The organism is Streptomyces sp. NPDC002884 (assembly GCF_040295245.1).
Taxonomy (GTDB): domain Bacteria; phylum Actinomycetota; class Actinomycetes; order Streptomycetales; family Streptomycetaceae; genus Streptomyces.
This window is the reverse complement of sequence record NZ_JBEOVB010000008.1, coordinates 169,461-226,202: the sequence shown is the minus strand read 5'-3', so window position 1 is coordinate 226,202 and position 56,742 is coordinate 169,461. Positions and strand designations below refer to the sequence as shown.

Sequence of the window (56,742 nt, the reverse complement as noted above, 5' to 3'; positions counted from 1 at the left end):
CTCCTCGACCGCCTGCACAAGCTGACCCGCTCGGACTGCACGACGCGGAACAAGCGCAGGGCGGCCGCGCTCTCGCGGGCGTACGACGGCCTGGAGGGGCGCATCTCCCAGCTGAAGGAGCGGGAGGAGCTGGACGCGATCCGTCCCGACCTCGACGGCAACCAGATCATGGAGATCCTGGGAGTCGGTCCCGGGCCCGCCATCGGCAAGGCGTACAAGCACCTGCTGGAACTGCGCCTGGAGAACGGGCCGATGGAGTACGACGCGGCGGTGGCTGCGCTCAAGGAGTGGTGGGCCGAGCAGGACTGAGTCCGTGGAACGGGGTCATGTTTCACGTGAAACATGACTCTCGCGACGCGACAGGCGCACATGCGAAGGGGCGGTGTTTCACGTGAAACACCGCCCCTCTCAGCAACTGCCCTACTTCTTGTAGTCCTTCAGGCAGAGCAGGAAGTTACTGCCGTCACCGCTCTCGGTGTACGAGTACTGGAAGTCCTTGGCCTTCTCTTCGCACTTGCTGTCGGCCGTGAGCGCGGTGTACGTGCCCTCGACCTTCGCCAGCACGATGTACTGCGCCTGCGAGGAGTCGCACTTGACGACCTCGAGGTCGGGGTTGTCGTCGCTGCTGTTACCCCGGTGCATGCAGTCGCCGACCGCCGCCGTGTTGGCGTCGTCCTGGCTGGATATGTAGGCGGTGATACCCACGCCGATGACAGCGAGAACGATGACGATGTTCTTGATCAGCTTGAAGCTGACCTTGCGGCGGGGCTGCTCCGGCGGGACCGCGCCGTAGGGAGCGGCGCCCGGCTGCGGGTAGCCGGGCTGCGGCGGGTACGGCGCCTGGCCCTGCGGCTGGCCGTAGGGCTGCTGGCCCTGCTGCGCGAACGGGTTCTGGCCCTGAGGAGGCGGAGTCGACACTTGGAGGTCCCCCTAGAAAACTTTAGACGTGTGGCGCGAAATCACTCGCGAAGTAAGACTCACGTAAGTTACCGGCCCCCACTGACAACCCTGTAGCCGGAGCAGGAGTCTGTGTCATTGATGTGACACTTGCCGCCACTCAAAGCGGGCCATAGCGGCAGCAACTGCTCCGTAGATAACGGCAACCGTGACCACCAATGGGGCGGAACGCCCGTCGGGCGGCAGCATCAGGGCGGCGACAGCGGCGGCGCCGACGAAGGCGACGTTGAACAGGACGTCGTAGAGAGAGAAGATCCGGCCGCGGAAGCCGTCCTGCACGGACGACTGGACGATCGTGTCGGTGGCGATCTTCGCGCCCTGGGTGACCAGCCCCAGCACGAAGGCCGCGACGAACGTGGTGACTTGGGTGAACGGCAGCATGAGGGCGAGCACCAGGACCGCCGCGGCCGCGGAGCAGACGACGATCCAGCGGGCGGGGCCCAGCCGTCCCGCTGCCGACGGGGTGACCACCGCGGCGACGAAGAAGCCCACGCCGGAGACTCCTACGGCCAGTCCCAGCAGGGCCAGCCCGTCGTCCGGGTCGGACGACCAGGCGTACCGGCACAGCATCAGCACCATGACGGTCAGGGCGCCGTAGGAGAACCGCATCAGTGAGATCGAGCCGAGTGCCCAGGCGGCCTCCCTGCGCCGGGGCTCGGCCAGGTGACGCAGGCCGGCAGAGAGGCCGCGGGCGGTGCCCCTGAGCGCGCTCGTCAGCCGGGGCTGGACCAGATCACGGTCGGGTCCGAGCAGATCCGCGGCCATGGCCAGGGAGGCGAGTGCGGCGGACAGGTACAGCGCGCACCCCAGCAGCACCACCGCGGCGTCGGAGTCCGCCACCACCAGCCGGACGACGAAGGCGAGACCGCCCCCGGCGACCGCGGCCAGCGTGCCGGCGGTCGGGGAGAGGGAGTTGGCCATCACCAGGCGCTCGCCGTCGACGACGCGTGGCAGAGCCGCGGAAAGGCCGGCGAGGACGAAGCGGTTGACCGCGGTGACGCACAGCGCGGAGACGTAGAAGAGCCAGTCGGGGACATGGCTGATCATCAGGACGGCCGTCACCGACGCCAGCAGGGCGCGCAGCAGATTGCCGTAGAGGAAGACCTGTCGGCGGCGCCAGCGGTCCAGCAGGACACCGGCGAAGGGGCCGACGAGGGAGTACGGCAGCAGCAGGACGGCCATGGCGGAGGCGATCGCGCCGGCCGAGGTCTGTTTCTCCGGGGAGAAGACGACATAGGTGGCGAGCGCGACCTGGTAGACGCCGTCCGCGCACTGGGAGAGCAGCCGCACCGCGAGCAGCCGCCGGAAGTTCCCGAAGCGCAGCAGAACGCGCAGATCACGGACGACGGCCATGGGCACAGCCTCACATACGGGGAGGGTCCCCGGGTCGGTCGACCCGGAGACCCTTCTCAGCCCTGGCAGGAGCGAATTTTCCGTGCGTGCCGAGTTAGCGCTCGACCTCACCGCGGATGAACTTCTCGACGTTCGCGTAGGCCTCGTCGTCGAAGTACTGCACCGGCGGGGACTTCATGAAGTACGAGGACGCCGACAGGATCGGGCCGCCGATGCCGCGGTCCTTGGCGATCTTCGCGGCGCGCAGGGCGTCGATGATGACACCCGCGGAGTTCGGGGAGTCCCAGACCTCGAGCTTGTACTCGAGGTTCAGCGGGACGTCACCGAACGCACGGCCCTCGAGGCGGACGTACGCCCACTTGCGGTCGTCCAGCCAGGCCACGTAGTCCGACGGACCGATGTGGACGTTCTTCTCGCCCAGGTCGCGGTCGGGGATCTGCGAGGTGACGGCCTGCGTCTTCGAGATCTTCTTGGACTCGAGGCGGTCACGCTCCAGCATGTTCTTGAAGTCCATGTTGCCGCCGACGTTGAGCTGCATGGTGCGCTCGAGCCGGACACCACGGTCCTCGAACAGCTTTGCCATCACACGGTGGGTGATGGTGGCGCCGACCTGGGACTTGATGTCGTCGCCGACGATCGGGACGCCCGCCTCGGTGAACTTGTCCGCCCACTCCTTGGTGCCGGCGATGAAGACCGGAAGGGCGTTGACGAACGCGACCTTGGCGTCGATGGCGGCCTGGGCGTAGAACTTCGCCGCGCTCTCGGAGCCGACGGGCAGGTAGCAGATCAGAACGTCGACCTGCCTGTCCTTGAGGATCTGGACGACGTCGACCGGGGCCTCGGTGGACTCCTCGATGGTCTCGCGGTAGTACTTGCCGAGACCGTCCAGGGTGTGGCCGCGCTGGACCGTGACGCCCTTGTTCGGGACGTCGCAGATCTTGATGGTGTTGTTCTCGCTGGCACCGATGGCGTCCGAGAGGTCGAGGCCGACCTTCTTCGCGTCGACGTCGAAGGCGGCGACGAACTCGACGTCACCGACGTGGTAGTCGCCGAACTGCACGTGCATCAGACCCGGGACCTTGGCGGCCGGGTCGGCGTCCTTGTAGTACTCGACGCCCTGCACCAGCGAGGCGGCGCAGTTGCCTACGCCGACGATGGCTACACGAACCGAACCCATTCCGGTTGCTCCCTGTGTGTACGAGTGAGGCCCTGAACGGGCGCTCACGTGGCGGTTTCGTCGGGCAGATCCGTCCCGGGAGTGTCCCCGGGACGGGGCAGGCCGCCCGTCGATCCAGATGTGGTGTTCTGCTGAGCGGATTCCCCGGCGGCGGGACCTGTCAGGTCCCGTCCGGCCCGCTCGCTCTCGATGAGCTCGTTCAGCCAGCGCACTTCGCGCTCCACGGACTCCATTCCGTGGCGCTGGAGCTCAAGCGTGTAGTCGTCGAGGCGCTCTCGGGTGCGCGCCAGGGAGGCGCGCATCTTCTCGAGACGCTCCTCCAGCCGGCTGCGGCGGCCCTCGAGTACGCGCATACGAACGTCGCGCGACGTCTGCCCGAAGAAGGCGAAGCGAGCGGCGAAGTGTTCGTCCTCGTACGCGTCGGGACCCGTCTGGGAGAGCAGTTCCTCGAAGTGTTCCTTACCCTCCGCCGTCAACCGGTAGACGATCTTGGCGCGACGCCCCGCGAGTGGAGCGGCGAGGGCGTCTTCGTGGGTGTTTCCCGGCTCCTCGATCAACCAGCCGTTGGTGACCAGCGTCTTGAGGCAGGGGTAGAGCGTGCCGTAGCTGAACGCACGGAACACGCCCAGTGACGTGTTGAGCCGTTTGCGCAGCTCATAGCCGTGCATCGGGGACTCACGGAGAAGGCCCAGGACGGCGAACTCGAGGATCCCGGCACGCCGGCTCATCGTCGCCTCCTCGGCCTTATGTCGCGCTGATGTATCGACTCGATACATCTAGACGATAGAACGACCTTCCGGATGCGACAAGAGGGAAGAGGGTGAACGGGATCACATCACCGATTCATTGAGGGCAAGTTGCCTGGTTTGGGATGAACTTCGGAGCTAGGCGGGTTTTGGCGGTGCGTAGTCTGTGCGCCATGCACACCACCGGGACCCATGAGACGCCGGGGGGCGTCGAGGTCCTCGGTGCAGTACGGGTGAATGCGCGACCGACCGCATCCGTACTTCGGGGGGACAGGAAACCAGCCGCCCTTTCCAGGCGCGCACGGATGCGCCTGCCCGAGGAGTAATCGTTCGATGAGCGAGCACCGTCGCAAACCGCCGCAGTCGCAGGAAGGCGGACGTGCCGCGGCCCGACGCGGTCAGTCCGGTCCGTCCTCCGGCCGCCGAGCGGCACCGCGAGGCGCCACCGGATCTCCTGCCGACTACGGGTTGGGTCACGGAACCGGAGGCGAGGAGCAGTCGCACGGCAACCGGGCCGACGCCCGGCGCGCGTCCCAGAGAGACTCGGGCGGGCGGCGCAGAGCAGCCGAGCCCACAGCGGGCCGTCGCGGAGCCCCGCCCGGCCCTGGACGGGGCAGAGGTCGACCGGCGCCCGACAGCAAGCGTCTGATCGACTACCCGCGCGCCGGCAAGTACGGCTGGCAGCGCTGGATGCCGTCCTGGAAGCTCGTCGCGGGCCTGTTCGTCGGCTTCATGGGCAGTCTGGTGGCCGTGGCGGGCATCGGATACGCCATGGTGGGCATCCCGGACGTCGCCAAGACGGCCACGGCGCAGAACAACGTCTACTACTGGAAGGACGGCAGCCAGATGGTTGCCACCGGTGGTGAGACGAACCGTCAGAACATCGACCTCTCGCAGATCCCGGAAGAGATGCGCTGGGCGGTGATCTCGCAGGAGAACAAGACCTTCTACGACGACAGCGGCATCGACCCCAAGGGCATCGCCCGTGCCGTGTTCAACATGGCCCGGGGCGGCCAGACGCAGGGTGGATCGACGATCACCCAGCAGTACGTCAAGAACGCCATGCTGAACGACCAGTCGCAGACGATCTCCCGGAAGTTCAAGGAGATCTTCGTGTCCATCAAGGTGGGCGCCGAGGTCGACAAGGACCAGATCATGGCCGGCTACCTGAACTCCGCGTACTACGGGCGCAACGCCTACGGGATCCAGGCCGCCTCCCGCGCCTACTTCAACAAGGACGCGATCAAGCTCAACCCGGGCGAGTGCGCGTTCCTGGCCGCCATGCTGAAGGGCGCCACGTACTACGACCCGGCGGGCACGACCTCGGTCGACCCGGTCGGCGCCACGTCCGCGGCCAACACCAAGCGGGCCACGCTCCAGATGCAGGACACCCTCGACAAGATGGTCGAGTACGGCCACCTGAAGGCCGCGGTGCGGGCCGAGTACACCGCCCTCCCCAAGTGGCAGAACCCTCGCTCGAACACCGACCTCAAGGGCCAGGTCGGCTACCTGGTCGACCTCGCCAACGGTTACCTGGTCACCAACAGCAAGAAGACCGGGATCACCCAGGACCTGCTGCAACAGGGCGGCTACTCGATCTACACGACCTTCGACAAGAACAAGGTCAAGGCGCTCGAAGAATCGGTCGCCAAGGTCCAGAAGGCCAATATCAAGCCCAAGGAACGGCCGGACACGGACACCCACGTCCAGTTCGGCGGAGCGTCCGTGGAACCGGACACCGGTGCCATCCGGGCCATCTACGGTGGTGAGGACGCCACCAAGCACTTCACCGACAACGCCGACCAGACGGGTGCCCAGGTCGGTTCGACGTTCAAGCCGTTCGTGCTGGCGGCGGCGATGACCTGGGGCGTGCGCGACAAGGATCTGGGGTCGTCGCAGGCGCAGGACGAGCGCACCATCGTCTCGCCCGAGAGCCTGTTCAGCGGCAAGAACAAGCTCAAGATCGAGAACTACGACGGTTCGGTCTGGAAGAACGAGAAGGGCGAGGAGTGGCTTCAGACCAATGACGGCAACGTCTCCCTCGGAAGCCCGCCCAACTACAAGATCGACCTCCGGGAGGCCATGCGCGAGTCGGTGAACTCCGCTTTCGTGCAGCTCGGCATGGACGTCGGTCTGGACAAGGTGAAGGACTCCGCCGCCAGCGCGGGCCTGAAGGAGTCCAGCCTGACCAACAGCGGCTTCCCGTCGTTCTCGATCGGCATCTCCGACCCGAGCGCGATCCGGATGGCGGGGGCGTACTCGACCTTCGCCGCCAGCGGCAAGCAGCGTGACCCGTACTCCGTGGAGAAGGTCACGAGCGAGAAGGGCCAGATCTTCACGCACGAGACCGAGACGAAGCAGGCGTTCACCGCGAAGGTCGCCGACAACGTCACGGACGTCCTGAAGACCGTGGTCGAGAAGGGCACCGGTACCAACGCCCAGCTGCCCGGCCGTGAGGTGGCCGGCAAGACCGGTACCACCGACGGCAACAAGTCGGCCTGGTTCGTGGGCTACACCCCGCAGCTGTCGACCGCGGTCAGCATGTTCCGCTACGACGACGACGAGTCGAACAAGAACCGTACGTTCCTGGAGATGTTCGGCACGGGTGGCCAGAAGAAGATCCACGGTGCCTCGTTCCCGGCGCAGATCTGGCACGACTACATGGCCGAGGCGCTGAAGGGCACGAAGTCGAAGGACTTCCCGGAGCCTCAGCCGATCGGCGAGATCGTGAACGCGGAGCCGTCGCCGACTCCCACGCCTTCGGTCACCGAAACCGAAGAGGAGTCGCCGTCCCCGTCCCCGTCTCCGAGCCGGACGCGGGTCGAGCCCTCGCCCTCGGCGACCGAGACCTGCTCCAACTTCTTCGACTGCGAAGACGACACGGGTGGGAACTCCAACGGCAACGGGAACGGTGGATCAGGAGAGACCAGCCCGTCGGCGACCGCCACAGAGACGGAGAGCGACACCAGAGGAAATACCAGCAACGGCTTCTTCGGAGGCCCGGGCGGCTAGTCGCGCATCGCCCGGCTTGGGTGTTTCACGTGAAACATGCGCATGTTTCACGTGAAACGAGGGCCGTCCCACCGACGAGGTGGGGCGGCCCTCGGCGTTTTCCTAGGTCCGTACGGCAGGATGTGGCTCATGCCCAGTGCAGAATCGACGCCGACGCGCGTGCACGAGCCGGATCCCGTGAAGCCGACCAGCGATGACCCGGTGGCCGCGGCCGGCAGTGAGCTGATCGGCGGTCCCCTCGGCCGCCGGGCCCTGCTCGGGACGTCCTGGTGGACTCCCGTGCGTATCGTCGCGCTGGTGGCCATCGGGATGTTCGCCCTAGGGCTGATCCAGAAGGCGCCTTGCTACAACGGCGGCTGGTTCTTCGGCGCCACGACCCAGTACACGCATGCCTGCTACTCGGACATCCCGCACCTCTATCAGGGGCGCGGTTTCGCCGACGGACTCGTGCCGTACTTCGACAAGCTCCCCGGCGACATGGACTACCTCGAGTACCCGGTGCTGACCGGCGTGTTCATGGAGGTGGCCAACTGGCTGACGCCGGGCAGCGGCAGCATCCAGGACCAGGAACAGTGGTACTGGATGGTCAACGCCGGGATGCTGATGGCGTGCGCGGCCGTCATCGCCGTCTGTGTGGCCAGGACGCACGCCCGGCGCCCCTGGGACGGCCTGCTGGTCGCTCTGGCGCCCGCGTTCGCGTTGACCGCGACCATCAACTGGGACCTGCTGGCGGTCGCTCTGACGGCCGCGGCGATGCTCATGTGGTCGCGGAGCCGGCCCCTCGCTTTCGGCGTCCTGCTGGGGCTCGCCACGGCCGCCAAGCTCTATCCCGTCTTCCTCCTCGGCCCCCTGTTCGTGCTCTGCTGGCGTGCGGGGAAGTGGCGGGACTTCGGCAAGGCCGCGGGCGGTGCGGTCGTCGCCTGGCTGGTGGTGAACCTGCCCGTCATGCTCTTCGCCTTCGACGGTTGGTCGAAGTTCTACCGGTTCAGCCAGGAGCGGGGCGTCGACTTCGGCTCCTTCTGGCTGATCATGGCGCAGAACTCCAGCGATCCCCTCACCACCGACAGCGTGAACACCCTCGCCACGCTTCTCGTCGTGCTGTGTGCCGCGGGCATCGCCGTTCTGACGCTCACCGCGCCCCGCCGTCCCCGCTTCGCCCAGCTGGCCTTCCTGATCGTGGCGGCCTTCATCCTCACCAACAAGGTCTACTCGCCGCAGTACGTCCTGTGGTTGGTGCCGCTGGCGGTGCTGGCCCGGCCGAAGTGGCGGGACTTCCTGATCTGGCAGGCGTGCGAGGTCGCCTACTTCCTGGGCATCTGGATGTACCTCGCGTACACGATGAGCGGAGACGCCCACAAGGGCCTGCCGACCGACGGCTACCACTGGGCCATCGGCGTGCACCTGCTGGGAACGCTCTACCTGTGCGGCGTGATCGTGCGCGACATCCTGATGCCGGAGCGGGACGTGGTGCGACAGGCGGGCGACGACGATCCCTCGGGCGGAGTGCTCGACGGGGCGGAGGACGTCTTCGTGCTCGGCGCGGCGGCGCATCCGCCCCGGCATGCATCCCACTTCGACGGTCCGCAGGTGGACTGGGGCAAACAGGACGCCACCGACAGTTCGCTCTGAGCGAACAAGGCTCGGCCCAGAACCTCAGGGCCCGGCAGCAGAACGACGGAAAGGCCGTACACGGAGTCTGCGTGTACGGCCTTTCCCCTTGCTGCGTTTCTTCGGCGCTCGCGCCTCAGCGGTCCACGATCCGGTCGAACTGTGTGGTGGTGTGCCGCAGATGGGCCACGAGTTCGTCGCCGACGTGCGGCTCCGGCGCGTCCGAGGGCACGAACAGGATGGACACCTGCATGTGCGGCGGCTCGGCGAACCAGCGCTGCTTGCCGCCCCAGACGAACGGGGAGAGGTTCCGGTTCACCGTGGCGAGGCCGGCCCGGGCGACGCCCTTGGCGCGCGGCATGACGCCGTGCAGGGCCTTGGGGGCCTCCAGACCCACCCCGTGCGACGTACCGCCCGCCACGACCACCAGGAAGCCGTCGGAGGCCGCCTTCTGCTGCCGGTAGCCGAAGCGGTCGCCCTTGGCGACCCGCGTGACGTCGAGGACGGCACCGCGGTACTCGGTGGCCTCGTGGTCCCCCAGCCACAGCCGTGTGCCGATACGGGCGCGGAAGCGGGTCTGCGGGAACTGCTGCCGCAGCCGGGCGAGTTCGTCGGCCTTGAGGTGGCTGACGAACATTGTGTGCAGCGGCAGGCGGGCCGCGCGCAGCCGGTCCATCCAGCCGATGACCTCCTCGACGGCGTCGGAGCCGTCGGTGCGGTCCAGCGGGAGGTGGATGGCGAAACCCTCGAGCCTGACGTTCTCGATGGCGGCGTGCAGCTGCGGCAGGTCCTGCTCGCTGATGCCGTGCCGCTTCATCGACGACATCACCTCGATGACCACCCGAGCGCCCACGAGGCCGTACACGCCGTCGACCGAAGACACCGAGCGTACGACCCGGTCGGGCAGCGGGACGGGCTCCTCGCCGCGCCGGTAGGGCGTCAGTACCAGCAGGTCACCGCCGAAGAAGTCCTTGATGCGCGCGGCCTCGTACGTCGTGCCGACGGCCAGGACGTCCGAGCCCAACCGGGTGGCCTCCTCGGCCAGCCGGTCGTGTCCGAAGCCGTAGCCGTTGCCCTTGCAGACCGGGACGAGTCCCGGGAACTGCTCCTGCACGTGCTTGTGATGCGCCCGCCAGCGCGCGGTGTCGACGTAGAGGGTGAGCGCCATGGCCGGACCTGGGACCTTTCTCGTGGCTGCGGTGTGGGGAAACGCGTCAGAGGTGTCAGAGGTATCGAATCACTGAACGTGACGTCAGCGGCGCGACATGTAGATGTCGAGAGCCTTGTGGAGCAGCTTGTTCAGCGGGAAGTCCCACTCGCCGAGGTACTCCGCGGCCTGTCCGCCGGTGCCGACCTTGAACTGGATCAGGCCGAAGAGGTGGTCGGTCTCGTCCAGCGAGTCGGAGATGCCCCGCAGGTCGTAGACGGTCGCGCCGAGCGCATAGGCGTCGCGCAGCATCCGCCACTGCATCGCGTTCGAGGGCCGGAACTCACGGCCGATGTTGTCGGACGCGCCGTAGGAGTACCAGACGTGGCCGCCGACGATCAGCATCGTCGCCGCCGAAAGGTTCACGCCGTTGTGGCGGGCGAAGTACAGCCGCATGCGGTTGGGGTCCTCGGTGTTGAGGGCCGACCACATGCGCTGGAAGTACGAGAGCGGGCGCGGCCGGAAGTGGTCCCGCAGAGCCGTGATCTCGTACAGCCGCTGCCACTCCTCGAGGTCGTGGTAACCGCCCTGGACGACCTCGACACCGGCCTTCTCGGCCTTCTTGATGTTGCGGCGCCACAGCTGGTTGAAGTTCTTGTGGACCTCTTCAAGGGAACGGTTCGCCAGCGGCACCTGGTAGACGTAGCGCGGCTGGACGTCGCCGAAGCCGGCGCCGCCGTCCTCGCCCTGCTGCCAGCCCATGCGGCGCAGTTTGTCGGCCACCTCGAAGGCGCGCGGCTCGATGAAGTCGGCCTCGATGTCGCGCAGTCTCTTCACGTCCGGGCTCTGGATGCCGGCCTTGATGGAGACGGCCTCCCAGCGGCGGATGATCACCGGCGGGCCCATCTTCACCGAGAACGCGCCCTGTTGCTTGAGGTGCGCGAGCATCGGTTCCAGCCACTCGGTCAGATTCGGCGCGTACCAGTTGATGACCGGGCCCTCGGGCAGATAGGCCAGGTAGCGCTTGATCTTGGGCAACTGGCGGTAGAGGACGAGACCTGCGCCGACCAGTTCACCGGTCCGCTCGTCGAACCAGCCGAGGCTCTCCGAACGCCACTCGGCCTTCACATCGGCCCAGGCCGGAACCTGCATGTGGCTCGCCGACGGCAGGCTCTGGATGTATGCCAGATGCTGCTCGCGGCTGATCGTCCTCAGGGTCAGGCTCATTCCGGGCGCTCCTCGGGCTGGTGTGTCCCCATGGGTACAGGGGCTCCGGCTCTCGCGCCGAAGCCTACTGCGCCTTGCGAGCGGCCTGACTGGGCGTACGGAACCTGCGCCCCGGCCCGCGCGCGGCCGGGGCGTTCCGTCCGGGTTCGTAGGTGTCCTACGTGTCTTCCGGCGCGGCCGGTGTCCGTGGTGCGGGCACCGGCGCCGGTCGGGTCACCAGACTCCGCCGAAGAGGCCGCCGTGGGCCATCCCGATGAAGAAGCCGAAGGCCGCGGCACCGAGACCCAGGATCAGACCGAAGCGCTCACGGGTGGTCTCGGAGATCCACTGTCCGTACGCGCCGGTCAGGATTCCCACCAGTCCGGCCCAGGAGCTGAGCAGATGGAGGCTGTGGAAGAACGACGTGATGAAGGCCGTCACCCCGAGCACCAGCGTCACTGCCAGCAGGGTGTCCTGGATTGGATGGGCTTTGCCGTCGGTGGCGAAGAGAGATCCGGCGGTATTGGGTCGCAATGCCTGTGCCATGTGGCACCTCCTGCGGAAGGCGGCGCATCGTAGCGCCATACACACCCGACGTGTACAGACTGACGGTCATCCACGCCGGATTTCAACCGGAAGCGTGTGTGCAGGTACTCTGTACCCTCTGCACCGGTGTCTGCCCTGGCATGCCAGGGAGTCCGTCCAGCTGAGAGCGGGGAAGTCGCACGTCGACCCCCATTGTCAGTGGCGGCCGATACCGTTGCGTACGCATCACAACCCTCCTGCCACGGATCGACCGTGGCCGCTGAGTCCAAAGGAGGTGGGTTCCACATGCGTCACTACGAAGTGATGGTCATCCTCGACCCCGATCTCGAGGAGCGCGCTGTCTCCCCGCTGATCGAGAACTTCCTCTCCGTCGTCCGTGAGGGCAACGGAAAGGTGGAGAAGGTCGACACCTGGGGCCGTCGTCGTCTCTCGTACGAGATCAAGAAGAAGCCCGAGGGCATCTACTCGGTCATCGACCTTCAGGCCGAGCCTGCGGTCGTCAAGGAGCTCGACCGCCAGATGAACCTGAACGAGTCGGTCCTCCGGACCAAGGTCCTCCGTCCCGAGACCCACTGAGCTCTCCCGCTCAGCTGATCTCGGGATTCTGAGTAGCAGCACCAGCAGCCAGCAGCAAACCCGCCGAGAGGTTCCCCCATGGCAGGCGAGACCGTCATCACGGTCGTCGGCAATCTTGTCGACGACCCCGAGCTGCGCTTCACCCCCTCCGGTGCGGCGGTCGCGAAGTTCCGTGTCGCGTCCACTCCCCGCACCTTCGACCGCCAGACGAACGAGTGGAAGGACGGCGAGAGCCTGTTCCTGACCTGCTCGGTCTGGCGTCAGGCGGCGGAGAACGTCGCGGAGTCGCTCCAGCGAGGCATGCGCGTCATCGTGCAGGGCCGGCTGAAGCAGCGGTCCTACGAGGACCGTGAGGGCGTCAAGCGCACGGTCTACGAACTGGACGTCGAGGAAGTCGGCGCCAGCCTGCGCAGTGCCACGGCCAAGGTCACCAAGGCCTCCGGCCGCGGTGGCCAGGGCGGCCAGGGTGGTTACGGCGGCGGCGGCGGTGGCGGCCAGCAGGGCGGCGGCTGGGGTGGAAACTCCGGCGGCGCTCAGCAGAGCGGCAGCGCTCCCGCCGAAGACCCCTGGGCCACCGGCACTCCCGCCGGCGGCAACCAGGGCAGCGGCGGCGGTGGCGGCGGCTGGGGTGGAAACTCCGGCGGCAGCAGCGGTTCCGGCGGCGGCTACTCGGACGAACCCCCCTTCTAGGCCGGTCGGGCCCGGGTCTCCGGGCCGACCGAGTCGAGGGTGGGGGTCGTACCCCAACTTCTTGATCACACAGGAGAAACACCATGGCGAAGCCGCCTGTGCGCAAGCCTAAGAAGAAGGTCTGCGCTTTCTGCAAGGACAAGGTCACGTACGTGGACTACAAGGACACGAACATGCTGCGGAAGTTCATTTCCGACCGCGGCAAGATCCGTGCCCGCCGCGTGACCGGCAACTGCACGCAGCACCAGCGTGACGTCGCCACGGCCGTCAAGAACAGCCGTGAGATGGCGCTGCTGCCGTACACCGCCCAGGCGCGATAAGGGAAGGGTGACCGAAAAATGAAGATCATCCTCACCCACGAGGTCTCTGGCCTCGGTGCCGCCGGCGATGTCGTCGACGTCAAGGACGGTTACGCTCGCAACTACCTGATCCCGCGGAATTTCGCTATCCGCTGGACCAAGGGTGGCGAGAAGGACGTCGAGCAGATCCGTCGTGCTCGCAAGATCCACGAGATCCAGACCATCGAGCAGGCCAACTCTGTGAAGGCCCAGCTCGAGGGCGTGAAGGTCCGTCTGGCCGTGCGCTCCGGCGACGCCGGTCGTCTCTTCGGTTCCGTCACCCCGGCCGACATCGCTTCCGCGATCAAGGCTGCCGGTGGCCCCGAGGTCGACAAGCGCCGCATCGAGCTCGGCTCGGCGATCAAGACCCTGGGCGCCCACGAGACGTCCGTGCGTCTGCACCCCGAGGTTGCCGCCAAGGTCAACATCGAGGTCGTCGCGGCCTGATCGCTGCGTTTGGCTCGAAGAGCTGAGAAGGGGCCGCACCCCATGGGGTGCGGCCCCTTCTGCTTGCTTGTTTCACGTGAAACGCCCGTCCTGAACGGCTGGTCGCTTCTGCGGCCGTCTCTCGCGGTCGTCTCACGTGACCGACCGTTTCACGTGAAACCGTCCGGTCAGCGGGTGGCGCCGGTGACGATCCAGCGGCCGGAGCGGGCACGCAGCCAGAGGGTCAGCATTCTGACCGCCATCATCAGCGTCATCGCTCCCCACACCGCGGTCAGGCCACCGCCGAGAACCGGCACCAGCAGGGCCACCGGAGTGAAGACCGCCAGGGTGAGCACCATCGCCCAGGCGAGATAGGGGCCGTCTCCTGCACCCATCAGCACACCGTCGAGTACGAAGACGATGCCGCAGATGGGCTGGGAGAGCGCCACCACCAGAAGAGCGGGCAGCGCGGCCTCCTTCACCGCGGGGTCGCTGGTGAAGAGCGGCAGGAACAGAGGTCGGGCGATCACGACCAGCAGGCCGAGGACGGCACCCACAGCGATGCCCCACTGGACCATGCGGCGGCAGACGTCACGGGCGCCCTGGGCGTCGTCGGCACCGAGATACCGTCCGATGATGGCCTGCCCGGCGATGGCGATGGCGTCGAGGGCGAAGGCCAGCAGGCTCCACAGGCCCAGAGCGATCTGGTGCGCCGCGATGTCGTCGTCCCCGAGACGGGCGGCCACGGCAGTGGCGATCATCAGAATGGTCCGTAGCGAAAGCGTACGGACCAGCAGGGGAACCCCGGCCTGGGCAGAGGCTCTGATGCCGGCGGCGTCCGGCCGCAGAGACGCGCCATGGCGCCGGGCTCCGCGGACCACCACGGCGAGGTAGACCAGGGCCATGCCCCACTGGGCGATCACGGTGCCCCAGGCGGAGCCGGCGATCCCGAGACCCGCGCCGTAGACGAGGCCGACGTTCAGCGCGGCGTTGGCGACGAAGCCGGCGACGGCGACGTAGAGCGGTGTCCTTGTGTCCTGGAGTCCACGCAGGACACCGGTCGCGGCCAGCACGACGAGCATGGCCGGGATCCCGAGTGCCGAGATGCGCAGATAGGTGGTCGCGTAGGGAGCGGCGGTGTCGGAGGCGCCGAAGAGTTCCACGAGTGCCGGCGCGGTGGGGAGGGTGGCCGCGATCACGGCGGCGCCGAGGAGCAGAGCCAGCCAGATGCCGTCCATGCCCTGACGTATGGCAGCCGGCAGGTCGCCGGCGCCCACACGGCGCGCCACGGCGGCGGTGGTGGCGTAGGCGAGGAAGACGAAGACGCTGACTGCTGTCATGAGAAGCGCGGACGCGATGCCGAGTCCGGCCAGTTGGGCGGTGCCCAGATGGCCGACGATCGCGCTGTCGGCCATGACGAAGAGCGGCTCGGCTACGAGCGCGCCGAAGGCCGGGACGGCCAGGGCGACGATCTCTCGATCGTGCTGCCGGCGGACGGCCTCGGGGGGCGCGGGAGCCTGTGTCATGACCACCAATCTAATCGTCCACAGGTAAGAGATCCAGTCGCCATGTGACCCTTACTTCCCCTTGGGCCGCGTATCCTCTCGCGCGTCGTTCGAAGAGATCTTGGTCCGACCGGGCAACTTTTTCTTCTGCACAGCCGGTGGATGGGGAAAGTGCAGGTCAGCGAAGCTTCGCAAGAAAAGTCGAGGGCTTGTTCACAACGCTGTCCACCGGGTCGTGCACAGGTTTTGTGGAGTTCTCCACAGCATCGGGGCCGTCGTCCACATGGCCTGTGGATAACCAGATTGGCTGACGGTGCAGACGGGCCTACCGTGGTCCGGCACCCGCTCCGTCCGTCGGCCGAGGAAACCCTCATAAAACCGACGCGTCACAACCGGAGTTGGCGCTCTCAATTGTCAGTGCCGTGCCGTAGAAAAGAAGGCATGGCGAGGTCCGCTCGGCGGACGGGAGGAGGTTGCTCGGTGAGCATTTCCGAGCCCTTGGACGACCCGTGGGCCGACAGCGGGCCCAGTGATCGTCTGCCTCCTGCCCGGCGGCGCGGCGAGGGAGGGCGCGGTCGTGACGAACAGCACGACCGCGGCCGGGACAGCGGTGAGTGGGAAGGCGGTGGGACCGCCTTCGAGCGGGTACCGCCGCAGGATCTCGACGCCGAGCAGTCCGTCCTCGGCGGCATGCTGCTGTCCAAGGACGCCATCGCCGACGTGGTCGAGGTCCTCAAGGGCCACGACTTCTACAAGCCCGCGCACGAGACCATCTACCAAGCGGTCCTGGACATCTATGCCAAGGGCGAGCCGGCCGACCCCATCACGATCGCCGCCGAGCTCACCAAGCGCGGCGAGATCAACAAGGTCGGGGGCGCGTCCTATCTGCACACCCTCGTCCAGACGGTGCCGACAGCCGCCAACGCCGAGTACTACGCGGAGATCGTCCACGAACGCGCCGTGCTGCGCCGCCTGGTCGAGGCCGGCACCCGCATCACGCAGATGGGATACGCGGGCGACGACGACGTCGACGAGATCGTCAACCGCGCCCAGGCCGAGATCTACGCGGTCACCGAGCAGCGCACCAGCGAGGACTACCTCCCGCTCGGCGACATCATGGAGGGCGCCCTCGACGAGATCGAGGCGATCGGCTCGCGCAGCGGCGAGATGACGGGTGTGCCCACCGGGTTCACGGACCTCGACTCGCTCACCAACGGTCTGCACCCGGGTCAGATGATCGTGATCGCGGCACGTCCCGCCATGGGCAAGTCGACGCTCGCGCTGGACTTCGCGCGCGCGGCGTCGATCAAACACAACCTGCCCAGCGTCATCTTCTCCCTGGAAATGGGGCGCAACGAGATCGCGATGCGTCTGCTGTCCGCCGAAGCCCGCGTCGCCCTGCACCACATGCGTTCCGGCACCATGACGGACGAGGACTGGACCCGCCTGGCGCGCCGGATGCCCGAGGTGTCCTCCGCGCCGCTGTACATCGACGACTCCCCGAACCTGTCGATGATGGAGATCCGGGCCAAGTGCCGCCGGCTGAAGCAGCGCAACGACATCAAGCTCGTGATCATCGACTATCTCCAGCTGATGCAGGCCGGTGGTTCCAAGCGCTCCGAAAGCCGTCAGCAGGAGGTCTCGGACATGTCCCGTAACCTCAAGCTGCTGGCCAAGGAGCTGGAGGTCCCCGTGATCGCGCTCTCGCAGCTCAACCGTGGTCCCGAACAGCGCACGGACAAGAAGCCGATGGTGTCCGACCTGCGTGAGTCCGGCTCCATCGAGCAGGACGCGGACATGGTGATCCTGCTGCACCGTGAGGACGCCTACGAGAAGGAGTCCCCGCGCGCGGGCGAGGCGGACATCATCGTCGGCAAGCACCGTAACGGCCCGACGGCCACGATCACCGTCGCCTTCCAGGGCCACTACTCGCGCTTCGTGGACATGGCGCAGACCTGATCCGGCGCCCCGGGCGAAATGAGCTCGACGCCGGCCGCGCGGGCGGATGGACTGGGCCCATGACAACACCTCAGGAAGAGCTGCTTCCCGGCACCCGTCGGGCGCTGCTGCACCGGATCGCCGTGGCCCAGGCCGAGGGACGGGCCCCGTCGCTGGTCGCCGCGGTCGTACGGGACGGACGGGCCGTCTGGCACGGGGCGCGGACCTCGGTGGACGGGCACGCGCCGGACGAGAACGTGCAGTACCGCATCGGCTCGATCACCAAGACGTTCACCGCCGTGCTCGTGCTGCGACTGCGCGACGAGGGAGTGCTCGACCTCGAGGACCCGCTGGAGAAGCATCTGCCAGGGACCGGCGCGGGGGAGGCCACGGTGGCCGAACTGCTCGCCCACACCGGTGGGTTGGCGGCCGAGTCGCCCGGCCCCTGGTGGGAGCGGACCCCGGGTTCGCTGCGGCCCGGGCTCGCCGACGTCCTCGGCGACCAGGCGGCCCCGTTTCCGGCCGGCCGACGTCACCACTACTCGAACCCCGGCTACTCACTCCTGGGCGCTCTCGTGGAAGAGCTCCGCGGGGCGTCCTGGGAAGAGGTACTGCGACGGGAAGTTCTCGAACCTCTGGGTCTCGACCGTACGAGCGTCCGATCGCAGGCACCGGCCGCAGGCGGCTGGGCGGTCCATCCCTGGGCCGACGTGATGCTGCCCGAGCCTGCCGAGGACTTCGGGCGGATGGCCCCGGCGGGCCAGCTCTGGTCCACGGCCGGCGACCTCGCGCGCTTCGCCGCCTTCCTGGCGGGGGGTGACGACCGTGTCCTGAGCGCGGAGACCCTGCGCGAGATGTGGACTCCCGCGGGACCTGCGGGGCTGCCGGACGTGGCGGACGGAGCTGCCTATGGACTCGGGCTGCAGATCCAGCACCGGGACGGCCGGTTGCTCGTGGGTCACTCCGGCTCGGTGCCGGGTTTCCTGGCCACCCTCACCATCGGTGTGGCGGACGACGTGGCCGCGGTGGTGCTCGCCAACTGCACGTCCGGGCTCATGACGTCCCAGGTGGCAGCCGACCTCGTGCGGATCGTCGCCGAGGCAGAGCCGCGGATTCCCGAGCCGTGGCGTCCGCTGACGGAGGTGGACCCCGCCGTTCTGGAGCTGGCGGGCCCGTGGCACTGGGGGACCAGCCCCTTCGCCCTGCGGGTGACGGCCGACGGACTGCTTTCCCTGGGGCCGTCGTCCGGCGGCGGCAGGCGCTCCCGCTTCAGGCCGAACGGGGACGGTACCTGGACCGGCCTCGAGGGCTACTACGCAGGAGAGCTCCTGCGGGCCGTACGGCGGCCTGACGGGAGCGTGGACCACCTGGACCTCGGGTCGTTCGTGTTCACGCGTCAGCCGTACGACGAGCGGGCCGCTGTGCCCGGTGGCATCGACGCGGAGGGCTGGCGCGGCATCGGCTAGCCGCCCACGACAAGGAAGCGCCCTGTTTCACGTGAAACAAGGCGCTTCTGTTCGGGCCCGGGGCCTTCGGGGTCTTCAGAGCTGGAGCTTGAAGCCCACGTGCGAGGCGACGAAGCCCAGGCGCTCGTAGAAGCGGTGGGCATCGGTGCGGGTGCTGTCGGAGGTGAGCTGTACCAACTGGCAGTTCTCGCGCCGGGATTCCTCGATCGCCCACTCGATGAACCGCGTACCCAGGCCACTGCCGCGCTCGTCGGCGTGCACCCGCACGCCTTCGATGACCGACCTGGTCGAGCCGCGCCGGGACAGGCCCGGGATGATCGTCAGCTGGAGCGTCCCGACGACGCGTTCCTCGCGGACGGCGACGACCAGACGCTGGTTCGGGTCGGCGGTGAGTCGTTCCAGCGCCGCCAGATAGGGGCTGAGATCGTCCGGCGACTCGCGCTGTGCACCCAGTGGGTCGTCCGCGAGCATGCCGACGATCGCGGGGATGTCCTCGGCGACGGCGGCCCGTATTTCAAGATCTCCCATGTCCGCAACCCTATGTGCCCAAGGCCGCGACGGGTGCGTTCAGTGACTCCACGACCCGTACCAGCGGGGCCAGTTCCGCGTTTCTGGCGGCTTCGTCGAGTGCCTCGCGCAGAGCGGCGTCGTTGGTCGGACGGGCTGCGGCGAGCAGCTTCAGCCCGGCTTCGGTGACGTTGGTGTAGATGCCACGGCGGTCGGTGGGGCACAGGTAGCGCTCGAGCAGCCCGCGGTCCTCGAGCCGGGTCACCAGCCGGGTGGTCGCGCTCTGGCTGAGGACGACGGCGTCGGCCACCTGCTTCATCTGCAGATGTCCCCCGGTGCCGTCGTGCTGCCGGCTGAGCACGTCGAGCAGGGAGTACTCGCGCACGCTCAGGTCGTGCCGGGTCTGTAGCGCGCGCTCGATGTGGGCCTCGATCCTCCCGTGCAGCAGGGAGAGGGCGCACCAGCCCTGGGCGAGAGCGGTGAGCGCGGGGTCCGTCGCAGTCATGGGGATTCTCCTCCGTCCCGGAGCGGCTGACACCAGGATAGAGCAACCCCGCAATATACGGCGCTTGCGTATAGCCCGCGTGTGCAACTATTGTGGACGCACGCAAAGCGCATCTGCAATCGTCTGGGAAGGTGTTACCCCCTATGCCTCTCGCGCTTCTGGCCCTCGCGATCGGGGCCTTCGGAATCGGCACGACCGAGTTCGTGATCATGGGTCTGCTGCCCGAGGTCGCGGGCGACTTCGGGGTCTCCATCCCCACAGCCGGCTTCCTCGTGACCGGCTACGCGCTCGGTGTCATGTTCGGCGCGCCGCTCATGACGGTCCTCGGCACCAAGGTCTCCCGCAAGCGAATGCTGATGGTGCTGATGGGCCTGTTCATCGTCGGCAACCTGCTGTCCGCCGTCGCCCCCTCGTTCGGCGTGATGCTGATCGGCCGCGTGGTCGCCTCACTCGCCCACGGCGCCTTCTTCGGCATCGGCTCGGTCGTCGCCGCAGATCTGGTCGCCCCCGACAAGAAGGCCGGGGCCATCGCGATGATGTTCACCGGCCTCACCGTCGCCAACGTGGTGGGCGTTCCGCTGGGCACTCTCATCGGGCAGAGCGTCGGCTGGCGCGTCACCTTCGCCGTCGTCGCCGTGCTCGGCGTCGTGGGCCTGTCCGGCATCGCCAGGCTCGTGCCCGAGATGCCGCGGGCCGAAGGAGTGCAGCTGCGGCACGAGCTGGCCGCCTTCAAGAACGTCCAGGTGCTGCTCGCCATGGCGATGACCGTCCTCGGCTTCGGTGGTGTCTTCGCGGCCATCACCTACATCGCGCCGATGATGACGCACGTGGCCGGCTTCGCCGACGGATCCGTCACCTGGCTGCTGGTCCTCTTCGGGCTCGGCATGGTCGGCGGCAACCTCGTCGGCGGCAAGTACGCCGACCGCGCGCTGATGCCGATGCTGTACGTCTCTCTGGGCGCCCTGGCGGTCGTCCTGGCGCTCTTCACGGTCACTGCCCACAACAAGGTCCTGGCGGCCGTCACGATCGCCGTGATCGGCGCCCTGGGCTTCGCCACCGTCCCGCCGCTCCAGAAGCGGGTCCTGGACCAGGCCCACGGCGCGCCGACGCTGGCGTCGGCGGTGAACATCGGTGCCTTCAACCTCGGCAACGCGCTGTCCGCCTGGCTCGGCGGCCTCGTCATCGCCGCCGGAGCGGGCTACACCGCCCCGAACTGGGTCGGCGCCGCCCTCGCCGCGGGCGCCCTGCTCCTCGCCGTCCTCTCGGCCGCGCTGGAGCGCCGCGACAAGGCCTCCGGTGCAGCCGACGCCCCCAGCGCCGTCGTCGCCGGTGGAGCCCCCGCCGAGCGGCAGACAGCCGTCCAGCGGTGAGACCCGCCGGTCACCCGGACCTCTACCGACCTCGTCAGACCTCAGCACCCTCGCAAGGAGAAGCACCCCTCATGAGCACCACCACCGTCGCACCCCTGACCATCCAGGACGCCGAAGCCCTCGTCACGGCCGCACGCCGTGCCGCCGAGGCCGCCCAGGTCACGGTCAGCGTCACCGTCCTGGACGCCGGCGGCCACCTGCTGGCCTTCCGGCGCGACGACCGGGCCGTGCTGATCTCCGGGGAGACGAGCACGCGCAAGGCGTACACGGCGCTTCAGCTGAACGCCCCCACCGCCGACCTCGTCGAGGCCGTACAGCCCGGCGGCCCCTTCCACACCCTGCCTACCGCCCTCGACCGGCCGCTGCTGTTCATTGCGGGCGGGGTGCCGGTGCACCGCGCCGGCCGTCTGATCGGCGCGATCGGGGTCGGGGGCGGCGCACCGGAGCAGGACCACGGCTTCGCCACGGCCGCAGTGGAGACGCTGGCCTGACCTGTCGCGTCCACGACGAACGCCGGTTTCCGACTTTCATGGGAACCGGCGTTCCTCGTGTCTCGCGGCTTCAGCCAGCCGCCACCGTCAGCGGAGCGAACCGGCGGCGCCAGTCGCCCGGCAACTCCGTGATCCCGTGGGTCATCACGGCGTTGAAGGCAATGGGCTCCAGGCCCCGGGCCTTCACCCACTCCAGCAGTTCCTCGTGCCGTACGTCGATGTCGGTGCGCAGCGGCCGGTCGGTGCGGGCGGCGAGCGAGGCCAGCAGAGCCTTCGCGGTCTTCGTGTCCCTGGCGATCAGCGGCCCCACGACCTGGGTGTCCATGTTGGGCCAAGCGGCCGCGTAGCCGATGATCCGGCCGTCGTCCTCGGCGACCCGCAACTGGTCGGTGAAGGCGGGCAGACGAGCGATCACCTGCGTCCGATCGGCGCCGAAGACCTCCTCGTCGAGCCGGAGGATCGCGGTGAGGTCCTCGGCCGTGGCCGCACGCGTGACGGTGTCCGGCGCCGTGTCGTCCGGCGTGAATCGCCCCCGCACCATTTCCGCCCGGCCCGTGGCCTTGAAGCCCAGCTCCTCGTAGAGCGGACGGCCGTTCGGTGTGGCGTGCAGGGTCAGCGGGGTGGTGCCCATCAGGGAGACGATGTGCCGCATCAGCCGCCGGCCGATGCCCTGCCGGGCGTACCGCTCGGCGACGAGGACCATGCCGATGGCGCCGAGGGTGGGCCGGCGATGCGGGCCGTACTCGGTGACGACGCAGGCACTGACGAGTCCACCGTCGGGGGCGTCGATGCCGTAACCCCTGCCGGCCGTAAGGAGCAGGCCCCACTTGTGCTCCTCGCGCGGCCACCCCCGGTCCTCGGACAAGTCGGCGCAGGCGGTGAGATCGCGGTGCGTCAGACGACGGATGGGCAGAGCGGTGAGGGAAGGAGTCGGCACGCAGGTCAGGCTGTCCGACCCGTACCGCCGACGTCCACCTGTTTCCCCTGGGATGTGGGTGCTTCTGGCCATGTCATGGCCCATCGATCAGGGCTCATTTCCCACCCCATGCGACGGCAGCGCGGGAGTGTTTCACGTGAAACAGGGACGAACGGCAGCCCGCGAAAAGCCCCGTCAGGGAGGTGTCAGGCCTGCCCGTTAGCCTCGGGCCATGGCGAGACTTCACCTTTTCGACCTGGACGGCACGCTGCTGCACGGGACGTCCGCTCCTTTGGAGATCTCACGTCAACTCGGTCTGGAGGCCGAGACGGTGGTGCTGGAGCAGTCGATCTCGGCAGGATTGATCGGGCCGCCGGAGTACGCGTCGCAGGTGTACGACCTCTGGACGCAACTCACCGAGGAGCATGTGACGGCGGCGTTCGAGGGTGCGCCGTGGCTGGCACGTATCCGCGATGTCTGGGCGGAGATAAGGCGCAGAGGGGAGTACTGCGCGGTCGTGTCGCTCTCGCCCTCCTTCTTCGTGGAAAGACTCACTGGCTGGGGCGCCCACGCGGCTTATGGATCCCGATTCCCGGCGGTCCCTTTCACCGAGCCGATGGACCCGGCGGGAGCGCTGAACGCGGCGGCGAAGGTGCTGATCGCCGACCGGCTCTGCGCGGAGTTCAAAGTGACGAGGGACGACTGCGTCGCATACGGCGATTCGCTCTCCGACAAGGATCTGTTCGGGGTCGTACCGGTCTCCGTGGCGGTCAACCCGGACCGCCATCTGGCGGGCCTCGCGACCCACTCCTACGTGGGGAAGGATCTGTGGGACGCCTATGAATTGGTGCGCCACGACCGCTGATTGACGAGTACGTGCGGTTCGCGTGCCGAGCGGGTTCCGGGGACGGAAGGGGGGCACTTGTGCCGCGGACGGCGGCCGGTATGGTCGACTCCGGTTCGCTTTCGGAACGAAGTGCGCGCGACGCGGTGCATACATTCCGCGCGAACCGAGAACAGGGCAACGCAGCCTAACGGGACGGAGAGATCGAAGACCCGCATTTCCGGTGATGCGACCGAGGCGCCCGGACCGGATGGGATGCTGCGGTGAGAGTGCCGCCCCATCTCGCACACCCGCCTCACCTGCGGGTGCGGAGGGGAAATACGGATGGACCGTGGCGGTCCTGGTCGTGGAACCGAACGGAAAACCAAGCCGTCTGCGGGGTAAGCAGGCACCTTCCGATCCAGGAAGTGCGCAGACCGACCGAAAGATGTTCGAGGCGAGGCACACCATGGACGCTCCGACCAGCAGGTCGGCCGACAACGGCACGTCCGGCGGCGGGGACGGATGGTTCACACCGCACAAGCAGCCGGAGCCGGCTCCACGGGGCGAGCAGGGGGCTTCTGAGGGACGGCGCCTGGCCGCGCTGCGCCCGGTGGGCCGCAATGCGGCCGACTCCCACGGTGGCGCGCCCCAGGGCGGCACCACGGACACCGAGCGCCGAACGGACCCGGACCCGGACCCGTCGACCTCCGACGTCCCGCAGGGCCGCGACGAGCCTCGTACGCCTGCCCAGCAGCAGACGTCCATGCAGCCGCCGCGGTCGCCACAGCTGCAGTCGCAGCCGCCGCAGCAGTCTTCGCAGCCGTCGGTGTCCGCGGAAGTGTCCATGTCCGCGCAGCGGGCCGTGCCGGCCGAGCCCCGTTCGGCCGTGCGGCAGTACACCGCGTCGCCCGTCGATTCCCTGGTGCCCGTTCAGCGGTCGACGCCCGGCGGCAACGTGTCGCCGGACGCCGTCCTCGTCCGGCGGACGATGGCCGAGGTGGCCCCGGTGGCAGACAAGGTCACGTCGTACTTCTACGCGCTGCTGTTCGTCCGCCATCCCGACCTGCGCTCACTGTTCCCACCCGCGATGGACGCCCAACGGGACCGGCTCCTCAAGGCGCTGCTCACCGCCGCCGAGCACATGGACAACAGAGCGGTCCTCGTCGAATACCTCCAGAACCTGGGCCGTGGTCACCGCAAGTACGGCACCAGGGCCGAGCACTACCCGGCCGTCGGCGAGTGCCTCATCGGCGCGCTGAGCAAGTACGCGGGTGCCGTGTGGAACGCCGAGACGGAGGCGGCCTGGGTCCGGACGTACACCACGATCTCCCAGGTCATGATCGACGCGGCGGCCGTGGACGAACTGCGCGCTCCGCCCTGGTGGTACGCGGAGGTCGTCACGCACGACCTCAGAACACCGGATGTGGCGATCCTCACCGTCCGCCCCAACCAGCCCTACCCCTTCCGCGCCGGGCAGTACACGAGCCTGGAGACGCCTTGGTGGCCGCGGATCTGGCGGCACTACTCCTTCGCCTCGGCGCCACGCTCCGACGGGCTGCTGGCCTTCCATGTGAAGGCCGTCCCCGCGGGCTGGGTCTCCAGCGCTCTGGTGCACCGCGCCCGGCCCGGCGACGTCGTCCGGCTCGGTCCGCCGGCCGGTTCCATGACCGTCGACCACACCAGGGACAGCGGGCTGCTCTGTCTGGGCGGCGGCACCGGCATAGCCCCCATCAAGGCGCTGGTCGAGGATGTCGCCGAACACGGCACCCGGCGCCCGGTCGAGGTCTTCTACGGCGCGCGCAGCGACCACGACCTGTACGACATCGACACCTTGCTCCGGCTCCAGCAGTCGCACCCCTGGCTGGAGGTCCGCCCGGTGGTCGACCGGCACGGTCTGCTCCAGTTGCCCGACGCGATACGCGCCTTCGGGCCCTGGGCCGAGTACGACGCCTATGTCTCCGGCCCGCCCGGCATGATCCGCAGCGGAGTGGACGCCCTGCGCGGCGTCGGCATTCCCGAGGAGCGCATACGCCACGACTCGGTCGAGGAACTGGTCGCAACCGGAAGCTGACACGGAGCCCCACAGGACGTCCCGGGCCCGGATCAGGCCCTCAGCCGAGGTCGGGTGCGTGCATGGCGCGGACGCCCTCGATATTGCCGTCGAGGTAGTGCCGCAGGGACAGCGGCACGAGGTGGACGGAGGCGATCCCGACCCGGGTGAACGGCACGCGGACGATCTCGTACTCGCCGGCGGGTTCCTCGATCTCGGGGCCGTGCCGCAAGGCCGGGTCCATGGACTCCAGACGGCAGACGAAGAAGTGCTGCACCTTCACGCCGGTCGCGCCCCCGTCATCACCGATGTGCTCGACGGTGTCGACGAAGCAGGGCACCACGTCGGTGATCTTGGCGCCGAGTTCCTCGTGCACCTCGCGGTGCAAGGCGTCCACCACGGTCGCGTCGTCCGGTTCGACCCCGCCACCGGGCGTGACCCAGTAGGGATCCACACCGGGCTTGGTGCGCTTGATCAGGATCAGATGGTCGCCGTCCAGCAGAACGGCTCGTGCGGTGCGCTTGACCACGGGTCGGACGGTCATGGGAGAAATGTGGCCCGGCTGGTTCCACGTGAAACATCGTGAGAGGTCACCGGAGGAGATCATTCCCTGCCATCGGGTGGAAACCGGGTCAGTACCAGGCGGTGGCCGCGCCCAGCAGCCATTCGTGGGCCCGGGCGATATGTGGCGTCGCCAGCGTTCCTGTGCGCGCCACGAGAACGTACGTCCGGAGCGGCGGCACCGCCGGCTCGTGCAGCGCGACGATGTCACCGCGCTCCAGAGCGGCCGCGCACAGATAGCGGGGCAGGACCGCCAGACCGGCGCCCGAGACAGCACACGCGAGGACCGCGCGCAGGTCGGGCACGATGACGGTGCCCGAGGCGGCGGGGCGGGAGTCGAAGACGGAGGCCCAGTAGCGGGAGACCAGGGGCAGGGACTCGTGGACCTCGACGACCGGGAGGTTCTCCAGCGCGGACGCGCCCTTGAGGCACAGCCTCCCGGCGTCGATCCGCTCGTCCCACTGCGGGGCGGCGACCAGGACGTGCTCCTCGTCGCACAGCGGTGTGGCCGTGAGGAGCGTCCCGCGCGGTCGCGCCGTGCTGATGGCCAGGTCGTGATGGCCGGCAGCCAGGCCCTCCAGGACCTCCTCGGCGTTTCCGAAGGAGGCGCGCAGGGCGTACCCCTGGCCGTCGTCGCCGGACAACTCGGTGAGCGCGGGAAGGGCACGCTCGGCGGTGAATTCGGGCGGACCGGCGAGGTGCAGCGTCCGCACGGCGGACTCGTCGTCGGGCCCGGTCCCGGCGATCTCCACCAGGGCGTCGAGATGGGGGGCGGCCTTGTGGGCGAGCTCGTCGCCGATGCTCGTCGGCGTCACGCCGCGGGCCTGCCGTAGGAACAGCGGGCGGCCCAGCTGTCGCTCCAGGGTGCGGATCTGGGAGGTGACGGCCGGCTGTGACAGTCCCAGCAGAGCGGCGGCGCGAGTGAAGGAACCGGCCCGGTGCACGGTCACGAAGGTGCGCAGCAAGGCCAGATCCACGGAGCGTCCTTCCTTTTCCCCGCCTTCCTCCAGCTCCGAGGCGGGGCCCAACTATAAATAAGTCGATAGGTCTCAGTCGCTACTGTGATTGGACACTGACACAGAGTCAACTAGCCTTGTGCGCGCGGTTCTTCGCGCGCAGAACCGAGGACGGTCCGAGCCACGAGGGGGGAGGCTCGGACCGTCCGTCGTCCTTGTCGGGACCCTGGTGGGGGGTCGGTAAGGCGGTCACCGCGCCGACTCCTCCAGCGCACGCAGCACGTCCGCCACCAGGTCCTCGGGGTCCTCGGCGCCGACGGACAGCCGGATGAAGCCCTCCGGCACCGCGTCCCCGCCCCAGCGCCCGCGCCGCTCCGCGGTGGACCGCACTCCACCGAAGCTCGTCGCGTCGTCCACGAGCCGCAGGGCGTCGAGGAAACGCTCGGCACGCGCGCGCGTGGACAGCGTGAAGGAGATCACGCACCCGTAGCGACGCATCTGCTGCGAGGCGACCTTGTGCGAGGGGTCGTTTGCCAGCCCCGGGTACCGCAGCCCGCTCACCTCGGGCCTCCCCCGCAGTGCCTCGGCCACGACCATGGCGGTGGTGTTCTGCCGCTCGACGCGCAGCTGGAGGGTGGCGATCGACCGGTGCGCGAGCCAGGCCTCCATGGGCCCGGGGATCGCCCCGACGATCTTGCGCCAGCGGCGTACGGCGGTCATCGGCGTGCCGGCCCGCCCGGTGACGTAGCCGAGGAGGACGTCGCCGTGGCCCGTGAGCTGCTTGGTGCCGCTGGCCACCGAGAAGTCGGCGCCGAGTTCCAGCGGGCGCTGCCCGAGCGGGGTGGCGAGGGTGTTGTCCACGGCCACCAGCGCCCCACGCGCGTGTGCCGCCTCGACGAGCCGCCGGATGTCGCACACGTCGAGGCCCGGGTTCGAGGGGGACTCGATCCACAGCAGCTTCGCGCCGTCCAGGACGTCCAGCTGGGCGTCGCCGCCGGTCGGCGCGGTGCGTACCTCGATGCCGTACGCCTCCAGCTGCGCGCGCACCAGGGGCAGCACCTGGTAGCCGTCGTCGGGCAGCACGACGGCGTCCCCGGCCCGCAGCTGGGAGAACAGCACCGACGAGATCGCGGCCATGCCGGAGGCGAAGACGAGCGTCTCGACGTCGTCCCGGCCCGGTGCCTCGAGCTCGCCGATGGCGTGTTCCAGGTGGGTCCAGGTCGGGTTCTCGTCACGGCCGTAGGTGTACGGGCCCGTGGGCTCGCCCGGCAGATGGAAGTGCGCTGCGAACACCGGCCCGGGAAGGGTCGGCTCGTACTTCACCGGCTCGGGCAGCCCCGCCCGCACCGCGCGCGTGCCCTCGCCGGGGCCTCCGGAAAGCTCTCCGTCGGTAGCGGATCCGCTCATGCCACTTGTCCTTCCACGTCGTCTCGTACGGCGGCGAGCAGACCGGCGCTCGCCCCCTCCACCATCTCAAGGCACTCCTCGAAGCCGCTCAGGCCCCCGTAGTAGGGGTCGGGGACGTCGAGGTCGCCGGCTGCCGCGGGATCGTAGGACCGCAGCAGCCGTACCTTCGCCGCGTCCTCCTTCGTGGGTGCGAGGAGGCGCAGGGCCTGGAGATGGCCGGAGTCGAGGGCCAGGACGAGGTCGAGGCGGGCGAACCAGGACGGCTCGAAGCGCCGGGCCGTGTGGTCGAGGGCATATCCGTGCTCCTCCAGGACCGAGAGGGCCCGCGGATCGGCGTTCTCGCCCTCGTGCCAGTCGCCCGTGCCGGCGCTCTCGACCTCGATCAGTTCCTCGAGACCGGCGTCGTCCACGCGCGCGCGGAAGACCGACTCGGCCATCGGCGAGCGGCAGATGTTGCCGGTGCAGACGAAGCAGACGTGGTAGGTCATCGCGGCCTCAGTCTCCGTCGGGCATCACGACGTTGAGGGCCCAGGAGACGACGGAAATGATCAGGCCGCCCAGGACCGCGGTCCAGAAGCCCTCCACGTGGAAGCTCAGGTCGACCTTGTCGGCCAGCCACGAGGTCAGCAGCAGCATCAGGGCGTTGACCACCAGGGTGATCAGGCCGAGCGTGAGGATGAACAGGGGAAAGGTCAGCACCTTCACGATCGGCTTGACCAGGAAGTTCACCAGGCCGAAAAGCAGTGCGACGACTATGAGGGTGCCGACCTTCTTGCCCGTGCTGTCACCGGTCAGAGTGATCTTGTCGAGCAGCCAGACGGCGACCGCCAGGGCGCCTGCGTTGGCGATCGTCTTGACTACGAAATTCTTCATGTGTCTGATCGTGGCAGAGAGATCGCGAACGAGCACCGGACGAGGGCGGACTAGGTCGATGAAGGCATTCCGGTTGGATGAACTGGAGGCGGAGCGAGCCGCCAACGACGGCGCCTACCTACAGTTTCTGCGTGAACGGAACATGTCGGTCGGGCTGTACGCGCTCGATGCCGGCTCGCACGATCCGCAGAATCCACACCATCAGGACGAGGTGTACTTCGTCGTGAGCGGGCGCGCCTCGATCACCGTCGGTCTGGAGACCACGCAGGTGGCGCGAGGCAGCGTGGTGTACGTCCCGGCCGGGGTCGCCCACAAGTTCCATCACATCAGTGAGGACCTGCGGGTCCTGGTCGTGTTCTCGCCGGCCGAGGGCTGAGTCCGCCCGTCCGGCGCCTGTCCGGAGCCCTGTCCTGTGCGTGTCCGTCTGCCGGTTGACCAGCGGCCTCGGGGTTCCCTAGGGGTTCGGTCAGGGGAGGACAAGGGGTGCGAGGCCCCCGCCGGCACCCTCTTCGGACCTAGCATCGGCGGCAGGACATCGAAACGCTCCGGCCCGACAGGGGTGCCGGACATCGACCGAAGAGGATGAGGACAAGGGCGATGCGAGAGATCTTCGCGGGAATGCCGTGGTGGGTGAAGTGGGTCGCGGTGCCGGTCATCGCCCTGGTCGTGTTCGGTGGTCTGATAGCCAGCGTCGTCGGGTTCGTGATCGGCCTGCTCTTCAAGCTGCTGGTCTTCGTGGCGCTGGTCGGCGGACTGATCTACGTCGTAAGGAAGTTCACTTCGAGTTCCTCGTCGCGCAGCGACTGGTGACGGTGAGGGAGGCCGGCGAGCGGTAACAGGAATCGCCTGTTCCCTCGGCCGGGGGAAGTTTCCCTGACAGCCCGTCTGTACGCGGTGGCAGACGGTTAAAGTCCGGAACTCGTCGCGGGTACGAACCCCCGCGAGTGGCGCACACCCCCTCCCGTGTCCCCGCACGGACCTCCCCCTCGCGCTTCGGAAGTGACCCTTGGTCATGGTTGACACCGCATCGGCAGAACTGCTCGCACCCCCCGCGGGGCCGCGTTCCGCCGCACCCCCCCTGCAACGCCCACCGAACACGACCACCCCCGAGCACCCGCACCCCGCCGCCACCCTGATCGGCTCCGTCCAGCGCGCCATGCGGCTGCTGGAATCCGTCGCGGAGCACGAGTGCGGGGCGCCGGCCAAACAACTCGCCCGCGAGACCGGACTCGCGCTGCCCACGGCCTACCACCTGCTGCGCACCCTCGTGCACGAGGGCTATCTGCGACGGGACAAGGGGCTGTTCTTCCTCGGCGAGGCGGCTGAGCGGCTCGGCAGGAGCGGGGCGGCGCAGAAACGTCGCAGCACGGTGGCCGACACCCTCGCCCAGTGGCGCGATTCGATCGGTGTTCCCGTGTACTACGCCAGGTACCGCGACGGCGAGATCGAGATCATGTGCGTTTCCGACACCCCGGGCAACCCGGCGGTCGAGGAGTGGGCGGACTTCGGTGAGACCGGCCACGCGCACGCCATCGGCCAGTGCCTGCTCTCCCAGTTGGACGAGGACGCCCGCCGCGACCACCTGGACCGCTACCCCGCGCAGTCGATCACCCCGTACACCGTGCGTGACAACCACGCTCTGCTGCGGCGCCTGGAGCGGATGCGGCGGATGGAGCCGGTCGTCGAACGACAGGAGTACGCGCTGGGCACGGTGTGCGCCGCCATTCCGATCACCGTGGGCACCACGGCGGCCACGATGGCGATCTCCCTGCCCGCCCATCACGCCGACCGGTTGCTGCCGGCGGCGCGGCAACTCCAGAGCGAGGTCGGACGGCTGCTGGGGTCGCTGGCGATCTCTATCAGTATCTGAAAACTCACTCCTTGTGATCTGTTGTGTACTTTCAGCAAGATGCGTGCAGTGTCAGAAGGTCCATTCCCGGCCAGTCGGCGGCAAATGACGGGGTAAGGCGATGCGCGAGTCCGTACAGGCAGTACAGGCAGAGGTCATGATGAGCTTCCTCGTCTCCGAGGAGCTCTCGTTCCGCATTCCGGTGGAGCTGGGTTACGAGTCGTGCGATCCCTATGCCGTGCGACTCACCTTCCATCTGCCCGGTGATGCCCCGGTGACCTGGGCCTTCGGGCGCGAGCTGCTCATCGACGGAGTGGGCAGGCCGTGCGGCGAAGGGGACGTCCGTGTCTCGCCGGTGGATCCCGATGTGCTGGGAGAGGTCCTGATCCGGCTTCAGGTCGGCGGTGATCAGGCGCTGTTCCGGTCCTCGGCGGCACCGCTCGTGGCGTTCCTCGATCGCACCGACAAGCTGGTTCCGTTGGGCCAGGAGGGTGCTCTCGCCGATTTCGACGCGCATTTGGACGAGGCGCTGGACCGGATCCTGGCGGAGGAGCAGAGCGCCGGCTGACGTGCGGGCGAAGCGAGTGGTGGCGGAACGCTTCGCCACGGGCGGAGCGAGTGGTGGTGCGGAACGCTTCGCCACGGCCGCTGTTGTGCAGGAACGCTTCTTCAGCTGGTGGCGCAGATGTTGAACGATCCGCAGGGAAGAGGGAGGCGCGCGCCCGAGTCGGCCGGTGTAGTCGGCACTCGGGCGCCTTCCCGCCTCAGCGCTTGCGCCGCCTGCCCCGGCCGCCCCGGGCCTGGGCGCTGCCCGCGGCCGTCGCCACCGCCGGAGCCGCAGGAGTCGCCTCCGGAGCCGTCACGGGCGCCTTTCCAGGGCCTGGCCGGTCGGCGGAGACCACCAGGGCCGCCAGGACCGTCGTGACGGGCACGGAGGCGACCAGGCCGATCGAGCCCACCAGCGTGCGCACGATCTCCTCGGCGACCAGTTCGCTGTTGGCGACGGAGCCCACGCTGCTCTGCGCGATCGAGAAGAGCAGCAGCAGCGGCAGCGCGGCACCGGCGTAGGCGAGAACGAGCGTGTTGACCACGGAGGCGATGTGGTCGCGGCCGATGCGGATGCCGGCCCGGTACAGGCCGCGCCAGCCCATCGCGGGGTTGGCCTCGTGCAGTTCCCAGACCGCGGAGGTCTGGGTGACCGTCACGTCGTCGAGGACGCCGAGCGAGCCGATGATGATGCCGGCCAGCAGCAGACCGCTCATGTCGATCGACGGGTACAGACCGTGGATCAGACCGGTGTTGTCATCCGTGTTGCCGGTCAGCGCGGCCCAGTCGATGAACACCGAGCCCAGGATGCCGATCAGCAGCAGGGAGATGAGCGTGCCGAGTACCGCGACGGATGTGCGGGCCGAGAGCCCGTGACAGAGATACAGCGCGATCAGCATGATGGCGCTCGATCCCACCACGGCCACGAGCAGCGGGTTCGATCCCTGGAGGATCGCGGGCAGGACGAAGAAGTTCAGCACCATGAAACTGATGGCCAGCGCTACCAGCGCCATGACGCCCCGCAGCCGCCCGACGACCACGACGGCGACCGCGAAGATGATGGCCAGGACTGCCATGGGGATGCGGCGGTTCACGTCGGCGACCGAGTACTGCAGGTCCTTCGGCGCGGAGGGCTCGTAGGCGACCACGACCTTCTCGCCCTGCTCCAACTGCCGTGACTGGTCCGGCTGGACGATCTCGGTGAACGTACGGCCCTTGTCGTCGCCGGTGTCCACCCGGATCGTGGCCCGCTTGCAGGCACCGCTCGCCTGCTGTTGCGCGGAGGATCCCTCGGCCGTGGAGGTGTCGCCGGTAGGGGTGTCGCCCGAGGCGTTCACCGACGCGCAGCTCACGCTCACGACCTTGGTGACCGTGGCCTGTTGGGTCTGCCGGTCGAAGCCGACCCCGGTGCGCTCGTGCGCGGGGGCTCCGCCGGGCCACAGCACCACGAGCCCTACCAGCACCGCGGCCCCGAACGGGATGATGATGGCCGCGATGACCTTGCGCAGGTGTTTCGAGACGGGGGCGGCCGGGCCGTGACTGTGGCTGTGTGAATGCCCGTGCCCGCCGTCGGAGCCGGAGCCCGAACCGGAGCCGTGCCCGTCGCCCGGGCCATGGCCGTGCCCGCCGCCGTGGCCCTCGCCGGGGCCGTTCCCGGAGCCGCCACCATGATCGCTGTCGTGGCTCTGCCCATGACCGTGTTCGCGGTCAAAGCCGTAGCCGTCACCAGGACCAGGAACATGCTCAGGTCCAGAACCAGGCTCAGGACGAGGACCCGGGCCAGGACGAGGACCGGAACCATGGCCGGGGCCGTACCCCTGACCGGGCGCGGGTGCGGGCCCGTCCCCGTATCCGCGTCTGTTCCCGTACCCCTGGTCGTTCCCGAATTCCTGGTCGTTCTGGGACCCTTGCCCGCTCCCGTATCCCTGCCCGCTCTGGTATGCCCGGCCGGGCTCCGGCCCGGGCCCGGGCCCTTGACCGTTTCCGTAACCCCGGCCGCCAACCGGCCCCGGCCGGGCCCCTGTCCCGGGGCCTGCCCCGGGGCCGGATCCTTGACCGCCGGGAGTGCCGACGCGTCTCAGTCCGCCGAGCCCGCCGGCGTATCCCGGCCCGTGGCCGGGGCTACGCGGCTGATCGTGACCGTCGCTGAAGTCGCGGTCGCCTCTGGGGCCGCCGTCAGGACCGCTGCCGCTGCCAGAACCGCTGCCGGAGCCATTGCCGGGGCCGCTGCCGGTGCCCGGTCGGCGGGGCGGCTCGGGCGGCGGATACGGGGGCTGGTGTGTCGTGGTCACCGACCGATCATCGCAAGAACGACACGGGCCCTCTGTTCACCGCGCCAGAATTGACGCTAGCGTGGAGACAACCTTTGCACACGCGGGAGCTCGGAGCACCGGGCTGAGAGGGCGCTGACCTCCGTCTTTGCGATGTTTCACGTGGAACGTCTCTCGAATCGAGTGATGTTTCACATGAAACATCGGCAGGCGGTAGCCGCTGCGTCGACCGCCGAACCTGTTACCGGGTAATGCCGGCGTAGGGAGTAGGTCTCATGACCAACAAGGACGCACGCACGCCTGCCTTCACGCAGAACGCGGCCGACGAAAGCACGGTCGACGTGAACGACTCGGAGGCCGGGAAGTCCATCGGCTGGCACAAGGGGTACGTCGGTGGCGCTCGCCCCGATCTCCGGGTGCCGGTTCGTCAGGTGCACCTCACCAACGGGCAGTCGGTCACCCTGTACGACACCTCCGGCCCGTACACCGATCCGCTCGTAGAGACCGATGTCCGCAGGGGCCTGGCGCCGTTGCGTGAGAACTGGATCATCGCCCGGGGCGACACGGAGGAGTACGCGGGCCGTCCGGTCCGGCCCGAGGACGACGGCGTCAAGCACACCTCACCGCGCGGAGGGCTGCGCAACCTCGACGCGGTCTTCCCGGGCCGTCCGCGTCTGCCGCGCCGGGGCCGGGACGGTGCGGCGGTCACCCAGCTCGCGTATGCGCGCCGGGGGGAGATCACACCCGAGATGGAGTTCGTGGCCATCCGGGAGAAGGTTTCCCCCGAGGTGGTGCGCGAGGAGATCGCGGCGGGGCGTGCCGTGCTGCCGGTCAACGTCAACCACCCGGAGATCGAGCCGATGATCATCGGCAAGCGGTTCCTGGTGAAGGTCAACGCCAACATCGGCAACTCGGCGGTGACGTCCTCCATCGAGGAGGAGGTCGAGAAGATGACCTGGGCGACCCGTTGGGGCGCCGACACGGTCATGGACCTGTCGACCGGCCGCAACATCCACACCACCCGCGAGTGGGTGCTGCGCAACTCCCCCGTCCCCATCGGCACGGTGCCGCTGTACCAGGCGTTGGAGAAGGTCGACGGCCGCGCCGAGGAACTGACCTGGGAGATCTACAAGGACACCGTCATCGAGCAGGCCGAGCAGGGCGTGGACTACATGACCGTCCACGCCGGCGTCCGCCTCGCGTACGTCCCGCTCACCGCCAACCGCAAGACCGGCATCGTGTCGCGCGGCGGCTCGATCATGGCGGCCTGGTGCCTCGCGCACCACAAGGAGTCGTTCCTCTACGAGAACTTCGAGGAACTGTGCGAGATCCTCGCCGCCTACGACGTCACGTACTCGCTGGGAGACGGCCTGCGGCCGGGGTCCATCGCGGACGCCAACGACGCGGCGCAGTTCGCGGAGTTGCGGACACTCGGGGAACTCAACCGGATCGCGAAGCGTTTCCATGTTCAGACGATGATCGAAGGCCCGGGCCATGTCCCGATGCACAAGATCAAGGAGAACATCGACCTTCAACAGGAGATCTGTGATGAAGCTCCGTTCTATACGCTCGGCCCGCTGACGACGGACGTCGCGCCGGCGTACGACCACATCACCTCCGGTATCGGTGCCGCGATGATCGCCTGGTGGGGCACGGCGATGCTCTGCTATGTCACGCCCAAGGAGCATCTGGGCCTGCCCAACCGGGACGACGTCAAGACGGGCGTCATCACCTACAAGATCGCCGCCCACGCGGCCGACCTCGCCAAGGGGCACCCCGGCGCGCAGGAATGGGACGACGCGCTGTCCGACGCCCGCTTCGAGTTCCGCTGGGAGGACCAGTTCAACCTCGCCCTCGATCCGGACACCGCGCGTGAGTTCCACGACGAGACACTCCCCGCGGAGCCGGCGAAGACGGCGCACTTCTGCTCGATGTGCGGGCCGAAGTTCTGCTCGATGAAGATCAGCCAGAGCATCAACGAGCGGTTCGGTGGCGCGGCGGCTGAGGGGGCTTCGGCGGAGGAGATCGCCGAGGGCATGTTGGAGAAGTCGAAGGAGTTCGCGGCCAGCGGGAACCGGGTGTACCTGCCGCTGGCCGACTGACGTCCCCGGATCGGCGCTGTCCCTCGGGATTCGACCCCTGGGGACAGCGCCGTGAGTGGTCGTCGGGAGGAAGACGGCACGCTGGCATCCGTAGTGCGGCCGGGGATCGACGCCGGTGTGGATGCGCCTGCCGGCTCGACGACGACCGGCAGGAGGAGACCATCGCGTTCGTTCGGTTGCCTCGGGGCGTCTGCTCGGCAGACTGGGCTTCATGACAGCGCGATCTCTGAGCAAGGGTGCCAATCTGCCGGTCGACGTGCCGGACGTACGGGTCGAACTCAGCTGGGCCGAGGGGGCCGGTGGGCCGGACATCGATGCCTCGGCGCTGCTGTTGGCGGGGGACGGACGGGTCCGTGACGACGGGGACTTCGTCTTCTACAACCAGCCGCTGCACACGTCCGGCGCCGTGCGGCACGTCGGCAAGCGGAGCGAAGCCGGTGTGATGACCGACACCGTCCAGGTGGACCTCCGCTCGCTGGAGGGCGCCATCACGCGTGTGGTGCTGTGCGCGTCGGCCGACGGCGGCACCTTCGGACAGGTGACCGGCCTGACGCTGAGACTGCTCGGCGGGGACGGGCGCTCCGAGGTGGCCCGCTTCGAGATGCAGGCCGACACGGAGACGGCGTTCATCGCCGGTGAGCTGTATCTGCGCGAGGGGCGCTGGAAGTTCCGGGCGGTCGGCCAGGGGTACGCCTCCGGGCTGGCGGGGGTGGCCACGGACTTCGGGATCACGGTCGACGACGAGCCGGAGCAGCCGGTCGCCCCGTCGGCCCGCCCGCCGGTCGCGCCGCCGGTCCGTACGCCGGTCGCGCCGCCGGTCCGTACGCCGGTCGCGCCGCCGGTCCGCCCGCCGGTCGCGCCGCCGAACCGCCCGCCGGTCACCCCGCCCGCGGTCACCCCACGGGCCACCACCCCACCGACAAGCACCCCACCGACAAGCACCCCGCCGGCAAGCACCCCGCCGTCCGGTCCTCGTCTGACCAAGGGGGAGGAACTGCTTCCCGTCGACATGCGCAAGCGGCTGTCGCTGCGCAAGGAGCAGGTGGCCGTCAGCCTGAGCAAGCGGGGGGCGGTGGGGCTCAGTGCGCGGATCGTGCTGGTCCTCGACGCCTCCGGGTCCATGTCGTTCCTGTACTCACGGGGTGTGGTCGCGGACGTCGTGGAGCGGATGGCGGCAGTGGCGGCGCAACTCGACGACGACGGCGAGATACAGGCCTGGACCTTCGCCAGTGATGCCGCGCGCCTTCCCGACCTGCGGTTGGGTGAGCTTCCCGAGTGGCTGCGGCTGCATGTGCGGGTGGGCGAGATCAGTCTGTTCCGGCGCGGCAAGAAGCCCCGCAAGGGGATGGAACCGGGGCAGGTCGACATGCGCTCGGTCGGCATCCAGAACGAGGAACAGAAGGCGATTGCCCAGGTCAGGTCGTATGTCAGGGAGAATCCGGCAGCCGCCCCGACCTTGGTGCTGTTCTTCTCCGACGGTGGGGTCTACCGCGACGCGGCGATCGAGCGGGAACTGCGGGCGGCGGTCGAGGAGCCGATCTTCTGGCAGTTCGTGGGGCTCGGCCGGTCCGACTACGGGGTCCTGGAGCGGTTCGACACGCTGCCCGGACGCCGCGTCGACAACGTGGGGTTCTTCTCCGTGGACGACATCAGCACCGTCCCGGACCAGGAGCTCTACGACCGGCTGCTGTCCGAGTTCCCGAGCTGGACCACCGCGGCCCGCCAGGCAGGCATCCTCTGACCGGATGGCCGGACGTACGACTGCGGGCCGCCCGCCTCCGTGACTCCGTCCGGCACGGGGCAGCAGCGAGCACCGCGGGACAGCACTGATCCGCAGGCCGGCTCTCCACCGGAGCCGCCCGGCGCCCGGCCTACGGCTTGCGCTCCCCTCGGCGGGGTCGGCGGGTGCGCAAGCCGAGTGCCTATTCCGGCTGGTGCTCCGGGCCGCCGAAGTCCGGGCTGGTGTAGTCCGGGCTGCTGAAGCTCGGGCGCGGGCCGGTAGAACGGCCGTCGTCCGGGCTGCTGAAGCCAGGGCGGTCGTAGCCGATCTTCGGGAGGCGGCCGGTGGGAGCCGGGCGGGCCGGCTCGATGTGCAGGGCGGCCGCCGTGCCGGGGCTGGCGAGGGCCTCCTGGAGGAACGGCAGGATGCCGCGTTCCAGCAGGGCTTCTCGCCAGGCTTCCCTGGCCTGGTCGACCTCCTCGCTCAGTTCGCCGTACGGCCCGGCTTCCAGGGAGGGCCGGTTGCGCAGGGCCGTGAGCAGCAGTGCGACGGTGGCGACGAGGATCGCGGCCACGGCCACCGCCCCGAACGTCCAGCCGGCGGCGACCATGGTCCGGGCGAACGCCTGCTCGGGGTCGAGTGCCCTGAGGAGATAGCCGACGAGCAGGAATATCACCGCGGCGGTCCCGGCGAGGACGGGGGTGAGGACGGCGGCCACGGCGCCCGCCCCGGCGGCTTCGGCGGCCTGGGCCGCCTCCCCCATGGTGGTGGCGAGCCCCATCGCGGCCGCGCCCGGCTCCGCGGAGCCGGACTCGGACGTGGACGACGGGGTGGACGGCGCGGGGTGGCGCAGTTCCTCGCGGACCTTCACATAGTGCTGGTACTCGGCCGCCGCGGCCACCGTGATGAGGGCGGAGGCGTTGAGCGCCATGGTGCGCAGTTGTTCGGGGTTGAGCCGCTGTCCGACTGCGGCCAGTTCCGGGTGGTGTGGGGCGGAGCGCAGCGCCTCGTCGAGGATCCGCTCGTACTCCTGGCGGTCCTCGCTGTTCAGGTGCTGCGGAACGCTGTTCATCTGCATCCCCCGATGCTCCGTAGGGCTTGGGGCTCGCATGCCAACGAGCCGTCGGGCAGAAACGGAGGGGAGCCTGCTACGGATAACCCGATGGTAGAGCGGTGACGGCATGGGGTGACAGGGGGTTTGCCGAAATTGGCCTCTGGCCTGCGGTGTCGCCGGCGGATCCACAGTGGGGTACTTCTGCCCCGGGAGTGGACCCGGGAACCGCCCCGGGAACGGTCAGATTTCCAGGGGCAGTTGCTGGACCAGCAGTTTTCCGGCCATCGTCACGCCGCCGTCCATCGCGATGGCCAGCCCGTCCGCGTAGACGTGCGGTCCCTCGACGTGCGGACCGCCGTTGTCCTCGCCGTCCTCGGAGCCGACTTCGCCCAGCAGATAGGGAATCGGGCTGTGGCCGTGAACGATGCGGGTGCCGCCGTACGTATCGAGCAGGGAGCGTACGGCGTCGGCGCCGCCCTCGTCGCGGAAGGAGAAGCGCTTGGTGAACTTGCGGAACAGGTCCCACACCTCGTCCGCGTCGTTGCGCGTGATCGTCTCGCGGACGGTGTCGTTGACCGCTTCGATCGAGTCGCCGTAGTCGAGGTAGGCGGTGGTGTCGGAGTGGACGAGCAGGTGGCCGTCGACCGCCTCGACCGCGTCGAGGCGGGCCATCCACTGCAGGTGGTGGTCCTGGAGACGGTCCATGTCGTACTTCTGGCCGCCGTTGAGCAGCCAGGCCGCCTGGAAGGTGGCGGTGCCCGCGCCGGAGTTGACGGGTGTGTCGCCGAAGCGCTTGGCGCCGAGCAGCAGCAGTTCGTGGTTGCCCATGAGGGCCTTGCAGTACCCGCCGGCCGCGGCGGCCTCGGCGGACAGCCGCATGACGAGGTCGATGACGCCGATGCCGTCCGGGCCGCGGTCGGTGAAGTCACCGAGGAACCACAGCCGGGCGGTGCCCGCGCACCAGTTGGCGGCGGAGTCGACCAGGCCCTTCTCCTGGAGCGCGGCCACCAGTTCGTCGAGGTAGCCATGGACGTCGCCGACGACGAACAGCGGTCCCGGACCGGTCGCGGGCAGCGGGGCCTGGACGGCCTCCGGGTCCACGGCCACCTGGAGGGTGTCGCCGCGCCGGCTGATGACGGGCAGGTCGCGCTGGGTGGGCGTGTAGCCGTCCGGATGCTCCAGCGGCTCCTCGAGCGGCGGTGCGGCATCGCCCGGTTCCGTGCCGGGGTCGTACGGACCGGTCTCATGGACGTACGCGGGCACCCGGAAGTCGCGCAACGTCGCCGTCCGCTCCACCTCGGGTCCCTGACCGGCCCCCTGAGTCATCAGACCCCTCCACCATCGCGCCGCATCTGCACTCTTCGGGCTGCCTGGTCGCAGCGGCCCGCGGTGCCGTGCGTCCATCATAGGAATGCGGATCGTGCCGTGTGATGACCCAGGGGTGGTGAATCGGAGCAAGGCTCCAGTTCATCGCGGCTTTCGCCCCGATTGGGCCGGGCTTCGGCAGCCCGCGCTCACCCGACGCGCACCTTGCCCGCAGCCGCACCCCACCCTCGCGGGCTGCTTCGTCGGACGGACCGGGGGAGGGCATCGGTCGCGCAGGGGTGATTTCGGCGGCCGGCGCGAGGCCGATGAGACGGCTGTGACCGAAGCGACGTCCGATGTCTCCAGCACCGCCGGAAACCGCCCGTACGTGCCTCCCGCCAACTTTCGTTGACGCGATCCGCCCGATCCGTCCCGTACCGCGCTAACCACCCCGTACCGCCCGGCCCCTCCGAGTCGCCCGGCCCCCAGCCCCCGGGTCCGGCGGCCCCGGACCCGCGCTCCCCGGACCGCGTGGCCCCTGAACCCCGTGGCCCCCGAACCCCGGGCCCTCTGGTCCGCCCGCTCCCTTCGGCCCGCCCAGCCCCCTCGGCTCAAGCCGCCGCGAGCGGACCTTCCCGGCCCGTCGCCCCCACCGCCCCTCTCCATCGGCTCCCCGAATCCTCATCGGCTCCCCGGACAAGCCGCCGCTCCCCACGGACCCGCGCCTCGGCGTCGGTCGTGGGGAGCGGCGGCGGGCTACTTCCCCTCCGGCGCCCGGGGTGGGCTGACCGTGGTCCGAGGGGGGCGTCGCTGCGAAGAGGTGCGTACGAACAGCTCGGTCGGTATCACCTGCTCGACCGGGCGGTCCGTTTCCTCGCCCTCGATCGCGTCGATGAGGAGTTGCACCACCGCCGTACCGATGCGGCGTGGCTTCAGCGAGAGGGTCGTGACGGGCGGCTCGGTGTTGGCGTACACCGTGGACTCGCTGCAGCACACGATCAGCAGGTCCTCGGGGACCCGCAGCCCGTAACGGCGGGCGGCGGCGAGCAGATCGGTTCCGTTGGGGTCGAACAGGCCGTACACGGCGTCGGGGCGGTCGGGGCGGGCCAGCAGCCGGTCGGCGGCCACGGCGCCCGCGCACGGGTCGTGCGCGGGGTAGGCCTCGTAGACCGGGTCCTGGCCGACCCGCTCGCACCATCGCAGGTAGGCGCTGGTCGACAGGTGTGTGTAGGTGTCCGTGGTGGTGCCGGTGAGGAGGCCGATACGGCGGGCGCCGGCATCGGCCAGATGGTCGAGGATGTCGAGGACGGCGGCTTCGTGGTCGTTGTCCACCCAGGCGGTGACCGGGAGCGTGCCGGCCGGGCGGCCGTCGGAGACGACCGGTAAGCCCTGCCGGACGAGCTCGCTGACCACCGGATCCTGGTCGGAGGGGTCGATGACGACCGTGCCGTCCAGGGCGACGTTGGACCACACGTCGTGGCGCGAGGTCGCGGGGAGGATGACGAGCGCGTAGCCGCGGGCGAGCGCGGCCGAGGTGGCGGCGCGTGCCATCTCCGCGAAGTAGGCGAACTCGGTGAAGGTGAAAGGTTCATCCCCGTAGGTCGTCACGGTCAGGCCGATGAGGCCCGACTTGCCGGTACGGAGGGTTCGGGCCGCCGCCGAGGGGCGGTAGCCGAGTCGGTCGGCGACCTCGCGGACATGGCGTCGGGTGGCGTCCGGGAGCCTGCCCTTGCCGTTGAGGGCGTCGGAGACGGTCGTGATGGAGACTCCGGCGGCGGCGGCCACGTCCCTGATGCCCGCCCGGCCCGGCCGGCTGCCTCGGCGTGAGGTTTCCGCGCGGCTCACCTGGTGCTTCCCTGCTGCTGTCATGGCGAGCCGATAGTAGGGCTCATTCGGTGGGGTAGGGCGGACGCATATGCACGCGTTGACAGGCACGTTTCTGCAAGGCCAGATGGGGTCAAGTGCCTGGGAAAAAAAGGCAGTTGGCGCACTCAATACCAGGACGTGACGTGTCGGCACGGATGAGCCTGCCAACGCACCGATGTCTCGAAGAGGTCTCAACTCACCTGCACGAGGGATGCGCGCCACGGAGTGCACTACCGGCGCGTAGATATATGTGCAGCGCGCCCCCAGACGCGTACGCCTTCGTGCGGCTTCGTCCTCAGAAGTCGCAGAGGTCCCTCCGTTTCGGGCGCCGGTCCCTGCTCACCTGTACGCACCCGCGCCGAATCCTCATAAGGTGAGCAGTATTGAAGCCGGTGGTGGTCACGAGGAGGACTGCGGTGAGCGAGACGAGCCCCAAGCTGCGCGCCGAGCTGGAGGGGATCCCCACCTACAAGCCGGGCAAGCCGGCCGCGGGCGGCGGCCCCGTGGCCTACAAGCTGTCCTCCAACGAGAACCCCTATCCGCCGCTGCCGGGTGTGATGGAGACGGTGACGGCGGCGGCCGCCTCCTTCAACCGTTACCCGGATCTGGCCTGCACGCTTCTGATCAACGAGCTGTCCGACCGGTTCGGCGTCCCCGCCTCCCACCTGGCCACGGGCACCGGCTCGGTCGGCGTCGCCCAGCAGCTCGTCCAGGCCACCTCGGGCCCCGGCGACGAGGTGATCTACGCCTGGCGGTCCTTCGAGGCCTACCCGATCGTCACGCAGATCAGCGGCGCGAAGGCCGTGCAGGTGCCGCTGACGCCGGGGGACGTGCACGACCTGGACGCGATGGCCGACGCGATCACCGAGCGGACCCGGCTGATCTTCGTCTGCAACCCCAACAACCCCACGGGCACCGTCGTGAAGCGGGCCGAGCTGGAACGGTTCCTCGACCGGGTGCCGCGTGACGTGCTGGTCGTGCTCGACGAGGCGTACCGGGAGTTCATCCGTGACCCCGAGGTGCCGGACGGCGTGGAGCTGTACCGGAAGCGGCCCAATGTCTGTGTCCTGCGGACCTTCTCCAAGGCCTACGGCCTCGCCGGCCTGCGCATCGGCTTCGCCATCGCGCACGAGCCGGTGGCGGAGGCCCTGCGCAAGACGGCGGTGCCGTTCGGTGTGAGCCAGCTCGCGCAGGAGGCCGCGATCGCCTCGCTGCGCGCCGAGGACGCGCTGCTCGGCCGGGTCGGTTCCCTGGTGTGCGAGCGCCTCCGGGTGGTCGAGGGGCTGCGCGCGCAGGGCTGGACCGTGCCCGAGACCCAGGCCAACTTCGTGTGGCTGCGGCTGGGCGAGCAGACGGTTCCCTTCGCGGCCGCGTGCGAGCAGGCGGGCGTCGTGGTGCGGCCGTTCCCGGGCGAGGGCGTGCGGGTGACGATCGGGGAGAACGAGGCGAACGACATCTTCCTGAAGGTGGCGGAAGGGTTCCGCAAGGACCTGTAGCGAGCCGCCTGCGCCGGTTTCGGCTGGTCAGCAGGGGTCACAGGGGGGTTTCCGCGGGTAGGCGGGGACCCCCCTTCGCCTATCGAAAATCGGTGCGGCATACTAGCTTGTGAATGTGAACGCTTTCACAAGCGTGATCCACGAGCGTGAGCTAAGGAGTGACGACGTGGACCTGGCTTTGGCGCCGGAGACACTGGCGCGCTGGCAGTTCGGCATCACCACCGTCTACCACTTCCTCTTCGTCCCCCTGACGATCTCCCTCGCGGCCCTCACCGCCGGGCTGCAGACCGCCTGGGTGCGCACGGAGAACGAGAAGTACCTCAGGGCGACGAAGTTCTGGGGCAAGCTCTTCCTGATCAACATCGCGATGGGTGTCGTCACCGGCATCGTGCAGGAGTTCCAGTTCGGCATGAACTGGTCCGACTACTCGCGCTTCGTCGGAGACGTCTTCGGCGCCCCGCTCGCCTTCGAGGCCCTGATCGCCTTCTTCTTCGAGTCCACCTTCATCGGTCTGTGGATCTTCGGCTGGGACAAGCTGCCGAAGAAGATCCACCTGGCCTGCATCTGGATGGTCTCGATCGGCACGATCCTGTCGGCGTACTTCATCCTCGCGGCCAACTCGTGGATGCAGCACCCCGTCGGCTACCGGATCAACAAGGAGAAGGGGCGGGCGGAGCTCACCGACTTCTGGGCCGTACTGACCCAGAACACCGCGCTCAGCCAGGTCTTCCACACCATGTCCGCGGCCTTCCTCACCGGTGGCGCCTTCATGGTGGGCATCGCCGCCTTCCACCTGTACCGCAAGAAGCACATCCCGGTGATGAAGACATCGCTGCGGCTGGGCCTGGTCACCGTGGTCATCGCAGGTCTGCTCACCGCCGTCAGCGGTGACGTCCTGGGCAAGGTGATGTTCAAGCAGCAGCCGATGAAGATGGCCGCCGCCGAGGCCCTGTGGGACGGGGAGGCACCCGCGCCGTTCTCGGTCTTCGCCTACGGCGACGTCGAGGAGGGGCACAACAAGGTCGCCATAGAGATCCCCGGCCTGCTGTCCTTCCTCGCGAACGACGACTTCAGCTCGTACGTCCCCGGCATCAACGACGTGAACAAGGCCGAGCAGGAGAAGTACGGTCCCGGCGACTACCGGCCCAACATCCCTGTCGCCTACTGGGGCTTCCGCTGGATGATCGGCTTCGGCATGTCGTCCTTCGCGATCGGCCTGGCAGGACTCTGGCTCACCCGCAAGAAGTTCCTGCTGCCGCAGCACCTGAGGGTCGGCGAGGACGAGGTACCGCATGTGGTGCTGTTCAGGAACAAGGCGCTCGGTCCCAAGCTCACCAGGCTCTACTGGCTGACGGCGATCTGGACCCTGGGCTTCCCGCTGATCGCCAACTCGTGGGGCTGGATCTTCACCGAGATGGGCCGCCAGCCCTGGGTCGTCTACGGCGTCCTCCAGACGCGTGACGCGGTCTCCCCCGGGGTCTCCCAGGGCGAGGTCCTCACGTCGATGATCGTCTTCACGGCGCTCTACGCGGTCCTCGCCGTCATCGAGGTCAAGCTGCTGGTGAAGTACGTCAAGGCCGGCCCGCCCGAGCTCACCGAGGCCGACCTCAACCCGCCCACGAAGATCGGCGGCGACTCCCGGGACGCCGACAAGCCGATGGCCTTCTCCTACTAGGCCGAGGGAGCTGCACAGACATGGAACTGCACGACGTCTGGTTCGGCCTGATCGCCGTCCTGTGGACCGGCTACTTCTTCCTGGAGGGCTTCGACTTCGGGGTCGGCATCCTCACCAAGCTGCTCGCCCGCGACCGGCCCGAGCGGCGGGTGCTCATCAACACCATCGGGCCCGTCTGGGACGGCAACGAGGTGTGGCTGCTCACGGCGGGCGGTGCGACCTTCGCCGCCTTCCCCGAGTGGTACGCCACGCTCTTCTCCGGCTTCTACCTGCCCCTGCTGCTCATCCTGGTCTGTCTGATCGTGCGGGGCGTCGCCTTCGAGTACCGGGCGAAGCGGCCCGAGGAGAACTGGCAGCGCAACTGGGAGACCGCGATCTTCTGGACCTCGCTCCTCCCCGCGTTCCTGTGGGGCGTCGCCTTCGGCAACATCGTGGGCGGTGTCAAGATCGACCGCGACTTCGAGTACGTGGGCAATGTCTGGGACCTGCTCAACCCGCACGCGCTGCTCGGCGGTCTGGTGACCCTGACGCTGTTCACCTTCCACGGTGCGGTGTTCACGGCCCTCAAGACCGTTGGCGACATCCGGGAACGGGCACGGAAGCTGGCGCTGAAGGTGGGGCTCGCGACCGCCGTGTTCGCTTCGGTCTTCCTGCTGTGGACGCAGATCGACAGTGGTGACGCCAAGAGCCTGGTCGCCCTGGTCGTGGCGGTCGGCGCCCTGGTCGCGGCGCTCGTGGCCAACCAGGCGGGACGCGAGGGCTGGTCGTTCGCGCTCTCCGGCGTCACCATCGTGGCCGCCGTGGCGATGCTCTTCCTGACGCTCTTTCCGAACGTCATGCCGTCCTCGCTCGACGAGAACTGGAGCCTCACGGTGACCAACGCCTCGTCGAGCCCGTACACCCTGAAGATCATGACCTGGTGCGCGGGGATCGCCACTCCGGTCGTGCTGCTCTATCAGGGCTGGACGTACTGGGTGTTCCGCAAGCGGATCGGTACGCAGCACATCGCCGAGACCGTGCACTGAGTCTGCTGTGGGGTGTGTTTCACGTGAAACACACCCCATGAGGAAAGGGCATGTTTCACGTGGAACATGCCCTTTGAGAAGAGGGTGTTTCACGTGAAACCGATCGACCCGCGCCTCCTCCGGTACGCCCGTGCCACCCGCCTCTTCCTGGTGGCGGTCGTCGGTCTGGGTGCTGTCGGAGCGGCCTTGGTCATCGCCCAGGCGATGCTCATCGCCGAGGCCGTGGTCGGAGCCTTCCAGCACGGCCTGTCCATCGCCGAACTGCGCACTCCCCTGCTGTTGTTGGTGGCTGTCGCGGTCGGCCGGGCGCTGGTGGCCTGGCTCACCGAACTCGCCGCGCACCGCGCGAGCGCCGCCGTGAAGTCGGAGCTGCGGGGGCGACTGCTGGAGCGGGCCACCGCGTTGGGGCCGAACTGGCTCGGCGGCCGGCGCACCGGTTCGCTGGTCGCCCTCGCCACGCGGGGCGTGGACGCCCTCGACGACTACTTCTCGCGCTACCTGCCGCAGCTGGGACTGGCGGTGGTCGTACCGATCGCGGTGCTCGCGCGGATTGTGACCGAGGACTGGGTGTCCGCCGCGATCATCGTCGGCACCCTGCCTCTGATCCCGGTCTTCATGGTGCTGATCGGTTGGGCCACGCAGTCGCGGATGGACCGTCAGTGGCGGTTGCTGTCCCGGCTGTCGGGGCACTTCCTGGACGTGGTCGCCGGGCTGCCCACGCTCAAGGTGTTCGGGCGGGCCAAGGCGCAGGCCGAGTCGATCCGGCGCATCACCGGCGAGTACCGGCAGGCGACCATGCGGACGCTGCGGATCGCCTTCATCTCGTCGTTCGCGCTGGAGTTGCTGTCGACGCTCTCGGTGGCCCTGGTGGCCGTGACGATCGGCATGCGGCTCGTGCACGGTGAGATGGACCTGTACATCGGCCTGGTGATTCTCGTGCTCGCGCCGGAGGCGTATCTCCCGCTGCGGCAGGTCGGGGCGCAGTACCACGCGGCGGCCGAGGGACTGGCTGCCGCCGAAGAGATCTTCGAGGTGCTGGAGACGCCGGCACCGGCGTCGGGCACGGTCGCGGTGGCCGAGGGCGGAGTGGCCTTCGAGGGCGTGACCGTCCGCTACCCCGGGCGCTCCGCCGACGCCGTCACGGACGTGTCGTTCACCGTCGAACCCGGCGAGACGGTCGCGTTGGTCGGGCCGAGCGGCGCGGGTAAGTCGACGCTGCTGAACGCGCTGTTGGGGTTCGTGCGGCCGGCCGAGGGCCGGGTGCTGGCCGGGGGAGTCGACCTCGCGGCGGCCGACCTGGAGCAGTGGCGCGCCCGGGTCGCGTGGGTGCCGCAGCGTCCGCACCTCTACGCCGGGACTGTCGACGAGAACGTACGGCTGGCGCGTCCCGACGCCGACGACGCTGCCGTACGCCGGGCGCTGGCGGACGCGGGGGCCCTGGAGTTCGTCGAGGCCCTGCCCGCGGGGGCCGACACGGTGCTCGGCGAGGACGGGACCGGGCTGTCCGCCGGGCAGCGGCAGCGGCTGGCGCTGGCCAGGGCGTTCCTCGCGGACCGGCCCGTGCTGCTGCTGGACGAGCCGACGGCCGCGCTCGACGGGGAGACCGAGGCCGAGGTGGTGGCGGCGGTGCGGCGCCTCGCGGCCGGGCGGACGGTCCTGCTGGTCGTGCACCGGCCGGCGCTGCTGGCGGTGGCCGACCGTGTGGTGCGGCTGGCCGAGGCCGAGACATGCGCGCAGGTCGGTGCCGTGCCCAAGAGCATTCCCGCCCCGCTCGAGGAGGCGGCTGCCCTGCCCGTCACCGGTGAGCCCCGGACGGGGACCGCCGTGACCGGCCGTGGCGTCCTCGCCCGGGTCCGTGCCATGGCCGGCGCCCGACGCGGCCGGCTGGCCCTCGCGCTGCTGCTCGGCAGCCTCGCCCTCGGCAGCGCCGTGGGCCTCATGGCCACCTCCGGCTGGCTCATCTCGCGGGCCTCGCAGCAGCCGCCGGTGCTGTACCTGATGGTGGCGGTGACGGCCACCCGCACCTTCGGTATCGGGCGGGCGGTGTTCCGGTACGCGGAGCGGCTGGTGTCGCACGACGCCGTGCTGCGGATGCTGGCCGACACCCGGGTCGCCGTCTGGCGCCGGCTGGAGCGGTTGGCGCCCGCGGGGCTGCGCTCGACCCGTCGGGGTGACCTGCTGACGCGGCTGGTCGCCGATGTGGACGCCCTCCAGGACTACTGGCTGCGCTGGCTGCTGCCCGCCGGGTCCGCGGCCGTCGTCTCGGCCGGGTCCGTCGCCTTCACGGCGTGGCTGCTGCCCGAGGCCGGGGCGGTGCTCGCCGCCGGGCTGCTGACGGCCGGGGTCGGCGTGCCCCTGGTCACCGGGGCCGTGGCGCGCCGGGCCGAGCGCCGACTCGCCCCCGCCCGAGGGGTGCTCGCCACCCGCACGGCCGACCTGCTCACCGGCACCGCCGAGCTGACCGTCGCGGGCGCGCTGCCCGTCCGTACCGCGGGGGTGCGCGCGGCCGACTCCGTGCTCACCCGGATCGCCTCACGCGCGGCGACCGCCACCGCCCTCGGCGACGGGCTGACCGCGCTCGTCTCCGGGCTGACCGTCACGGCCGCCGCCCTCGTGGGTGCCCAGGCGGTCGCCGACGGACGGCTGAGCGGCGTGACCATGGCCGTGGTCGTCCTCACCCCGCTGGCCGCCTTCGAAGCCGTCCTGGGGCTGCCCCTGGCCGTGCAGTACCGCCAGCGGGTGCGCAGGAGCGCGGAGCGGGTCTTCGAGGTCCTGGACGCCCCCGAGCCCGTGCGTGAGCCGGAGCGGCCTCGTCAGGCGCCCGCGTCGCCCTTCCCGCTGGTCCTCGGGGGACTGGCCGCCCGGCACGCCGGGCAGGTCCGGGACGCACTCGCCGGAGTCGACCTCACCCTGACGCAGGGCCGCCGGATCGCCGTCGTCGGGCCCTCAGGGTCCGGCAAGACCACGCTCGCGCAGGTGCTGCTGCGGTTCCTGGACGCCGGAGCGGGCTCGTACACGCTCGGCGGGGTGGACGCGCATGCCCTGGACGGCGACGACGTACGCCGGCTGGTCGGGCTGTGCGCGCAGGACGCGCACCTCTTCGACAGCTCGGTCCGCGAGAACCTCCTGCTCGCGAAGAAGGGGGCGGGCGAGGAGGAGCTGCGGGACGCGCTGGCGCGAGCCCGGCTGCTGGAGTGGGCCGACGGTCTGCCCGACGGGCTCGACACGCTCGTGGGCGAGCACGGTGCCCGGCTCTCCGGCGGGCAGCGGCAGCGGCTCGCGCTGGCCCGGGCGTTGCTCGCCGACTTCCCCGTCCTGGTGCTCGACGAGCCGGCCGAGCATCTGGACCTGCCGACCGCCGACGCTCTCACCCGGGACCTGTTGGCCGCCACCGAGGGCCGTACGACCCTGCTCATCACCCACCGGCTGGCCGGTCTCGAGGCGGTCGACGAGGTGGTCGTGCTGGACGGGGGACGGGTGGTGCAGCGGGGTCCCTACGCGGCGCTGACGGCCGTGGAGGGACCGTTGCGGAGGATGGCCGAACGGGAGGAGGCCACGGAGCTGTTGGTGGCGGCGCGATGACCTCCGGACCAGGTCCGACATTCCGCCACAAAAGCGCCTATTAGGCTCAGGGCATGTCCACGCATCCGCTTCCCGCTCCCCCGGAACTGCACTCCACGCTGGAGCGGATCTGTGAGACCGCGGCGGAGCTGACCCGGGCCCGGTACGCGGTGATCGGGATCGACGGCGCGGACCGCGACGGTCCGGCCGACTTCGCCTTCCACGGTGCCGACGAGGCGACCGCCCGCCGTGTCTGCCGGCGGCCCGACGGGCACAGCGGGTTGCGTCTGCCGATCCGGGTCCACGGGGAGATCCTCGGCAACCTCTGCCTGGCGGAGAAGCGGGACGGGCGGCCGTTCGACGACCAGGACGTGGACACGGTCCGGGTACTGGCCACCGAGGCGGGCATCGCCATCGCCAACGCCCGCCTGTACGAGGCCGCCCGGCAGCGCGAACGGTGGATCGACGGCTCGGTCGCCGTCACCACCGCGCTGCTGTCCGGCGGGGACGCCCATGACGCCCTCCAGCTCGTCGCCGAACAGGCCCGCCGGCTGTCCGGATCGGCCGCCGGGGTCGTGCTGCTGCCCGCCGACGAGGGCGGCCTGGAGATCGTGGCCGTGGCCGCGGACCGGCCGTCGACGATGCTCGGCGAGGTCGTCCCGCCGGACAGCGAGATCGTCGGCGAACTCCTCGACGGACACGCGGTGTTCGTGGCGGACGCCGCCGACGACCCGCGTACGCTCACGGCGTCCACGCGGGGCTACGGGCCGATCATGCTGCTCCCCCTCCAGAACGACGGGCGTGTCCTGGGCGCCCTGGTCATGCTCCGCGCCCGTGGCGAGCGGCCGTTCGGCGAGGACGAGCGCGCCCTCGCCGTCCGGTTCGTTTCACAGGCCGCGCTTGCGCTGATGATGGCCGAGGCCCAGCGCGACCGGGAGCGGCTCGCGGTCTTCGAGGACCGCGATCGTATCGCCCGTGACCTGCACGATCTCGTGGTCCAACGGCTGTTCGCGACCGGGCTGATGCTGGAGAGCGCCCAGCGCGGGTCCGTCGTGCCCGAGGTGCGGGAGGGCGTCGCCAAGGCCGTCGACGAGCTCGACGTCACCATTCAGGAGATCCGTACGGCGGTCTTCGCGCTCCAGCAGGGTCCCGCCGAGGCCCCGGCCGGGTTGTGCAGGCGCGTGCTGCGCGAGATCGACACGGTGGCCGTGCCGCTCGGCTTCAAGCCGTCGCACCGGTTCGTCGGGCCGGTCGACACCCGGGTCGGCGACCTCGTCGGCAGCAACCTCGTCGCGGCCCTTCGGGAAGCCCTGTCCAACGCCTTCCGGCACGCGGGCGCCTCCCGGGTCGACGTTGTCGTCGACGCCACGGCGATCCTCCCCGACGGTCGGCCGGGTGTGCGGCTGACCGTCGCCGACGACGGGGTGGGCATCCCCGACGGCGGCCGGCGCAGCGGTCTGCGGAACCTGGTGCGGCGTGCCGAGGCGCTCGGCGGCGACAGTGCGCACGGCCCGGGCATCGGGGCCGACGGCGCCGGTACGACGGTGGTGTGGCAGGCGCCGTACTGAGCCATCAGGGGCAGCGCGTCCCCCAGGCGTACGACTTGAACAGGACCGGGGCCCGGCAGCCGGGTCACGATCGCTGACATGCGCTCACCTCGCCGTCGTGTTCTGCTCGTTCCGGTTCTGCTGTGCGTGTCCGGGCTGCTCGCGACCCGGCCCACCGTCGCCGAGGGGGAGCCCGGCGAGGGCTCGGACTCCCGGATCAGTGCGCAGGTGGCGCGGCTGTACGAGGATGCCGCGGTGGCGACCCAGCGGTACGAGGCGGGGCGGCGCGAGGCGGAGAAGCAGCAGGGGCGGGCCCGGCGGGTGGAGGAACTCCTCACCCGGGAGCGGCGGGAGATCGCCGTGCTGCGCGAGGACCTGGGGCGCATCGCCCGCGCCCAGTACCGCGGTGGCGGCGGGCTGCCGGTCGTCGCGCAGCTGGTCCTGGCGGGCAGCCCCGACAAGCTGATGCGCGGGCAGCACGTCTTCTCGCAGGCGAACCTCGCCGTCGACAACGCGATCGGTAAGAACCGGCGGGCGGAGGCACGGCTGGCCGCCGACGAGGCGAAGGCCGTCGAGGCCTGGCAGGCGGTGGAGCGGCGTGCTCTGGAGCTCGCGCGGCTGAAGAAGGACATCGACGACAAACTCGAGCAGGCGCGGTGGCAGTTGCAGGGGCGGGCGGACGCGTCGGTGGCGGCGGGCGCCTGCCGCGGTGCGGTGCGACTGGACCAGTCGGCGACGCACTTCGTGGGCGACTGGGTCACACCGGTCGAGACGTACGCCCTGTCCGCGGCTTTCGGCAGCGGTGGCACGCGCTGGGCGAACCGGCACACCGGTCAGGACTTCGCGGTGCCGATCGGGACGCCGGTGCGGGCGGTCGGTGCGGGCCGCGTGGTGCGGGTGTCGTGCGGGGGCCCGTTCGGGATCGAGGTCGTGGTGCGGCATTCCGACGGCTACTACACGCAGTACGCCCATCTCGCCGCCGTCACCGTCGACCAGGGCGACGGGGTGACCACCGGGCGGTGGATCGGGCAGTCGGGCACCTCGGGCAACTCGACCGGTCCGCACCTGCACTTCGAGGTGCGGGTCACGCCCGACGCGGGCTCGGCGCTCGACCCGGTGCCCTGGCTGGCGGCACGCGGAGCTCCCGTCGGTTGAGGCCCCCCCCGCACCCGACTCGATCGGGCACAGGATGTCGGGTCCGGCCGGACGTCCGCCGCCTAGCGTGGTGATCGCAACGGCGGAAGGAGACCGGAGTGCTGGAGCGGCTCAACCAGGCCATGGAGTACATCGAGGGCCACCTCGACGAGCCGATCGACGTGACGGCGCTGGCGCACGGCGCGGCCACCTCGGAGTACCACCTGCGCCGGATGTTCTCCGCGCTGGCCGGCATGCCTCTGTCGGAGTACGTCCGGCGCAGGCGGCTCACCGTCGCGGGCGCCGAGGTGCTCGCCGGAGGGGACTCACTGCTGGAGATCGCGGTGCGCTACGGCTATGGCTCGGGTGAGGCGTTCGCGCGGGCGTTCCGCGCCGTGCACGGCGTCGGGCCGGGCGAGGCCCGGCGTACCGGCGCGGCGCTCGTCTCCCAGCCCCGGCTGGTCTTCCGCCTCACCGTCGAAGGGAGCAGCAGCATGCGCTATCGCGTAGTGGACAGGCCGGCCTTCACCGTCGCCGGCCTCAAGGCCCGGGTGCCCTTGGTGCACTCGGGGCCGAACCAGGCGATCATCGACTTCGTCCGCGGGATCGACCGGCAGGTCCTGGAGCGTCTGGAGGAGCTGTCGGACCAGGAACCACAGGGCATCGTGGCGGTCTGCGACGACCTGGATCCGAGCCGGGCCGAGGGCACCGAACTCGACTACTACCAAGGGGTGATCACGTCCGCGGCCGCCCCCGAGGGCACGTCCGCCCTGGCCGTACCGGCGGGCACCTGGGCCGTCTTCACCACCTCCGGGCCGGCACCGCAGGCCATCCAGGAGCTGTGGCGGGACGTGTTCACGCAGTGGTTCCCGTCCAACCCGTACCGCGGCCGCCCGGGCCCGGAGATCCTGCGTACCCGGCTGTCTTCGGACGGGACCGAGGCCGACGCCGAACTGTGGCTGCCGGTGGAGCGGGAACAGGGCTGACGTCCCCGAGGGAGAGCTACTCCCGCTCGGCGATCAGCCGTTCGATGACGACGGCGACCCCGTCCTCGTTGTTGGCGACGGTCTGTCCGGAGGCCGCCGCGAGCACGTCCGGGTGGGCGTTGCCCATCGCGTACGACCGGCCGGCCCAGGTGAGCATCTCGACGTCGTTCGGCATGTCCCCGAACGCGACGACCTCCTCGTGGGAGATGCCGCGTTCCGCGCAGCACAGGGCGAGCGTGCTGGCCTTGGAGACCTCGGGGCCGCTGATCTCCAGCAGGGCACTGGGGCTGGAGCGGGTGACGTTGGCGCGGTCGCCGATGGCCAGCCGGGCGAGGGTGAGGAAGGCGTCGGGGTCGAGCGTGGGGTGGAACGCGAGGATCTTCAGCACCGGCTCACCGGCCCCGGGAGCGTCCGGCGCCAGCAGTCGCTCGGCCGGCGCGAGGGTGTCGGGTATCTCCAGGTGCATCTTGGGGTACTCCGGCTCCTGGTAGAAGCCGTACGTCTGCTCGATGGCGTACATCGTGCCGGGCGCCGCCTCCCGGAGCAGCCGTACGGCGTCCAGCGCGTTCTCGCGCGCCAGTTCGCGCACCTTCACGAACCGGTGGGCGCCGGGGCCGCCGTGCAGATCGACCACGGCGGCGCCGTTGCCGCAGATCGCCAGGCCGTGCCCGTGGACGTGCTCGCTGACGACGTCCATCCAGCGGGCAGGGCGGCCGGTGACGAAGAAGACCTCGATGCCCGCCTCCTCGGCGGCGGCGAGGGCGGCGACCGTGCGCGGCGACACCGACTTGTCGTCGCGCAGCAGAGTGCCGTCGAGATCGGTGGCGATCAGCCGGGGCGGGAGGGTGGCGGCCGGGGTCTCGGGCTGTCGAATCGCTGAGGTCACCGGGCCATTCTCGCGCATATGCCCGTACGGCCGGGTGCGAGCCCGCACACACGGGACGCCGCCGGGCGGCGGATGACCTGATGCCGTGGTCAGCGCAGTTGCGCCGGGGCCTCCATGGCGATCTGCTCGAAGACCTTCTCGTTCGTGGCGAAGACGGAGTCGGCAACGGGCCAGTGCACCACGATCTCCGTGAAGCCGAGCTCCCGGTGCCGGCCCGCGAAGTCGACGAAGGCGTCCAGGGACTCCAGCGGACCGCCGCGGTCCGGGGTGAACCCGGTGAGCAGGATCTTGTCCAGCTCCTGCGCGTCCCGTCCGATCTCGGCGCAGGCGTCGGTGAGCTTCTCCACCTGGCCGCGAATGGCCTGAACCGACTGCTCGGGGGTGCCGTTCTCGTAGAGCTTGGGGTCACCGGTGGTCACCCAGGCCTGTCCGTACCGCGCGGCGAGGCGCAGCCCGCGGGGACCGGTCGCGGCGACCGCGAAGGGCAGCCGGGGGCGCTGGACGCAGCCGGGGATGTTGCGCGCCTCGTGCGCCGAGTAGTGGTCGCCCTCGTACGACACGGAGTCCTCGGTGAGCAACCGGTCCAGCAGCGGGACGAACTCGGCGAGGCGGTCGGCCCGCTCGCGCGGGGTCCACGGTTCCTGACCGAGGGCGGTGGCGTCGAAGCCGGTGCCGCCCGCGCCGATCCCCAGGGTCACCCGGCCGGCGGAGACGTCGTCCAGGGAGATCAGTTCCTTGGCGAGGGTCACCGGGTGCCGGAAGTTCGGCGAGGTGACCAGCGTGCCCAGCCGCAGGCGGTCGGTGGCGGCCGCGGCGGCGGTCAGCGTCGGGATCGCCCCGAACCACGGGTCGTCGCGGAAGGTGCGCCAGGACAGGTGGTCGTAGGTGTACGCGGTGTGGAAGCCGAGCTGCTCGGCCCGTGTCCAGGTGGAACGGCCCCCCTCGTGCCAACGGAGGTACGGGAGGATCACGGTGCTCAGGCGCAGACTCATGTCATCGAGCGTATGCGGACGACCGTGTTTCACGTGAAACAGTCACCGTGCGCGTCCCCTCAGCCACGGACTGAGGCCGATCAGGATGAATTCCTTGTGCACGCGGTCCTGCGGCAACGGCACCATCAGGAAGTGGGCGGGCGGGAAGCGCCGGCTCTTCACCCAGGCGTGGCCGTCGTAGAGGGAGCGGAGAAACGCGGGGACGTCGTCGCGGTCGACGTCGGGGCACTCCACGCCCTCGACGGTGATCAGGGCGTCGTCGTCGGGGTAGAGCCGCACGCTGACGCTCGGGCGGCCGCCGAGTTCGACGTGGGCCTCGTGCGGCAGCGAGCCGTCCGGGTCGGCGGTGACGCCCACGCCGGCCGAGGTGCGGCGGGAGGTCTGATCTGCGCCGATGTCGTGGGTGACCTCGATCTCGAGCGCGTACTGGGTGGCGATCGACCGGAGAGCGGTGACGGCGGCCTCAGTGGTGGGAAGGTGGTCCATACCTGTGATCATGCCGAAGGAAGTCGCGGCGAGGGAGCCGAGGACGCGCCTCAGTGCCGTTCCGGAAAGCGCAGGTATCGCTGGGGTACGGCCTTCGTCAGCCACACCCCGTTCGCACTGACGTGGAAGACGTGGCCGTCGCGGTGCATGGCTCCCGCGTCGACGGCGAGGACCACGGGGCGGCCCCGGCGCGCTCCGACCCGGGTGGCGGTCTCCCGGTCGGCCGAGAGGTGCACGTCGTGCCGGTTCATGGGCCGCAGCCCCTCGGCGCGGATCGCGTCCAGGGAGCGGCTCACGGTCCCGTGGTAGAGGTAGGCGGGCGGGGTCGCAGGGGGCAGTCCGAGGTCGACCTCGACGCTGTGGCCCTGGCTGGCGCGGATCCGGGTGCCGTCGATCGCGAAGCGCTTCTTGTCGTTGGCGGCGACTACGTGGTCCAGCTCGTCGCGGGTGAAGCGGAAGCCGTGCGCGGCGCAGGCCGCGATCAGCTCGTCGATCTCCACCCAGCCGGCCTCGTCGAGGGTGAGGCCGATCCGCTCGGGCTGGTGCCGCAGGTGTTTCGAGAGGTACTTCGACACCTTCACGGTGCGTCTCTCGTCCCTGTCCATTTCGTTCATCCGCTCAGCATGACGCGAGAGACACAGATCACGCACTTTGTTTTGGGGCGCAGGTTTGGTCCACAGCCAACTGTAGTTATCCACAGGCCAGTTGGCGTTTCTGTGGACAACTGACAGCGCCCTCAGCTCTCTTCATCAAGATCATCTGACGTTCCATGACTTGAGACCAGACGATCCAAGGCCCGGGCACGCACCTCTCGTTCGGCCGCGAGCGCGAGAAAGCCCGCGGCCCGCTCCGGTCCAACGAGCGTCTCCACGGCCCGCATTGTCTCCACCGGAACCCGCACCGTCCGCGTCCCCGACAGGGGTGGCGGCGGATCGCCCGCGCCGAGGTGCCGGCGCAGATGATGGCCGGCGAACAGGCGCATGGCCCGCGCCAGTTCGGCGTCCACGGTCTGCCGGGCGAGCGGGCGCAGCCGTCGGACGAGTGAGGCCGCCTCGGCCGCGTCCGCGTCGGTCGGGCGGTGCGGTCCGC

The 56,742-nt window shown here is 69.5% G+C and carries 51 protein-coding genes (2 of these 51 running past the window's edge); 26 read left to right on the top strand and 25 right to left on the bottom strand.

Features of this window, described 5'->3' with window-relative positions; genetic code table 11:
* On the top strand, positions 1-309 hold the final stretch of the coding sequence (locus ABT070_RS19360) for a CCA tRNA nucleotidyltransferase (protein WP_351761917.1). It extends 1,158 nt beyond the left edge of the window; the window shows 309 of its 1,467 coding nt (coding positions 1,159-1,467); its start codon lies beyond the left edge, outside the window; its stop codon occupies positions 307-309.
* A 111-nt stretch (positions 310-420) separates the two neighbouring features.
* On the opposite strand, the gene ABT070_RS19355 is transcribed toward ABT070_RS19360, so the two are convergent.
* From ABT070_RS19355 to ABT070_RS19340, 4 genes are all read right to left on the bottom strand, one after another.
* A complete protein-coding gene (locus ABT070_RS19355) occupies positions 421-918 on the bottom strand; it encodes an LppU/SCO3897 family protein (RefSeq protein WP_351761914.1) in 498 nt (165 codons plus the stop codon).
* 114 nt (positions 919-1,032) lie between these two features.
* Complete coding sequence (locus ABT070_RS19350) at positions 1,033-2,310, bottom strand: MFS transporter (RefSeq protein WP_351761911.1); 1,278 nt, start codon at positions 2,308-2,310, stop codon at positions 1,033-1,035.
* A 94-nt stretch (positions 2,311-2,404) separates the two neighbouring features.
* Positions 2,405-3,487, bottom strand: coding sequence for an inositol-3-phosphate synthase (locus ABT070_RS19345; RefSeq protein ID WP_351761909.1), 1,083 nt, complete (start codon positions 3,485-3,487; stop codon positions 2,405-2,407).
* A 44-nt stretch (positions 3,488-3,531) separates the two neighbouring features.
* Complete coding sequence (locus tag ABT070_RS19340; protein ID WP_351761906.1) at positions 3,532-4,215, bottom strand: PadR family transcriptional regulator; 684 nt, start codon at positions 4,213-4,215, stop codon at positions 3,532-3,534.
* Positions 4,216-4,566: 351 nt separating this feature from the next.
* Here ABT070_RS19340 and ABT070_RS19335 point away from each other — a divergent pair, with 351 nt between their 5' ends.
* Together ABT070_RS19335 and ABT070_RS19330 are read left to right on the top strand one after the other, a co-directional pair.
* On the top strand, positions 4,567-7,245 hold the full coding sequence (locus tag ABT070_RS19335; protein WP_351761903.1) for a transglycosylase domain-containing protein: 2,679 nt from the start codon (positions 4,567-4,569) through the stop codon (positions 7,243-7,245).
* Positions 7,246-7,374: 129 nt separating this feature from the next.
* On the top strand, positions 7,375-8,874 hold the full coding sequence (locus ABT070_RS19330; RefSeq protein ID WP_351761900.1) for a glycosyltransferase family 87 protein: 1,500 nt from the start codon (positions 7,375-7,377) through the stop codon (positions 8,872-8,874).
* 115 nt (positions 8,875-8,989) lie between these two features.
* Here the strand turns inward: ABT070_RS19330 and ABT070_RS19325 are convergent, their stop codons facing one another.
* The 3 genes from ABT070_RS19325 to ABT070_RS19315 form a co-directional block, all read right to left on the bottom strand.
* Positions 8,990-10,021 (bottom strand): alanine racemase, encoded by a 1,032-nt coding sequence (locus tag ABT070_RS19325; protein WP_351761897.1) that lies wholly within the window; start codon positions 10,019-10,021, stop codon positions 8,990-8,992.
* Between the two features lie 84 nt (positions 10,022-10,105).
* Complete coding sequence (gene femX, locus ABT070_RS19320) at positions 10,106-11,227, bottom strand: peptidoglycan bridge formation glycyltransferase FemX (RefSeq protein ID WP_351761895.1); 1,122 nt, start codon at positions 11,225-11,227, stop codon at positions 10,106-10,108.
* Between the two features lie 213 nt (positions 11,228-11,440).
* Positions 11,441-11,752 carry a hypothetical protein gene (locus tag ABT070_RS19315; RefSeq protein ID WP_351761893.1) on the bottom strand — a complete coding sequence of 104 codons (312 nt, stop codon included), beginning with the start codon at positions 11,750-11,752 and terminating at the stop codon, positions 11,441-11,443.
* Positions 11,753-12,037: 285 nt separating this feature from the next.
* Between ABT070_RS19315 and rpsF the strand changes: the two genes are divergently transcribed.
* From rpsF to rplI, 4 genes are all read left to right on the top strand, one after another.
* Positions 12,038-12,328, top strand: a complete 291-nt coding sequence (rpsF, locus tag ABT070_RS19310) for a 30S ribosomal protein S6 (protein WP_006604399.1) — start codon at positions 12,038-12,040, stop codon at positions 12,326-12,328.
* 78 nt (positions 12,329-12,406) lie between these two features.
* A complete protein-coding gene (locus ABT070_RS19305) occupies positions 12,407-13,018 on the top strand; it encodes a single-stranded DNA-binding protein (RefSeq protein WP_351761891.1) in 612 nt (203 codons plus the stop codon).
* 83 nt (positions 13,019-13,101) lie between these two features.
* Positions 13,102-13,338, top strand: coding sequence for a 30S ribosomal protein S18 (gene rpsR / locus ABT070_RS19300; protein WP_020130672.1), 237 nt, complete (start codon positions 13,102-13,104; stop codon positions 13,336-13,338).
* 18 nt (positions 13,339-13,356) lie between these two features.
* On the top strand, positions 13,357-13,803 hold the full coding sequence (gene rplI / locus ABT070_RS19295; RefSeq protein WP_020130673.1) for a 50S ribosomal protein L9: 447 nt from the start codon (positions 13,357-13,359) through the stop codon (positions 13,801-13,803).
* A 167-nt stretch (positions 13,804-13,970) separates the two neighbouring features.
* On the opposite strand, the gene ABT070_RS19290 is transcribed toward rplI, so the two are convergent.
* Positions 13,971-15,308: an MATE family efflux transporter gene (locus tag ABT070_RS19290; protein WP_351761888.1), complete on the bottom strand. Its 1,338-nt coding sequence runs from the start codon at positions 15,306-15,308 to the stop codon at positions 13,971-13,973.
* A gap of 459 nt (positions 15,309-15,767) precedes the next feature.
* Between ABT070_RS19290 and dnaB the strand changes: the two genes are divergently transcribed.
* Both dnaB and ABT070_RS19280 read left to right on the top strand, forming a co-directional pair.
* Positions 15,768-17,246 carry a replicative DNA helicase gene (gene dnaB, locus ABT070_RS19285; RefSeq protein ID WP_351761885.1) on the top strand — a complete coding sequence of 493 codons (1,479 nt, stop codon included), beginning with the start codon at positions 15,768-15,770 and terminating at the stop codon, positions 17,244-17,246.
* A 59-nt stretch (positions 17,247-17,305) separates the two neighbouring features.
* Entirely contained in the window at positions 17,306-18,691 is a 1,386-nt protein-coding gene (locus ABT070_RS19280; RefSeq protein WP_351761883.1) for a serine hydrolase domain-containing protein, read from the top strand.
* Between the two features lie 75 nt (positions 18,692-18,766).
* Here ABT070_RS19280 and ABT070_RS19275 read toward each other — a convergent pair whose 3' ends face one another.
* Positions 18,767-19,219, bottom strand: a complete 453-nt coding sequence (locus ABT070_RS19275; protein ID WP_351761881.1) for a GNAT family N-acetyltransferase — start codon at positions 19,217-19,219, stop codon at positions 18,767-18,769.
* Positions 19,220-19,229: 10 nt separating this feature from the next.
* Complete coding sequence (locus tag ABT070_RS19270; RefSeq protein ID WP_351761879.1) at positions 19,230-19,703, bottom strand: MarR family winged helix-turn-helix transcriptional regulator; 474 nt, start codon at positions 19,701-19,703, stop codon at positions 19,230-19,232.
* 143 nt (positions 19,704-19,846) lie between these two features.
* On the opposite strand from ABT070_RS19270, the gene ABT070_RS19265 reads away from it, so the two are divergent.
* Together ABT070_RS19265 and ABT070_RS19260 are read left to right on the top strand one after the other, a co-directional pair.
* Positions 19,847-21,073, top strand: a complete 1,227-nt coding sequence (locus tag ABT070_RS19265) for an MFS transporter (protein WP_351761877.1) — start codon at positions 19,847-19,849, stop codon at positions 21,071-21,073.
* Between the two features lie 71 nt (positions 21,074-21,144).
* Positions 21,145-21,564, top strand: coding sequence for a GlcG/HbpS family heme-binding protein (locus tag ABT070_RS19260; protein WP_351761874.1), 420 nt, complete (start codon positions 21,145-21,147; stop codon positions 21,562-21,564).
* Between the two features lie 70 nt (positions 21,565-21,634).
* On the opposite strand, the gene ABT070_RS19255 is transcribed toward ABT070_RS19260, so the two are convergent.
* Entirely contained in the window at positions 21,635-22,501 is an 867-nt protein-coding gene (locus tag ABT070_RS19255) for a GNAT family N-acetyltransferase (protein WP_351761872.1), read from the bottom strand.
* A gap of 211 nt (positions 22,502-22,712) precedes the next feature.
* Between ABT070_RS19255 and ABT070_RS19250 the strand changes: the two genes are divergently transcribed.
* Positions 22,713-23,345, top strand: a complete 633-nt coding sequence (locus ABT070_RS19250) for an HAD family hydrolase (protein ID WP_351761870.1) — start codon at positions 22,713-22,715, stop codon at positions 23,343-23,345.
* Positions 23,346-23,772: 427 nt separating this feature from the next.
* A complete protein-coding gene (locus tag ABT070_RS19245) occupies positions 23,773-25,377 on the top strand; it encodes a globin domain-containing protein (RefSeq protein ID WP_351761868.1) in 1,605 nt (534 codons plus the stop codon).
* A 40-nt stretch (positions 25,378-25,417) separates the two neighbouring features.
* On the opposite strand, the gene ABT070_RS19240 is transcribed toward ABT070_RS19245, so the two are convergent.
* From ABT070_RS19240 to ABT070_RS19220, 5 genes are all read right to left on the bottom strand, one after another.
* Positions 25,418-25,900, bottom strand: coding sequence for an NUDIX domain-containing protein (locus ABT070_RS19240; protein WP_351761866.1), 483 nt, complete (start codon positions 25,898-25,900; stop codon positions 25,418-25,420).
* A gap of 88 nt (positions 25,901-25,988) precedes the next feature.
* Positions 25,989-26,894, bottom strand: coding sequence for a LysR family transcriptional regulator (locus tag ABT070_RS19235; RefSeq protein ID WP_351761864.1), 906 nt, complete (start codon positions 26,892-26,894; stop codon positions 25,989-25,991).
* Positions 26,895-27,122: 228 nt separating this feature from the next.
* A complete protein-coding gene (locus ABT070_RS19230; RefSeq protein ID WP_351761862.1) occupies positions 27,123-28,280 on the bottom strand; it encodes a cystathionine gamma-lyase in 1,158 nt (385 codons plus the stop codon).
* Complete coding sequence (locus ABT070_RS19225) at positions 28,277-28,768, bottom strand: low molecular weight protein-tyrosine-phosphatase (protein WP_351761859.1); 492 nt, start codon at positions 28,766-28,768, stop codon at positions 28,277-28,279. The genes ABT070_RS19230 and ABT070_RS19225 overlap by 4 nt, the downstream gene beginning before the upstream one ends.
* A gap of 7 nt (positions 28,769-28,775) precedes the next feature.
* On the bottom strand, positions 28,776-29,153 hold the full coding sequence (locus ABT070_RS19220) for a phage holin family protein (protein ID WP_351761857.1): 378 nt from the start codon (positions 29,151-29,153) through the stop codon (positions 28,776-28,778).
* Positions 29,154-29,211: 58 nt separating this feature from the next.
* On the opposite strand from ABT070_RS19220, the gene ABT070_RS19215 reads away from it, so the two are divergent.
* The 4 genes from ABT070_RS19215 to ABT070_RS19200 all read left to right on the top strand — a co-directional run bounded on the left by ABT070_RS19215 (position 29,212) and on the right by ABT070_RS19200 (position 31,570).
* Complete coding sequence (locus tag ABT070_RS19215; RefSeq protein ID WP_351761855.1) at positions 29,212-29,529, top strand: cupin domain-containing protein; 318 nt, start codon at positions 29,212-29,214, stop codon at positions 29,527-29,529.
* A gap of 221 nt (positions 29,530-29,750) precedes the next feature.
* Positions 29,751-29,963 carry a DUF5326 family protein gene (locus ABT070_RS19210; RefSeq protein ID WP_020130691.1) on the top strand — a complete coding sequence of 71 codons (213 nt, stop codon included), beginning with the start codon at positions 29,751-29,753 and terminating at the stop codon, positions 29,961-29,963.
* 202 nt (positions 29,964-30,165) lie between these two features.
* A complete protein-coding gene (locus ABT070_RS19205; RefSeq protein ID WP_351761853.1) occupies positions 30,166-31,023 on the top strand; it encodes an IclR family transcriptional regulator in 858 nt (285 codons plus the stop codon).
* 100 nt (positions 31,024-31,123) lie between these two features.
* Complete coding sequence (locus ABT070_RS19200; RefSeq protein ID WP_020130693.1) at positions 31,124-31,570, top strand: SsgA family sporulation/cell division regulator; 447 nt, start codon at positions 31,124-31,126, stop codon at positions 31,568-31,570.
* A gap of 196 nt (positions 31,571-31,766) precedes the next feature.
* Here the strand turns inward: ABT070_RS19200 and ABT070_RS19195 are convergent, their stop codons facing one another.
* The gene (locus ABT070_RS19195) at positions 31,767-33,011 is read right to left on the bottom strand and encodes a YibE/F family protein (RefSeq protein WP_351761850.1); all 1,245 of its coding nucleotides are present in this window, start codon (positions 33,009-33,011) and stop codon (positions 31,767-31,769) included.
* Positions 33,012-34,093: 1,082 nt separating this feature from the next.
* Between ABT070_RS19195 and thiC the strand changes: the two genes are divergently transcribed.
* Entirely contained in the window at positions 34,094-35,920 is a 1,827-nt protein-coding gene (gene thiC, locus ABT070_RS19190) for a phosphomethylpyrimidine synthase ThiC (RefSeq protein WP_351761848.1), read from the top strand.
* A gap of 211 nt (positions 35,921-36,131) precedes the next feature.
* A complete protein-coding gene (locus tag ABT070_RS19185) occupies positions 36,132-37,661 on the top strand; it encodes a VWA domain-containing protein (protein WP_351761846.1) in 1,530 nt (509 codons plus the stop codon).
* A gap of 181 nt (positions 37,662-37,842) precedes the next feature.
* Here ABT070_RS19185 and ABT070_RS19180 read toward each other — a convergent pair whose 3' ends face one another.
* The 3 genes from ABT070_RS19180 to ABT070_RS19170 all read right to left on the bottom strand — a co-directional run bounded on the left by ABT070_RS19180 (position 37,843) and on the right by ABT070_RS19170 (position 41,868).
* Entirely contained in the window at positions 37,843-38,718 is an 876-nt protein-coding gene (locus tag ABT070_RS19180) for a hypothetical protein (protein ID WP_351761843.1), read from the bottom strand.
* Positions 38,719-38,934: 216 nt separating this feature from the next.
* Positions 38,935-40,020: a metallophosphoesterase gene (locus ABT070_RS19175; protein WP_351761841.1), complete on the bottom strand. Its 1,086-nt coding sequence runs from the start codon at positions 40,018-40,020 to the stop codon at positions 38,935-38,937.
* 735 nt (positions 40,021-40,755) lie between these two features.
* A complete protein-coding gene (locus tag ABT070_RS19170; protein WP_351761839.1) occupies positions 40,756-41,868 on the bottom strand; it encodes a LacI family DNA-binding transcriptional regulator in 1,113 nt (370 codons plus the stop codon).
* Between the two features lie 413 nt (positions 41,869-42,281).
* Between ABT070_RS19170 and hisC the strand changes: the two genes are divergently transcribed.
* The 7 genes from hisC (at position 42,282) to ABT070_RS19135 (ending at position 53,289) form a co-directional block, all read left to right on the top strand.
* Positions 42,282-43,361, top strand: coding sequence for a histidinol-phosphate transaminase (hisC, locus tag ABT070_RS19165; RefSeq protein ID WP_351761837.1), 1,080 nt, complete (start codon positions 42,282-42,284; stop codon positions 43,359-43,361).
* A gap of 166 nt (positions 43,362-43,527) precedes the next feature.
* Positions 43,528-45,036, top strand: a complete 1,509-nt coding sequence (locus tag ABT070_RS19160; protein WP_351761834.1) for a cytochrome ubiquinol oxidase subunit I — start codon at positions 43,528-43,530, stop codon at positions 45,034-45,036.
* 20 nt (positions 45,037-45,056) lie between these two features.
* Complete coding sequence (cydB, locus tag ABT070_RS19155; protein WP_351761831.1) at positions 45,057-46,061, top strand: cytochrome d ubiquinol oxidase subunit II; 1,005 nt, start codon at positions 45,057-45,059, stop codon at positions 46,059-46,061.
* Positions 46,062-46,154: 93 nt separating this feature from the next.
* Positions 46,155-49,643 carry a thiol reductant ABC exporter subunit CydD gene (gene cydD / locus ABT070_RS19150; protein ID WP_351761828.1) on the top strand — a complete coding sequence of 1,163 codons (3,489 nt, stop codon included), beginning with the start codon at positions 46,155-46,157 and terminating at the stop codon, positions 49,641-49,643.
* Positions 49,644-49,696: 53 nt separating this feature from the next.
* A complete protein-coding gene (locus ABT070_RS19145) occupies positions 49,697-51,190 on the top strand; it encodes a sensor histidine kinase (protein WP_351761825.1) in 1,494 nt (497 codons plus the stop codon).
* Between the two features lie 78 nt (positions 51,191-51,268).
* Positions 51,269-52,324: a murein hydrolase activator EnvC family protein gene (locus ABT070_RS19140; protein WP_351761822.1), complete on the top strand. Its 1,056-nt coding sequence runs from the start codon at positions 51,269-51,271 to the stop codon at positions 52,322-52,324.
* Positions 52,325-52,422: 98 nt separating this feature from the next.
* The gene (locus ABT070_RS19135; protein ID WP_351761819.1) at positions 52,423-53,289 is read left to right on the top strand and encodes an AraC family transcriptional regulator; all 867 of its coding nucleotides are present in this window, start codon (positions 52,423-52,425) and stop codon (positions 53,287-53,289) included.
* Positions 53,290-53,305: 16 nt separating this feature from the next.
* Here ABT070_RS19135 and ABT070_RS19130 read toward each other — a convergent pair whose 3' ends face one another.
* The 5 genes from ABT070_RS19130 to ABT070_RS19110 all read right to left on the bottom strand — a co-directional run.
* Entirely contained in the window at positions 53,306-54,193 is an 888-nt protein-coding gene (locus tag ABT070_RS19130) for an HAD hydrolase family protein (protein ID WP_351761816.1), read from the bottom strand.
* Positions 54,194-54,264: 71 nt separating this feature from the next.
* The gene (locus ABT070_RS19125; RefSeq protein ID WP_351761813.1) at positions 54,265-55,167 is read right to left on the bottom strand and encodes an LLM class flavin-dependent oxidoreductase; all 903 of its coding nucleotides are present in this window, start codon (positions 55,165-55,167) and stop codon (positions 54,265-54,267) included.
* Between the two features lie 42 nt (positions 55,168-55,209).
* Positions 55,210-55,653 carry a hypothetical protein gene (locus ABT070_RS19120; RefSeq protein ID WP_351761810.1) on the bottom strand — a complete coding sequence of 148 codons (444 nt, stop codon included), beginning with the start codon at positions 55,651-55,653 and terminating at the stop codon, positions 55,210-55,212.
* 50 nt (positions 55,654-55,703) lie between these two features.
* The gene (locus tag ABT070_RS19115; RefSeq protein ID WP_351761807.1) at positions 55,704-56,267 is read right to left on the bottom strand and encodes an RNA 2'-phosphotransferase; all 564 of its coding nucleotides are present in this window, start codon (positions 56,265-56,267) and stop codon (positions 55,704-55,706) included.
* Between the two features lie 122 nt (positions 56,268-56,389).
* Positions 56,390-56,742 carry the 3' portion of a MerR family transcriptional regulator gene (locus ABT070_RS19110; protein ID WP_351761804.1) on the bottom strand. 598 nt of this gene lie beyond the right edge of the window, so the window shows 353 of its 951 coding nt (coding positions 599-951); the start codon falls outside the window, past its right edge; it ends in the stop codon at positions 56,390-56,392.

Bases quoted from the DNA above. Each gene is read 5' to 3' on its own strand.
- ABT070_RS19350 (WP_351761911.1), bottom strand. From the start codon at position 2,310: ATGGCCGTCGTCCGTGATCTGCGCGTTCTGCTGCGCTTCGGGAACTTC.
- ABT070_RS19345 (WP_351761909.1), bottom strand. From the start codon at position 3,487: ATGGGTTCGGTTCGTGTAGCCATCGTCGGCGTAGGCAACTGCGCCGCC.
- ABT070_RS19340 (WP_351761906.1), bottom strand. From the start codon at position 4,215: ATGAGCCGGCGTGCCGGGATCCTCGAGTTCGCCGTCCTGGGCCTTCTC.
- ABT070_RS19335 (WP_351761903.1), top strand. From the start codon at position 4,567: ATGAGCGAGCACCGTCGCAAACCGCCGCAGTCGCAGGAAGGCGGACGT.
- ABT070_RS19330 (WP_351761900.1), top strand. From the start codon at position 7,375: ATGCCCAGTGCAGAATCGACGCCGACGCGCGTGCACGAGCCGGATCCC.
- ABT070_RS19325 (WP_351761897.1), bottom strand. From the start codon at position 10,021: ATGGCGCTCACCCTCTACGTCGACACCGCGCGCTGGCGGGCGCATCAC.
- femX (WP_351761895.1), bottom strand. From the start codon at position 11,227: ATGAGCCTGACCCTGAGGACGATCAGCCGCGAGCAGCATCTGGCATAC.
- ABT070_RS19315 (WP_351761893.1), bottom strand. From the start codon at position 11,752: ATGGCACAGGCATTGCGACCCAATACCGCCGGATCTCTCTTCGCCACC.
- rpsF (WP_006604399.1), top strand. From the start codon at position 12,038: ATGCGTCACTACGAAGTGATGGTCATCCTCGACCCCGATCTCGAGGAG.
- ABT070_RS19305 (WP_351761891.1), top strand. From the start codon at position 12,407: ATGGCAGGCGAGACCGTCATCACGGTCGTCGGCAATCTTGTCGACGAC.
- rpsR (WP_020130672.1), top strand. From the start codon at position 13,102: ATGGCGAAGCCGCCTGTGCGCAAGCCTAAGAAGAAGGTCTGCGCTTTC.
- rplI (WP_020130673.1), top strand. From the start codon at position 13,357: ATGAAGATCATCCTCACCCACGAGGTCTCTGGCCTCGGTGCCGCCGGC.
- ABT070_RS19290 (WP_351761888.1), bottom strand. From the start codon at position 15,308: ATGACACAGGCTCCCGCGCCCCCCGAGGCCGTCCGCCGGCAGCACGAT.
- ABT070_RS19280 (WP_351761883.1), top strand. From the start codon at position 17,306: ATGACAACACCTCAGGAAGAGCTGCTTCCCGGCACCCGTCGGGCGCTG.
- ABT070_RS19275 (WP_351761881.1), bottom strand. From the start codon at position 19,219: ATGGGAGATCTTGAAATACGGGCCGCCGTCGCCGAGGACATCCCCGCG.
- ABT070_RS19270 (WP_351761879.1), bottom strand. From the start codon at position 19,703: ATGACTGCGACGGACCCCGCGCTCACCGCTCTCGCCCAGGGCTGGTGC.
- ABT070_RS19265 (WP_351761877.1), top strand. From the start codon at position 19,847: ATGCCTCTCGCGCTTCTGGCCCTCGCGATCGGGGCCTTCGGAATCGGC.
- ABT070_RS19260 (WP_351761874.1), top strand. From the start codon at position 21,145: ATGAGCACCACCACCGTCGCACCCCTGACCATCCAGGACGCCGAAGCC.
- ABT070_RS19250 (WP_351761870.1), top strand. From the start codon at position 22,713: ATGGCGAGACTTCACCTTTTCGACCTGGACGGCACGCTGCTGCACGGG.
- ABT070_RS19245 (WP_351761868.1), top strand. From the start codon at position 23,773: ATGGACGCTCCGACCAGCAGGTCGGCCGACAACGGCACGTCCGGCGGC.
- ABT070_RS19240 (WP_351761866.1), bottom strand. From the start codon at position 25,900: ATGACCGTCCGACCCGTGGTCAAGCGCACCGCACGAGCCGTTCTGCTG.
- ABT070_RS19230 (WP_351761862.1), bottom strand. From the start codon at position 28,280: ATGAGCGGATCCGCTACCGACGGAGAGCTTTCCGGAGGCCCCGGCGAG.
- ABT070_RS19225 (WP_351761859.1), bottom strand. From the start codon at position 28,768: ATGACCTACCACGTCTGCTTCGTCTGCACCGGCAACATCTGCCGCTCG.
- ABT070_RS19220 (WP_351761857.1), bottom strand. From the start codon at position 29,153: ATGAAGAATTTCGTAGTCAAGACGATCGCCAACGCAGGCGCCCTGGCG.
- ABT070_RS19215 (WP_351761855.1), top strand. From the start codon at position 29,212: ATGAAGGCATTCCGGTTGGATGAACTGGAGGCGGAGCGAGCCGCCAAC.
- ABT070_RS19210 (WP_020130691.1), top strand. From the start codon at position 29,751: ATGCGAGAGATCTTCGCGGGAATGCCGTGGTGGGTGAAGTGGGTCGCG.
- ABT070_RS19205 (WP_351761853.1), top strand. From the start codon at position 30,166: ATGGTTGACACCGCATCGGCAGAACTGCTCGCACCCCCCGCGGGGCCG.
- ABT070_RS19200 (WP_020130693.1), top strand. From the start codon at position 31,124: ATGCGCGAGTCCGTACAGGCAGTACAGGCAGAGGTCATGATGAGCTTC.
- thiC (WP_351761848.1), top strand. From the start codon at position 34,094: ATGACCAACAAGGACGCACGCACGCCTGCCTTCACGCAGAACGCGGCC.
- ABT070_RS19185 (WP_351761846.1), top strand. From the start codon at position 36,132: ATGACAGCGCGATCTCTGAGCAAGGGTGCCAATCTGCCGGTCGACGTG.
- ABT070_RS19180 (WP_351761843.1), bottom strand. From the start codon at position 38,718: ATGCAGATGAACAGCGTTCCGCAGCACCTGAACAGCGAGGACCGCCAG.
- ABT070_RS19175 (WP_351761841.1), bottom strand. From the start codon at position 40,020: ATGACTCAGGGGGCCGGTCAGGGACCCGAGGTGGAGCGGACGGCGACG.
- ABT070_RS19170 (WP_351761839.1), bottom strand. From the start codon at position 41,868: ATGACAGCAGCAGGGAAGCACCAGGTGAGCCGCGCGGAAACCTCACGC.
- cydB (WP_351761831.1), top strand. From the start codon at position 45,057: ATGGAACTGCACGACGTCTGGTTCGGCCTGATCGCCGTCCTGTGGACC.
- ABT070_RS19145 (WP_351761825.1), top strand. From the start codon at position 49,697: ATGTCCACGCATCCGCTTCCCGCTCCCCCGGAACTGCACTCCACGCTG.
- ABT070_RS19140 (WP_351761822.1), top strand. From the start codon at position 51,269: ATGCGCTCACCTCGCCGTCGTGTTCTGCTCGTTCCGGTTCTGCTGTGC.
- ABT070_RS19130 (WP_351761816.1), bottom strand. From the start codon at position 54,193: ATGCGCGAGAATGGCCCGGTGACCTCAGCGATTCGACAGCCCGAGACC.
- ABT070_RS19125 (WP_351761813.1), bottom strand. From the start codon at position 55,167: ATGAGTCTGCGCCTGAGCACCGTGATCCTCCCGTACCTCCGTTGGCAC.
- ABT070_RS19120 (WP_351761810.1), bottom strand. From the start codon at position 55,653: ATGGACCACCTTCCCACCACTGAGGCCGCCGTCACCGCTCTCCGGTCG.
- ABT070_RS19115 (WP_351761807.1), bottom strand. From the start codon at position 56,267: ATGAACGAAATGGACAGGGACGAGAGACGCACCGTGAAGGTGTCGAAG.